The 56,553-nt window shown below is 40.5% G+C and carries 62 protein-coding genes (2 of these 62 running past the window's edge); 20 read left to right on the top strand and 42 right to left on the bottom strand.

Annotated elements, in window-relative coordinates:
* Both BP74_RS03480 and BP74_RS03475 read left to right on the top strand, forming a co-directional pair.
* Positions 1-557, top strand: partial view of an IMPACT family protein gene (locus BP74_RS03480; RefSeq protein WP_496371112.1) — the 3' portion only. Its footprint begins 55 nt before the window's first position; the window shows 557 of its 612 coding nt (coding positions 56-612); its start codon lies beyond the left edge, outside the window; the stop codon is at positions 555-557.
* A 270-nt stretch (positions 558-827) separates the two neighbouring features.
* Complete coding sequence (locus BP74_RS03475; protein WP_496371110.1) at positions 828-2,126, top strand: hypothetical protein; 1,299 nt, start codon at positions 828-830, stop codon at positions 2,124-2,126.
* A 21-nt stretch (positions 2,127-2,147) separates the two neighbouring features.
* Here the strand turns inward: BP74_RS03475 and BP74_RS03470 are convergent, their stop codons facing one another.
* The 3 genes from BP74_RS03470 to BP74_RS03460 form a co-directional block, all read right to left on the bottom strand.
* A complete protein-coding gene (locus tag BP74_RS03470; protein ID WP_496371108.1) occupies positions 2,148-2,636 on the bottom strand; it encodes a nuclear transport factor 2 family protein in 489 nt (162 codons plus the stop codon).
* Between the two features lie 142 nt (positions 2,637-2,778).
* Complete coding sequence (locus BP74_RS03465) at positions 2,779-3,885, bottom strand: DUF6544 family protein (RefSeq protein ID WP_496371106.1); 1,107 nt, start codon at positions 3,883-3,885, stop codon at positions 2,779-2,781.
* 143 nt (positions 3,886-4,028) lie between these two features.
* Positions 4,029-5,267 (bottom strand): isocitrate dehydrogenase (NADP(+)), encoded by a 1,239-nt coding sequence (locus BP74_RS03460; RefSeq protein ID WP_496371104.1) that lies wholly within the window; start codon positions 5,265-5,267, stop codon positions 4,029-4,031.
* Positions 5,268-5,530: 263 nt separating this feature from the next.
* On the opposite strand from BP74_RS03460, the gene BP74_RS03455 reads away from it, so the two are divergent.
* Together BP74_RS03455 and BP74_RS03450 are read left to right on the top strand one after the other, a co-directional pair.
* Positions 5,531-6,127: a Crp/Fnr family transcriptional regulator gene (locus BP74_RS03455; RefSeq protein ID WP_496371102.1), complete on the top strand. Its 597-nt coding sequence runs from the start codon at positions 5,531-5,533 to the stop codon at positions 6,125-6,127.
* A 115-nt stretch (positions 6,128-6,242) separates the two neighbouring features.
* A complete protein-coding gene (locus BP74_RS03450; protein WP_496371100.1) occupies positions 6,243-7,349 on the top strand; it encodes an MBL fold metallo-hydrolase in 1,107 nt (368 codons plus the stop codon).
* Positions 7,350-7,429: 80 nt separating this feature from the next.
* On the opposite strand, the gene BP74_RS03445 is transcribed toward BP74_RS03450, so the two are convergent.
* The 3 genes from BP74_RS03445 to BP74_RS03435 form a co-directional block, all read right to left on the bottom strand.
* Positions 7,430-8,155, bottom strand: coding sequence for a pyridoxine 5'-phosphate synthase (locus tag BP74_RS03445; RefSeq protein WP_496371098.1), 726 nt, complete (start codon positions 8,153-8,155; stop codon positions 7,430-7,432).
* A gap of 71 nt (positions 8,156-8,226) precedes the next feature.
* Complete coding sequence (locus BP74_RS03440) at positions 8,227-9,015, bottom strand: DUF2452 domain-containing protein (RefSeq protein ID WP_496371096.1); 789 nt, start codon at positions 9,013-9,015, stop codon at positions 8,227-8,229.
* A gap of 61 nt (positions 9,016-9,076) precedes the next feature.
* Positions 9,077-9,595, bottom strand: a complete 519-nt coding sequence (locus tag BP74_RS03435; protein WP_496371094.1) for a GNAT family N-acetyltransferase — start codon at positions 9,593-9,595, stop codon at positions 9,077-9,079.
* Between the two features lie 97 nt (positions 9,596-9,692).
* Between BP74_RS03435 and BP74_RS03430 the strand changes: the two genes are divergently transcribed.
* On the top strand, positions 9,693-9,911 hold the full coding sequence (locus tag BP74_RS03430) for a hypothetical protein (protein ID WP_496371093.1): 219 nt from the start codon (positions 9,693-9,695) through the stop codon (positions 9,909-9,911).
* A gap of 116 nt (positions 9,912-10,027) precedes the next feature.
* On the opposite strand, the gene BP74_RS03425 is transcribed toward BP74_RS03430, so the two are convergent.
* On the bottom strand, positions 10,028-10,171 hold the full coding sequence (locus BP74_RS03425) for a hypothetical protein (RefSeq protein ID WP_496371091.1): 144 nt from the start codon (positions 10,169-10,171) through the stop codon (positions 10,028-10,030).
* A gap of 124 nt (positions 10,172-10,295) precedes the next feature.
* Complete coding sequence (locus BP74_RS03420; protein WP_496371090.1) at positions 10,296-12,902, bottom strand: T9SS type B sorting domain-containing protein; 2,607 nt, start codon at positions 12,900-12,902, stop codon at positions 10,296-10,298.
* A gap of 167 nt (positions 12,903-13,069) precedes the next feature.
* Between BP74_RS03420 and BP74_RS03415 the strand changes: the two genes are divergently transcribed.
* Complete coding sequence (locus BP74_RS03415; protein WP_496371089.1) at positions 13,070-13,531, top strand: DUF4268 domain-containing protein; 462 nt, start codon at positions 13,070-13,072, stop codon at positions 13,529-13,531.
* Between the two features lie 58 nt (positions 13,532-13,589).
* On the opposite strand, the gene BP74_RS03410 is transcribed toward BP74_RS03415, so the two are convergent.
* Entirely contained in the window at positions 13,590-16,058 is a 2,469-nt protein-coding gene (locus BP74_RS03410) for a DUF5686 and carboxypeptidase regulatory-like domain-containing protein (RefSeq protein ID WP_496371088.1), read from the bottom strand.
* Positions 16,059-16,267: 209 nt separating this feature from the next.
* On the opposite strand from BP74_RS03410, the gene BP74_RS03405 reads away from it, so the two are divergent.
* Entirely contained in the window at positions 16,268-16,768 is a 501-nt protein-coding gene (locus BP74_RS03405) for a hypothetical protein (RefSeq protein ID WP_496371087.1), read from the top strand.
* Positions 16,769-16,847: 79 nt separating this feature from the next.
* On the opposite strand, the gene BP74_RS03400 is transcribed toward BP74_RS03405, so the two are convergent.
* The 9 genes from BP74_RS03400 to BP74_RS03360 form a co-directional block, all read right to left on the bottom strand.
* Positions 16,848-17,150, bottom strand: coding sequence for a hypothetical protein (locus tag BP74_RS03400; protein ID WP_496371086.1), 303 nt, complete (start codon positions 17,148-17,150; stop codon positions 16,848-16,850).
* Between the two features lie 138 nt (positions 17,151-17,288).
* Positions 17,289-17,795, bottom strand: coding sequence for a DUF4251 domain-containing protein (locus tag BP74_RS03395; protein WP_496371085.1), 507 nt, complete (start codon positions 17,793-17,795; stop codon positions 17,289-17,291).
* Between the two features lie 101 nt (positions 17,796-17,896).
* Positions 17,897-18,847: an NAD(P)/FAD-dependent oxidoreductase gene (locus tag BP74_RS03390; protein ID WP_496371084.1), complete on the bottom strand. Its 951-nt coding sequence runs from the start codon at positions 18,845-18,847 to the stop codon at positions 17,897-17,899.
* A gap of 65 nt (positions 18,848-18,912) precedes the next feature.
* Positions 18,913-19,353 (bottom strand): GNAT family N-acetyltransferase, encoded by a 441-nt coding sequence (locus BP74_RS03385; protein ID WP_496371082.1) that lies wholly within the window; start codon positions 19,351-19,353, stop codon positions 18,913-18,915.
* Positions 19,354-19,374: 21 nt separating this feature from the next.
* Positions 19,375-19,878, bottom strand: a complete 504-nt coding sequence (locus BP74_RS03380; RefSeq protein WP_496371080.1) for a GNAT family N-acetyltransferase — start codon at positions 19,876-19,878, stop codon at positions 19,375-19,377.
* Between the two features lie 100 nt (positions 19,879-19,978).
* Positions 19,979-20,716, bottom strand: coding sequence for a metallophosphoesterase family protein (locus BP74_RS03375; protein WP_496371078.1), 738 nt, complete (start codon positions 20,714-20,716; stop codon positions 19,979-19,981).
* A gap of 1 nt (position 20,717) precedes the next feature.
* A complete protein-coding gene (locus BP74_RS03370) occupies positions 20,718-21,461 on the bottom strand; it encodes a nucleotidyltransferase (protein ID WP_496371076.1) in 744 nt (247 codons plus the stop codon).
* 124 nt (positions 21,462-21,585) lie between these two features.
* Positions 21,586-22,656, bottom strand: coding sequence for a 3-oxoacyl-ACP synthase III family protein (locus BP74_RS03365; protein WP_496371074.1), 1,071 nt, complete (start codon positions 22,654-22,656; stop codon positions 21,586-21,588).
* Positions 22,657-22,792: 136 nt separating this feature from the next.
* The gene (locus BP74_RS03360; RefSeq protein WP_496371072.1) at positions 22,793-23,005 is read right to left on the bottom strand and encodes a hypothetical protein; all 213 of its coding nucleotides are present in this window, start codon (positions 23,003-23,005) and stop codon (positions 22,793-22,795) included.
* 159 nt (positions 23,006-23,164) lie between these two features.
* Between BP74_RS03360 and BP74_RS03355 the strand changes: the two genes are divergently transcribed.
* On the top strand, positions 23,165-25,915 hold the full coding sequence (locus BP74_RS03355; protein ID WP_496371070.1) for a M16 family metallopeptidase: 2,751 nt from the start codon (positions 23,165-23,167) through the stop codon (positions 25,913-25,915).
* Positions 25,916-26,274: 359 nt separating this feature from the next.
* Here the strand turns inward: BP74_RS03355 and BP74_RS03350 are convergent, their stop codons facing one another.
* The 10 genes from BP74_RS03350 to BP74_RS03305 all read right to left on the bottom strand — a co-directional run bounded on the left by BP74_RS03350 (position 26,275) and on the right by BP74_RS03305 (position 33,209).
* The gene (locus BP74_RS03350; protein ID WP_496371069.1) at positions 26,275-26,820 is read right to left on the bottom strand and encodes a hypothetical protein; all 546 of its coding nucleotides are present in this window, start codon (positions 26,818-26,820) and stop codon (positions 26,275-26,277) included.
* 38 nt (positions 26,821-26,858) lie between these two features.
* Complete coding sequence (locus tag BP74_RS03345; protein ID WP_496371067.1) at positions 26,859-27,065, bottom strand: dodecin family protein; 207 nt, start codon at positions 27,063-27,065, stop codon at positions 26,859-26,861.
* A 198-nt stretch (positions 27,066-27,263) separates the two neighbouring features.
* Entirely contained in the window at positions 27,264-27,767 is a 504-nt protein-coding gene (locus BP74_RS03340; RefSeq protein ID WP_496371065.1) for a DUF4382 domain-containing protein, read from the bottom strand.
* A 139-nt stretch (positions 27,768-27,906) separates the two neighbouring features.
* Positions 27,907-28,896 (bottom strand): aldo/keto reductase, encoded by a 990-nt coding sequence (locus BP74_RS03335; RefSeq protein WP_496371063.1) that lies wholly within the window; start codon positions 28,894-28,896, stop codon positions 27,907-27,909.
* Complete coding sequence (locus tag BP74_RS03330; protein WP_496371061.1) at positions 28,823-30,235, bottom strand: serine hydrolase; 1,413 nt, start codon at positions 30,233-30,235, stop codon at positions 28,823-28,825. Before BP74_RS03330 ends, BP74_RS03335 begins: the two co-directional genes overlap by 74 nt.
* 20 nt (positions 30,236-30,255) lie before the next feature.
* Positions 30,256-30,555, bottom strand: a complete 300-nt coding sequence (locus BP74_RS03325) for a chaperone modulator CbpM (RefSeq protein ID WP_496371059.1) — start codon at positions 30,553-30,555, stop codon at positions 30,256-30,258.
* Between the two features lie 5 nt (positions 30,556-30,560).
* Positions 30,561-31,454 carry a DnaJ C-terminal domain-containing protein gene (locus BP74_RS03320; protein WP_496371057.1) on the bottom strand — a complete coding sequence of 298 codons (894 nt, stop codon included), beginning with the start codon at positions 31,452-31,454 and terminating at the stop codon, positions 30,561-30,563.
* Positions 31,455-31,562: 108 nt separating this feature from the next.
* Complete coding sequence (locus BP74_RS03315) at positions 31,563-32,126, bottom strand: GNAT family N-acetyltransferase (RefSeq protein WP_496371056.1); 564 nt, start codon at positions 32,124-32,126, stop codon at positions 31,563-31,565.
* Between the two features lie 19 nt (positions 32,127-32,145).
* Positions 32,146-32,517 carry a nuclear transport factor 2 family protein gene (locus BP74_RS03310; protein ID WP_496371054.1) on the bottom strand — a complete coding sequence of 124 codons (372 nt, stop codon included), beginning with the start codon at positions 32,515-32,517 and terminating at the stop codon, positions 32,146-32,148.
* Positions 32,518-32,540: 23 nt separating this feature from the next.
* Positions 32,541-33,209, bottom strand: coding sequence for an HAD family hydrolase (locus BP74_RS03305; protein ID WP_496371052.1), 669 nt, complete (start codon positions 33,207-33,209; stop codon positions 32,541-32,543).
* Between the two features lie 195 nt (positions 33,210-33,404).
* On the opposite strand from BP74_RS03305, the gene BP74_RS03300 reads away from it, so the two are divergent.
* Complete coding sequence (locus tag BP74_RS03300) at positions 33,405-34,061, top strand: TMEM175 family protein (RefSeq protein WP_496371050.1); 657 nt, start codon at positions 33,405-33,407, stop codon at positions 34,059-34,061.
* A gap of 48 nt (positions 34,062-34,109) precedes the next feature.
* Here BP74_RS03300 and BP74_RS03295 read toward each other — a convergent pair whose 3' ends face one another.
* The 3 genes from BP74_RS03295 to BP74_RS03285 form a co-directional block, all read right to left on the bottom strand.
* Positions 34,110-34,700, bottom strand: coding sequence for a DsbA family protein (locus tag BP74_RS03295; RefSeq protein WP_496371048.1), 591 nt, complete (start codon positions 34,698-34,700; stop codon positions 34,110-34,112).
* Between the two features lie 29 nt (positions 34,701-34,729).
* Positions 34,730-35,119: a hypothetical protein gene (locus BP74_RS03290; RefSeq protein WP_496371046.1), complete on the bottom strand. Its 390-nt coding sequence runs from the start codon at positions 35,117-35,119 to the stop codon at positions 34,730-34,732.
* Between the two features lie 303 nt (positions 35,120-35,422).
* Positions 35,423-37,030, bottom strand: coding sequence for an OmpA family protein (locus BP74_RS03285; RefSeq protein ID WP_496371044.1), 1,608 nt, complete (start codon positions 37,028-37,030; stop codon positions 35,423-35,425).
* Between the two features lie 722 nt (positions 37,031-37,752).
* Here BP74_RS03285 and BP74_RS03280 point away from each other — a divergent pair.
* The gene (locus BP74_RS03280; RefSeq protein WP_496371042.1) at positions 37,753-39,444 is read left to right on the top strand and encodes an FAD-dependent oxidoreductase; all 1,692 of its coding nucleotides are present in this window, start codon (positions 37,753-37,755) and stop codon (positions 39,442-39,444) included.
* Positions 39,445-39,506: 62 nt separating this feature from the next.
* Here the strand turns inward: BP74_RS03280 and BP74_RS03275 are convergent, their stop codons facing one another.
* The 5 genes from BP74_RS03275 to BP74_RS03255 all read right to left on the bottom strand — a co-directional run bounded on the left by BP74_RS03275 (position 39,507) and on the right by BP74_RS03255 (position 44,808).
* Positions 39,507-40,976 (bottom strand): tetratricopeptide repeat protein, encoded by a 1,470-nt coding sequence (locus BP74_RS03275; RefSeq protein ID WP_496371040.1) that lies wholly within the window; start codon positions 40,974-40,976, stop codon positions 39,507-39,509.
* Positions 40,977-41,152: 176 nt separating this feature from the next.
* Positions 41,153-42,229, bottom strand: a complete 1,077-nt coding sequence (locus BP74_RS03270; RefSeq protein WP_496371038.1) for a methyltransferase — start codon at positions 42,227-42,229, stop codon at positions 41,153-41,155.
* A gap of 197 nt (positions 42,230-42,426) precedes the next feature.
* On the bottom strand, positions 42,427-43,476 hold the full coding sequence (locus BP74_RS03265) for a S41 family peptidase (protein ID WP_496371036.1): 1,050 nt from the start codon (positions 43,474-43,476) through the stop codon (positions 42,427-42,429).
* Between the two features lie 115 nt (positions 43,477-43,591).
* Positions 43,592-44,047, bottom strand: a complete 456-nt coding sequence (locus tag BP74_RS03260; protein WP_496371034.1) for a DUF5990 family protein — start codon at positions 44,045-44,047, stop codon at positions 43,592-43,594.
* On the bottom strand, positions 44,044-44,808 hold the full coding sequence (locus BP74_RS03255) for an SDR family NAD(P)-dependent oxidoreductase (protein WP_496371032.1): 765 nt from the start codon (positions 44,806-44,808) through the stop codon (positions 44,044-44,046). The genes BP74_RS03260 and BP74_RS03255 overlap by 4 nt, the downstream gene beginning before the upstream one ends.
* A gap of 342 nt (positions 44,809-45,150) precedes the next feature.
* Here BP74_RS03255 and rbp point away from each other — a divergent pair, with 342 nt between their 5' ends.
* Positions 45,151-45,471 (top strand): RNA-binding regulator, encoded by a 321-nt coding sequence (gene rbp, locus BP74_RS03250; RefSeq protein WP_496371030.1) that lies wholly within the window; start codon positions 45,151-45,153, stop codon positions 45,469-45,471.
* A gap of 130 nt (positions 45,472-45,601) precedes the next feature.
* A complete protein-coding gene (locus tag BP74_RS03245; protein ID WP_496371028.1) occupies positions 45,602-46,051 on the top strand; it encodes a cold-shock protein in 450 nt (149 codons plus the stop codon).
* 13 nt (positions 46,052-46,064) lie between these two features.
* Here BP74_RS03245 and BP74_RS03240 read toward each other — a convergent pair whose 3' ends face one another.
* The 3 genes from BP74_RS03240 to BP74_RS03230 all read right to left on the bottom strand — a co-directional run bounded on the left by BP74_RS03240 (position 46,065) and on the right by BP74_RS03230 (position 47,857).
* The gene (locus BP74_RS03240; protein ID WP_496371026.1) at positions 46,065-46,931 is read right to left on the bottom strand and encodes a sigma-70 family RNA polymerase sigma factor; all 867 of its coding nucleotides are present in this window, start codon (positions 46,929-46,931) and stop codon (positions 46,065-46,067) included.
* Between the two features lie 128 nt (positions 46,932-47,059).
* The gene (locus tag BP74_RS03235) at positions 47,060-47,368 is read right to left on the bottom strand and encodes an RNA recognition motif domain-containing protein (protein WP_496371024.1); all 309 of its coding nucleotides are present in this window, start codon (positions 47,366-47,368) and stop codon (positions 47,060-47,062) included.
* Between the two features lie 228 nt (positions 47,369-47,596).
* Positions 47,597-47,857, bottom strand: a complete 261-nt coding sequence (locus BP74_RS03230; protein ID WP_496371022.1) for an RNA recognition motif domain-containing protein — start codon at positions 47,855-47,857, stop codon at positions 47,597-47,599.
* 229 nt (positions 47,858-48,086) lie between these two features.
* Between BP74_RS03230 and BP74_RS03225 the strand changes: the two genes are divergently transcribed.
* From BP74_RS03225 to BP74_RS03195, 7 genes are all read left to right on the top strand, one after another.
* Positions 48,087-48,365: an RNA recognition motif domain-containing protein gene (locus BP74_RS03225; protein WP_496371020.1), complete on the top strand. Its 279-nt coding sequence runs from the start codon at positions 48,087-48,089 to the stop codon at positions 48,363-48,365.
* Positions 48,362-48,676 (top strand): hypothetical protein, encoded by a 315-nt coding sequence (locus tag BP74_RS03220; protein WP_496371018.1) that lies wholly within the window; start codon positions 48,362-48,364, stop codon positions 48,674-48,676. The genes BP74_RS03225 and BP74_RS03220 overlap by 4 nt, the downstream gene beginning before the upstream one ends.
* Before the next feature lie 136 nt (positions 48,677-48,812).
* Positions 48,813-49,889 carry a fatty acid desaturase family protein gene (locus tag BP74_RS03215; protein WP_496371016.1) on the top strand — a complete coding sequence of 359 codons (1,077 nt, stop codon included), beginning with the start codon at positions 48,813-48,815 and terminating at the stop codon, positions 49,887-49,889.
* 143 nt (positions 49,890-50,032) lie between these two features.
* Complete coding sequence (locus tag BP74_RS03210; protein WP_496371014.1) at positions 50,033-50,785, top strand: hypothetical protein; 753 nt, start codon at positions 50,033-50,035, stop codon at positions 50,783-50,785.
* A gap of 116 nt (positions 50,786-50,901) precedes the next feature.
* Positions 50,902-51,117 (top strand): hypothetical protein, encoded by a 216-nt coding sequence (locus tag BP74_RS03205; protein ID WP_496371012.1) that lies wholly within the window; start codon positions 50,902-50,904, stop codon positions 51,115-51,117.
* Positions 51,118-51,288: 171 nt separating this feature from the next.
* On the top strand, positions 51,289-52,080 hold the full coding sequence (locus BP74_RS03200; RefSeq protein WP_496371010.1) for a HipA family kinase: 792 nt from the start codon (positions 51,289-51,291) through the stop codon (positions 52,078-52,080).
* Positions 52,058-52,477 carry a DUF3037 domain-containing protein gene (locus tag BP74_RS03195; protein WP_496371008.1) on the top strand — a complete coding sequence of 140 codons (420 nt, stop codon included), beginning with the start codon at positions 52,058-52,060 and terminating at the stop codon, positions 52,475-52,477. Before BP74_RS03200 ends, BP74_RS03195 begins: the two co-directional genes overlap by 23 nt.
* Positions 52,478-52,480: 3 nt before the next feature.
* On the opposite strand, the gene BP74_RS03190 is transcribed toward BP74_RS03195, so the two are convergent.
* The 3 genes from BP74_RS03190 to BP74_RS03180 all read right to left on the bottom strand — a co-directional run bounded on the left by BP74_RS03190 (position 52,481) and on the right by BP74_RS03180 (position 55,996).
* Entirely contained in the window at positions 52,481-53,458 is a 978-nt protein-coding gene (locus BP74_RS03190) for a carboxylesterase family protein (protein WP_496371006.1), read from the bottom strand.
* Positions 53,459-53,550: 92 nt separating this feature from the next.
* The gene (locus BP74_RS03185) at positions 53,551-54,498 is read right to left on the bottom strand and encodes an ABC transporter permease (RefSeq protein WP_496371004.1); all 948 of its coding nucleotides are present in this window, start codon (positions 54,496-54,498) and stop codon (positions 53,551-53,553) included.
* Complete coding sequence (locus BP74_RS03180; RefSeq protein ID WP_496371002.1) at positions 54,419-55,996, bottom strand: ABC transporter permease; 1,578 nt, start codon at positions 55,994-55,996, stop codon at positions 54,419-54,421. The genes BP74_RS03185 and BP74_RS03180 overlap by 80 nt, the downstream gene beginning before the upstream one ends.
* Before the next feature lie 147 nt (positions 55,997-56,143).
* On the opposite strand from BP74_RS03180, the gene BP74_RS03175 reads away from it, so the two are divergent.
* Positions 56,144-56,553 carry the start of a PKD domain-containing protein gene (locus BP74_RS03175; RefSeq protein ID WP_496371000.1) on the top strand. It continues 571 nt past the right edge of the window, so the window shows 410 of its 981 coding nt (coding positions 1-410); its start codon is at positions 56,144-56,146; its stop codon lies off the right edge, out of view.

The raw sequence follows: 56,553 nt of genomic DNA, 5'->3' as shown, positions 1-56,553 counted from the left end.
GCAGTCGTTTTTTGGCCTACGCTTATCCTGTTACTTCCGCTGATGATTTTAAAAAGTATTTAAAAGGGCTTAAAGAAGAACATCCCAAAGCTGCTCATCATTGTTTTGCTTACCGGATAGGAACCGATGGAAATAATTTTCGTGCAGGAGATGATGGTGAGCCTTCCGGGTCAGCCGGCAAGCCGATTCTGGGCCAAATAGACAGTAAAGGCGTCACAAATGTAGCCGTTATAGTAGTGCGCTATTTTGGTGGTACTTTATTAGGGGTTCCCGGGTTGATCAATGCTTATAAGATGGTCACTTCCCTTGCATTGCAGCTTACGCCTATTATTCAAAAGCCGATCCTGGAAATGTATGAGCTGAATTTTGATTATACGCTGATGAACGAGATCATGATGGTAATAAAACGATTTGGCTGCATAATTATTCAAAACGAAGCACAGTTGTTTTGCCGGATGGTTATGGGTATACCAAAAGAAAATCTTGAAAATTGTATCAATAAGATAAAAGACCTGCACGGTGTTGAGTTACGGAAAATGGCGGAAGGGAAAAAGTAAATTAGGGGGTTGACAAGTTGACTTCTTGAAAGGATAGAAAAAAGCTGTGGGTAAACAGTGTGGATCAAAGGGTTTATAATCTGAATACTTCTTATAAGGTTAAAAGGATAGGAAAGTATCAATTCACAATCGCAAAAATCAGTATTCTATCAAAATATCTTGAAAGACCCTAATGCTGCCTATTCCATTACAAGTATTGATTGACCACAATCAGTAAAACGTTAAAATGCAGTCATTGCTTTGAATAGCGGTTTGCTTTTACATTAGGGTATGATCACCTCTATACGCCAGGTCCTGGTCTTTTGTTGTTGCCTGCTGGTCATACAATGCTCAAAGAATTCAGGATCATCCGGGGGAAATCCTCCTCCTAATCCAAATACATTCACTATTTCAGCTTTAGCATACGATCCCCACACAGTTGCCTTGCGGCCCTGGTTGACAACCTTTACCATTTCCGGAAGCATCCATTTTGCCAATGCAAGCAACGGTGTACACCAGGTTAGGTTGAAAACATCGGCAGGAGCGGATCTTACACAGGATGTCCCTGTTAATAATGAATCAAGCGGTGTATTGACTGGTGTATTCGAGGTCGCCATGCCTCCAGGTCCTGCTACCTATACTTTCGAAATATGGATCATTGATGGCAAGGGAAATGCCTCCAATAGATTACCAGGAACTGTGCAGATCATTATTGATGATAGCGGAAAGTCCTGGCAGGAAACTATTATTCCAGGTACTTATCAGCCAAATAAGATCATTTGGGTGAACTCTCAATTTATGGCTGTTGGACATGCTGGGATAGTGATCACTTCTAACGGAGTATCGGGGTGGACATTGCAACATACAGGCACTAATAATATGTTATGGGGCATGACCTGGTCTGGAACACAGTATGTGGCTGTTGGCGAAAATAAAACCATATTAACCTCGCCGGATGGAATAAACTGGACCATTCGATCTATAGGTGACGTAAGCGATTTCCGGCTTTATGGCATTGTTTGGTCAGGTTCAAAATTTATTGCTGTCGGAACTAATATGGTCAATAATCAAACTGAGATACAAGTGTCCACTGATGGTATAGTATGGACTGCATCTTCTTTTACTGTTCATAGTGGTGAACTTACCTCCATTGCATGGTCAGGAAACTTATTTGTGGCTGTGGGTAGTTATTTTGTAGAAGGTGCACGGAAGCCCCTATTATTAACTTCTTCAAACGGTATTGATTGGACCAACAGATCCAGCTCCAATACTGGTGGCTATTCCTTAAATGATGTTATATGGACCGGATCTAAGTTTGTTACTGCGGGAAGTGGTGTATCGGGATATTCCAATGATGGCATAAACTGGAACTATGTTGCCAATCCAGCAATAGGATTATTTGGGGTTTGTTATTCAGGGAAAACTTTTGTGGGAGCAGGTAATGGCTTATTCACTTCCAGTGACGGGGTGAACTGGACACAAGCTTATCCTGATGATCATTTATATAATATTAGAAGCGTAGCATGGTCAGGTTATCAATATGTAGCCGTTGGTAAAGTGATGTTAATGCTTATTTCACCAGGCTATTAATGGCCAGGAAATTATATTAGCTTAATGGAGGCTAATTACCCTGGTGATTTTCCAGGTATTGTTGGTTTGCTGCCAGATAATAACAAATTTACCCGGATGTGATGGCGTTCCGGGAGGCTCCTGGTTGTTATGAAATCGGTGAATACCCATTTCAACTGCGCCAAAGTCTTTTATAGGATAAACTTCAATACTGCCTGCTACTAATTCCCTTGTCACCTTTCCACAAATGTTTTTTTGAAGCGCATCCATTATATCGTTTTTAGAAGTGGAAAGCCCTCCTTTATCATGGTAAAATTCAAGGGTATCAGAGAAAATACTTCTCTGCTTTACAAGGTCACAGGTATTGTAAGCTGTAAAATAGAAGCTGTCCCATTTAACAATGGTATCATAAAGGCTTTGGGAATCTGGAATGTATTTGCTGGTGGCAACAGTATTTTTGGATGAAGAACAGGCGAATAGAATACAACAAAATAGGATTGGCCATGGAGCTGAGGATTGCAGCGGTTTCATATAATTACATTATTTGGATATTATAAAAATGGCAAGATGGGTCAACACTAAAATAGGAAGACAAAGTAAGTTATGAATTTTACTGAGTTGAAAAATCGTTATAGTAAAGAGTTATGTATTTATCTATGTTGATGACGAAGTTTTAATTTTCGCCCAGGCTTTGTGGATTGTATTCAACATTGGTGATGGTAAAAGAACCATAACACAGATCTTCGCCTGGGAAATTATAAATAGTCTCAGCTATTGCAGGAAGTTTGAATCCCTTGATTTTTTTATAGCCTCTGACCGGTGTTGACCACGGTGTTTTGACAAAACTATCCCCGGCTATGGCATACCGGTCGCCGGATACAAAATTGGTCAGTTCACCATTTTTGGAGAAATAAAGTGTAGCGGAGACCGTTATGCCATTGCTGGTAAACTTTGCCTTTACTTTATTGTCATCAGCTTCCAGCCATTGGATCCTTTTGTCGATCAGTGTGGCTGGCGCCATGCAACACATATCATTGAAAAAAGTTACCGTTTCAGCAGTATCCATTTCTTTGCCTGACTTATACTGCACTTTAAACAGGGATAAAAGGCGTATGTCCATTGTAGCTTTGCCGTCAGCGAAGCGATGATAACCTGCCACAGGAAGCATTTTCATTGTTGCATTCATGAAAAAGAAGCGGCAGGGGCTATCCAAAAAATTGTATTGTGTGCTGGTGACTGGCATCCAGGATGAATGGGCATCTTTCCTTATCTGACCGGAAAATTCAACTTTGAAATGATTGACCATTGGTTTGCCTACAACTCCGCAATAATGTAAATATTTTTGGATGGCACCAGGAAGTAATAATATATCCTGTTCAGTTAAAACAGGAACATTTTTGTTCCTATGCTGCTCTAATTGTTGGCGAACATCTTTGTGATATTGGTCTTTAAACAGCGTGGATGCAACTGAAACAAGTATGCCAGCTAAAAGGAATACATTGATAAGGGTGCCAAACTTTGCATCCTTCCAGTTTAAAAGAATGAGATATTGTGATATTGCAAGGGCAATTGTTCCTGGTATCCACCACCATCCTTTATTGGAAAAGTAAAACAGGCCTGTGCTGATCATCAATAAAGATGCTGCAAGCCAAAGAAAGCCATTGAACCTGCTGATGTTTATAGAAAGTTCTGTGAGCCTGGCAAGGTTGAATGCTTTGGTAAATCCCAGCAAATGCAAAAGTCCATGCAGGACCAAGAGTATGAGTAGTGCTGGTTTCATTGCCGGAATTTGTTGTATAAATAGACAACTTCCAGGGCAAGGGGGCAATGATGTCCATACATCGAAATAGTGATATTGATCAGGACAAAATAAAAATGGTGCTTCCGTTGGGAAGCACCATTACAACCAATTCATTAGAAATATCAGGAGATACCCATTTTCTTTTTCAGGTTCTGATCAATGGCATCCAGGAATTCTTCGGTGTATAAATAATCCCTGCCATGTTCAACCTTGCCAGGATTGATAGTAAGTGCAAGGTCCTTAGTCATTTTTCCACTTTCAACAGTTTCTATACATACTTCTTCCAGGGCATTGCTGAAATTGATCAGTTCCTGGTTATTATCCAATTTGCCACGGAATGCCAGGCCTCTTGTCCATGCAAAAATGGAAGCGATTGGGTTGGTGGAAGTTGGATTGCCTTTCTGGTGTTCGCGGTAGTGGCGGGTAACTGTACCATGCGCGGCTTCAGCTTCCATGGTCTGTCCATCAGGCGTTACCAATACGGAAGTCATCAGTCCAAGTGAACCAAATCCTTGTGCTACAGAATCACTTTGAACATCACCATCATAATTTTTGCAAGCCCATACAAATCCACCATTCCATTTCATTGCTGATGCCACCATATCATCGATCAGTCGGTGTTCATAGGTAATGCCTGCTTCAGCAAACTTTTGTTTGAACTCTGCATCAAATATTTCGGCAAAGATGTCACGGAAGCGGCCATCATATTTTTTGAGAATCGTATTTTTTGTGCTCAGGTATAAAGGCCAGGCTTTCTGCAATGCCATGTTCATACAGCTTCGGGCAAAGCCACGGATGCTTTCATCTGTATTATACATAGCCAGGGCTACTCCACCTTCTCCTGTATAATTATATACCTCATATTCCTGTTTTTCGCCATTATCTCCTTCAAAGGTGATGGTTAATTTTCCTTTGCCTTTTACTACAAAGTCAGTGGCGCGGTATTGGTCACCAAAAGCATGACGGCCTACAACAATTGGGCGGTCCCAGGTAGTTACCAGGCGCGGAACATTCTTAATAACAATAGGCTCACGGAAAACAGTTCCATCCAGGATGTTGCGGATAGTTCCATTGGGGCTTTTCCACATTTGCTTCAGGTTAAATTCTTTAACCCTGTCTTCATCAGGAGTGATAGTGGCACATTTGATACCAACACCGTATTGCTTTATAGCATTGGCGGCATCAATAGTAACCCTGTCGCCTGTCTGATCGCGGTATTCAATGCCAAGGTCATAATATTTGATATCAAGTTCCAGGTAGGGCAGGATCAACTTGTCTTTAATGAATTTCCAAATTATCCGGGTCATTTCATCACCGTCCAGTTCTACCACCGGGTTGGCAACTTTAATCTTTTGTGTCATTTATGCGCGGTTTGTTTAAATAATCGGCAAAACTAAGGTTTATTTTAAGTTCGAGGTATGAGTTGGGTAAGGTACCTGCAAGAGAACCAGGGATATTTGGTTCAGCCGATTGAGAAATAACATGGGTTCTATCATACAATAGGGACAGAAGAAGAAGGAACTTCCGAAAGAAAAAGTTTATTAGTTGCTGTTCGGCAACTGAATGCAATAATTGTAGTAACTTATGGTTGCAAACTTCATTATCACCCACACAAGATGACAGCATGGAAAATGTACGACCATTTTTCCTGTTTCTTCACAAGTTTATTGATCTTAAGGAACAAGAATTCAATGATGATATCAGGCCATACCTGCAGGTGCGCCATTTTAGAAAAAGGCAGCCTTTATGTAAAATAGGTGAGGTGGAGGACTACCTGAATTTTATTCTTAAAGGATTGGTTTTAAAGTATTATAAAAAGGGTGATGGCGATATGATCACCCAAATCTCCACCGAAGGCCATATTATCCATTCGCAGGAATCATTTCACAGCCGGACACCATCCGAATACTGTGTTGAACCTATTGAGCCTACCACGGTTGTATCTATTAATTATGATAATCTGGAAAAGATTTATTCTAAGAGTGCCAATATGGAAAGACTTGGCAGGTTGGTGGTGACCTTTTCCATGGTTGTAAGGGACAAATGGTGGACTAATATGATACGCCTTAGCCCCCGGGAACGGTTCCTTGACTTTATACATAAGAACCCCGAGTTGCTGCAAAGAGTTCCTCAAAAATACCTTGCTTCCTACCTCAACATTCAACCTGAAACCTTTAGCAGGTTTAAACACATGCTCAAAGAGAAGAGAGTTCATCATTAGAGAATTCTCAATACATACCCAACCCTTAAAGCCGTGCATGAAATAAGTAATTGATAGATAATGCTGCCATGGTATATTATTTGTGCCGCTATAGGTTCATCTTTAAAAGATTACTATGAACCAGACATTAGTGCAAAGGCGGGAAAAGTCGGCTACAGAAGAAATATCCGTAGGCAGCAATAGTTGGATCGTGGCTCCGGGTGTGTGGAGGTTGAAAGACATTTTTGTGAACGTGTATATTATCCAGAACAGGGAAGCTACTGAGTGGGTACTGGTAGATACAGGTTTAAAATCAACTGCTTCAAAGATCAGAAAACTCGTAACAGGTTTATTTGGAAATAAAGGCTCCCGTCCCAGGGCTATAATCATGACCCATGCTCATTTTGATCACAGGGGGTCATTGCTCGAATTAGCTGAAGAATGGGGAAGTCCTGTGTATTGTCATCATATGGAACGGCCGTTCTTAACAGGTCAGTCATCCTATCCCCCTGCAGACCCATCTGTTGGAGGTGGTATGATGTCTTTATTATCTTTTGCCTACCCTAAATGTCCTATCAATGCGGATCAATATTTAAAAGAATTACCCAAAGATGGCACTGTCCCGGAATTGGAAGATTGGAAATGGATACATACACCAGGGCATACGCCCGGGCATATCAGCCTTTTCCGGGAAAAAGATGGGGTACTGATAGCAGGTGATGCTTTCGTTACTACCATGCAGGAATCATTACTGGCAGTGGCAACCCAGAAAGAATACGTTTGCGGACCACCAAAATATTTTACTCCGGATTGGGGAGCGGCTGCACGCTCCGTAAAGGAATTGGCAGCCCTGGAGCCCAACGTAATGGCTACCGGTCATGGACATGCTATGTATGGGACTGTTGCAAGGAAAGAACTGCACAAATTGTCCCGTGAGTTCTGGAAAAGAGGCATGCCTGCTACAGGCCGGTATGTAAAGGAAGCTGCCGCATTTGATGAAAACGGAGTGCCTGTTCATATACCTTCAGCTAAGGGCATTTTGATCAAAAAAATTGCCATTGCAGCGGCTTTGTTTGCGCTGGGTTATATTATTTCAAAACAAAGAAAAAGCGCTACAGGTTTAAGTAAGCTCGCGGCAGGTCAGCTTGGATCGGCACTCAAATCTTCAGCAATGGGAGCACTGGGTGTAACAGCTGCGGCATCACCAGCTATTCCCAGTGTTCCTTTGATACCTGCCATTTAAATTACCTTACATGAAATGACTATATCTCCACCAGGTGGTCTTTAGTCATTTCATTATTTAAATCTGTTCTGGCAGAGAATTTATTCAGCAAGTTGCCGCTTATAGATCTGGATGGTATTTTCTAATCCCAGGTAAATGGCATCGCTAATGAGTGCATGTCCAATACTTACTTCATCCAGCCAGGGGATATTTTGCTTAAAGAATTTCAGGTTATTGAGGTCAAGGTCGTGTCCTGCATTTAAACCCAGGCCTAATTCTTTTGCTTTTTTTGCTGCAGCAACATAAGGCGTAATGGCAGAATTCCTGTTGCCTGATGCATATTGTTTTGCATATCCTTCTGTATATAATTCAATCCGGTCCGTTCCGGTCCTCGCTGCACCTTCCACCATTTCAATTACGGGATCAACAAAAATGGATACCCGGATACCTGAAGATTTAAATACGGCAATCATTTCCTTCAAATATTCCTTGTTTTTAAGGGTATCCCAACCATGATCCGAAGTTATCTGGCCCAATTCGTCCGGAACCAGGGTTACCTGGTCGGGTTTATTTTCCAGTACAAGGTCAACAAATTTTTGTTCCCTGCAATTACCTTCAATATTGAATTCTGTATTGATGATCTTCTTTAAGTCCCTTACATCGTGGTAACGTATATGGCGCTCGTCTGGCCGGGGGTGAACCGTGATACCATCAGCACCAAAACGCTGGGCATCTATGGCTACTTTTACCAGGTCCGGATTATTACCCCCGCGGCTGTTGCGCAACGTAGCTATTTTATTGATGTTTACAGAAAGATTTGTAGACATAGAACAAAATTAAGGAGAAGCCTGCAGGTGTATTATAAAACCCGTTTGACAAATGATTTTCTGACCCTTATTTACAATTCCTTCCAGGTATGATCGGCAAGCAGTTGAACTGTTGCAATAAATTTATTAAAAGGCATGGAGGCTCCCCATTCAGTGGGAGAAATTAAGGAGATCATATGACAACCATCCTGTTTTTCATACAAATAATAAACTTGCCCAATCTCAGGTTTAAAGGAGATCCCGGCATTATATATAAGCATTGACAGTTCCTTTCTTTTGTGGATCTCCTGTGCCTGGAGTGCCAGGAGTTCTATTTGTTTGCGTATTTGCTCTAACTGCATATTGGTTTGTTCTTCCATGGCAGTTAAAGCCTTATGCCTGATCACTCCTTCTTCTGTAGATTTTATTACGGCACCTGATACCGAAGCGGAGTAGGGGAGCACACTCATTTGTTTATGGTAAAACTCTGTATTGGTATATGTAGACCCATTTTCCCTGCTGCCTTGCTGGGTGATCTTTAAATATCCATTTGGCTGTATTTCATGTACTACATGCAGCAATACTTGTCCTGACCTGTAGAAATGTGTTTCAAAACTGATACTATCAATAAAGGACACCTGCACCTGGTCTGCAAAACTATGATCCTCATACGCTTGTAGTTCCGCATTTGCCATGACCCTGAAAACAGAAGAAAATCCTTTATTTTCCAGGCTTGTCCAACTATGACTGATGATCAATTCCTTCTTAGAGTCTGCAGTTTCAATTTTGTAAATTCCAGACCTTGGACGCTCTCCGGATTCATAAGTGCCTTTTTCAGGGAATAGTTGCCAACTTCCCAGGAAGTTATATGCTTTAATCATTTATCTCCATTCTTTGATTTAGGAAAACTTTTTTTGTTTCCTTCTAGATTTATTGATCCTTTTACAGTTTTTTTTCCATTACTAGGAACTCAAGTGGTTGTTTAGGTATTCCAAACCTGGGATCATTCGGGAATGGGCGACGTTCCGCAGTTTGATGATACCCTCTTCTTTCATACCATTCAATCAACTCCTTCCGAACGGTGATCACGGTCATCAAAATACTGTGACAACCCTCTGATCTGGCAAATTGTTCAGACGCCTTCAGTAAATTTTTTCCAATACCTGCAGCCTGCAGTTCAGGTGAAACAGTCAACATTCCAAGGTATAGATTATCGCCCTGGATTTGGAGATATACACAACCCGCAAGTGCATTTCCCATTGTGCATTTTAAAATGACGGAACCTTCCTGGTGTATCATTTTATAAATTCCATCTTCATCTGTCCTTATTCCATCCAGTAGGTCAGCCTCGGTGGTCCAGCCCTTCTTTGAACTATCGCCGCGGTAAGCACTGTTCACTAATTTTACCAGGGCTGGAATATCCGGGTCAGAGCAAATAGAAAATTGTAGATTTTCAGGCATTTCACAAAAATAGGAATGGGGAATTGTATTCTTTTTTTAGATTCAGGAATGTTATTTGTGAAAATAACTTTACAATCTCTGTTGATTGATATTAGCGATGATGAAAGAAATTGAGCAAAACGATTTGCGTACCCTCCTGGAAATTTATATGGATGAAGCAAAAGAATTTTCAAAAGCATTGGAATCCGGGGCAACATGGAAAATTTTACAGGAGAAGAGGGGAAAAGTAAGGGTAATTGGTGAGCTGATCAGTAAAAAGTATGGCGAAATGTATGGAGAAGAAAGAACACGAAACTTAACTCCATACAATGATTAAACTATTCTAATAAGTGCCTGCCTGTAAAACATACTACTTAAAAAGACAGGCACCTTCTTTTAGAAACTTTTGAATTGATTAATAAGCCCGTAAAGGATTTCAGCATATATATGAATTCAGGCAAGGCTATTAACAAGAACATAAAAGCTGATTCCCCAAAATGCAAGGAACATAAATATCATAAACAGGGCAGTATTAAAGTTTATTTTTTCTGCCTTCACTTCAGTTTGCTCCACTAATCTTTTCCACGACTGTTTCATAATATTTCGATTTGAAAAGAATAATTCGAACAATGTGCCATACCATGAAATCATTCTTAAAAAATCCAGGTTTGCTACAATAATTATCCATCCTGTGGAGCTATAGCCTCAATTTGAAGGCTAATTACCTGATCAGGGTTACTGTTCCTTTTTGTATATAAAGTTGTCCTTTATAATCTGTGGCTTTTACTTCCCAAACATATGTCTGGGTACCTTGTGGTGAACCATTTATCCTCCCATCCCAACCTCTTCCATTTTGTAAAGTTGCAAAAACCAATTGCCCCCACCTGTTATAAATGCGGAAATATTCAATTTTTGCCATTCCTGCTGCAATTGGTCTGAGTAGATCGTTCCTGCCATCATTGTCAGGTGTAAATGCATTGGGAACAAATATGATGGGATCTGTTTGAAATACCCTGACAGAGATGAATGCGGAGTCACTACATCCAGCTTCGTCGAAAACCTGAACCATGTATTTGATAACATTTACGGGTTCGAAAAAGGTGGCAACAGGGTTATGAATAGTTGTAGAAGAAAGATTCGAACCGGGTGACCATTCATAACCTATTCCCCCTGTGGCATTTAATTGTAATGGTTGTCCTGATACAATGGAAGTATCATTTCCGGCAAAAGCCTTTACTTCAGGAAGCACTGTGATGAAAACACTATCGCTCGCTGGTTTTGGGCAACCCTTATTATCAGTTGCGGATAATACAAAATAAATACTTTCCCTGGGATGCACGTTAGGAGCCAGGGTACCTTGATCATTTATCATTGCATCCGGCGACCAATAAAACTTATTCCCATTGGTAGAACCATGTAATTGAGCTGCCGATTGAAAACAGATGGTAGTATCCACCCCTGCGTTCACTACAGGATAAGGTACAACCTTCACAACTACTTGTTTTGTATTGGAGCAATGGCCTATCCTGGAGGTGACACTGTAATTTGTAGTTGAATCAGGCCTTGCAATGGTATTGAAAATAAAAGGGTCCTGAATGCCTGCAACAGGAGACCAGTTAATGTTTAGACCATCGGTAATGCAACTAAGTTGTGCCGGGTCATTGGCACAAATCACAGTATCATTACTTGCCTGTAATGTAACAAAATCAACTACCCGAACTTTCAGTGAATCTTTATTCGTGCATCCATTATCATCCAGGTTAACAAAGTAGTTGGTTGTAGATGTGGGATGAACAAGGGGCGTAGCTGAATTAATATTGACCATGCCCGTTGAAGGCGCCCAGGTAAATGTCCCTGAGCCAATAGCTTTTAAATTCAAACTATCTCCATTGCAGATCAATGTATCACGAAAGCCTAGTGTTATGGGAGGCTTATCTACAATATTTATTAATTTATTGATTGAGTCCCTGCATCCTTTGGTGGTAGTTACGATCAATTGAGTGAGTTTGGGTCCTGTTTGCGCATGTGTATAGGAGGGGTTTCGTTTATGAGCAGTATCATTCGTGGAGGAAAGATCTCCAAAATCCCAAAACCAGGAATTAATAACACCATACACTGTTGTTGAATGATCAGCATACAATGTTGGTTTATTCACGCATATGCCTGTGTTTGTGAAATCTGTGATTTGCCCTGGATAAACTCTTGCCAGGGAGGTAGCCGAGTCAGTGCATGCCTGGCCTGAATTGATAGATAATTTTATTGTATAAATACCTGTGTCGGCAAAATTGACTGTGGGAGATGCATTCGTAGAACTAAATACAGTAATACCCGAACTGTTTATAAATTGCCAGTTATAAGAATTGATCAGGGGGCTCGTTGATAAATTAGAAAAACTCATTGAAATGGAGTTTGTGCATAAAAGGTATTCAGGTAATAGGGATGCAGCAGCTATGGAACATTCAGCAATATTGATTTGCAGGTCCTTCCTCTGGGTTGCTATAACTGTTCCATGTCTTATTTCCTGTACACAAACTGTAACGACATAAACTCCGGCAGCGGGAGCAATGCCCGTAATTAAACCTGTTTGTTCATTTAGTTTTACTGTATTGCCTAGAGGTGATGAGCCACTAAAACCGTGTCCATAGGGCACCGGGTCGTACGGAGGAGAGGGAGGAACAGCATTGGCACCACTGGTTCCGCTTTGATAAGCATCACAAAAAGAATAATGCAGTTCATCTCCATCTGCATCCGTTGCAGCAAAGCTGTAAGAAAATGTATTATTGGCGCAAACTACAACCAGGTCATTCCCTGTAAAATGAGCACTGTTATTTTCTACCGCGTTACTTATAGGATCTGTTCCCGGAATTTCTGATGTATAGGTAGCACCGATCTGGCTATAGCCCAATATAAGATTGTTGATCCCTGCGATGCGAAAATTCACCTGGCCGACTATTAAATAACCTGCCGTATTGGATGGCAGCGTGATAGAGAATTCATAATAGCCTATGACATAACAAACTGTTGGGGGATCGGAAATGCAGGGATTTTGAGTATTCAGGCTGATCGTAGATTGATTAGCCAGGGGAACTGGTATTTCCTGTACCCGTTGATTGGTTTCCCTGTCAAAAATAGCAATCGTCGTAGGGTCATTGAATCGTCTTCCACTGTTACAACGCATGAAAAGCTTGAGGGTGACATCATATTTATTATCAGTTCCGCTCTTCCCGGCAAAACTGTAAAACATCTCACCTCCTGTAATATGATCGGCCCTTGCCTTGAAGGAAAAGGCAGTGAAAAGCAATAGTAGAAAAACAATAAACCTTTTCATAAAATGATAAAGGCTTATCCAGGTTATTGTATTTTATACAGGAAAAAGGTGCATTATGAATATACGTAAATTTTTGCAAAAGGTTGTCTGCTAATAATCAACTGTCGTCCTGAATTTTCCAAATGGCAATAACAATTTATAAGTTTGATGCCTGCTAATTTTGTTGCATGTATTCGAGACAAGAGGCTTCGATATTGAAACAGGAATTCTGGACCAGTTTCGGACAGTATATGAGTCCTGTTTTATCATCAGAAGGCGGGAAGATCAATTGGGTGAATTATAAAACAGGGGAAAAGGGAATTCGGTTTAAGATGCATGCAGATAATAAATCTGCCTTTATAGGGATAGTGTTAACTCATAAAGATGCCGGTGTAAGGGAATTATATTTTGAGCAATTGCTGGAAGTAAGGAAAATAATGGAAAGTATTATACCTGGCACCTGGCAATGGCTATTACATTCACAAGATGAAAATGGACAACCTATAAGCATCGTATATGAAGAAATTGGAGAGGTAAACATTTTCAAAAAAGAAGACTGGCCTAAGCTGATTTCTTTTTTCAAGCCCAGGATAGTAGCCCTTGACGAATTCTGGAATATGGTAAAGTATAGTTTTGAAGCATTGAAATAAACTACAGTTGCAGCTCATTCAGATCCTGTATATTATTGATGAGCCGTACAGGTAGGGATTAATTCCATTTATTTCTACGCTTATCCCAGGTAGTGAATCCAACTTTAAATTGAACCGGGTTCTTAAATTGATTGGCTGCAGAGGTTACCACATAAGCGCCAAGTTTAAACTTGGTAAGTGGGTTAAAAGGCCATTTGAAGACCCTTTCAATTCCGGCAAATAATTCACCATAACGCAGGTCTCTTTCTGGTGCTATGAGAAAGCCTCCACCCACAATCTCCCTTAGTTGTAGTTTCTTCAATAATGGTATCTTATTGATCAGGGCACCATTGAATTCGTGGACCATATGGGCATTATAGAAACGTTGAAACAGGGGAAAGGTGGAATCAAGTGCCTGGAAGGCTTCATCGGGATTCATAAACAGGAAGGGGTCACCTTGCCGTTGGTAGGAATAATCAAGCAGGCGCAGGTTTTTTTGATTGAGATAACTTCCCGTTCGGGCAGTATACCGTGTAATTCCAAGCAGGCCCAGGTTGATCTTTTGTTCCAGCCCAAATTCCAGGTAGTCAAAATCTGCAATACTATTAAAAGGTCCCGGGAAAGCTCTTTTGAATGTAACGAATAAGGTTGGCCATTTAGATCCCAGGATGATCTTCTCCCTTGGCTCCCGAACATAACGTTGCCTCGGCGTGTATTTTAAAGTTACAAGACCATACACGGCATTATAGGGGTCAAAATAAACAGGTTGATTATTATCCAGGATGTCTTTCAACAGGCTATCCAGCCGGGCGTTGGTTTTATATCCTTTTACTGACCTGCGTAGGGCAATATCCCCTTCTGTATATAAGAATAATCCATTGGCAATTTCCAAACCATGACCAACAGCAAAATAATTATTAAGAAAATAGCTGCTTCTTTTGATCTGGTTGATCCAGGCATCTCCCTGGAAAATGCGGTCAAAATTCCTGTTGACCTCAAACATATAATAACCCCTGTTGAAAGGGTTATACATGCGTGTCAGTTTTATGCTGCCATTAATATCCTTATTGCGAAAACCATAACTAAGGTCGGAGTAAAGCGTAAGGTCTTTCCTGGAGGTATACCTTTTAAAATAGTAAAACCCAAGATGCGCACGGGCACCACCAAACTGGAAAGGTTCATACAGGGAAATGATGGGAGGGATCATCCATGTTCTTTCCTTCTTCCTGTCGATCAGTGTTTGACCAAACAGTCCAATCTTCTTCCAGGTGATCTTATTATTGGCTTTTTCAATTGAATCAAGATAAGCCTCCGTATGTGTGACCCTGAATATGCTATCTCTATAACGGATAAAACGAATTTCCCTCTCGCTTAAAGGTACTGTTCTTACTGTTTGCCAGAATGAGCTGTCCTTTTCATAAGCTTCCTGCGCAGTGGCACTTACTTCCACACCAAAATGTTTCTTCCCAAATTGCTTGTTTAATTCGTAATCTGTGTAGGTAACCAGGGTTTGTCCGGAAAGCCCGCTCTTTTTTGATTTGGTAAAATAACTAAAACGCTGATCCTTCAGCATCCAAGCAGTATCATGAACAAAGGCATAGTTTTGTTCCACTTCAAAAAAATCATACTCAGGAAGGTGGTAGGAAGGAAAAACAAAACGCGTGTGTAAAATGGCCCAGGTACTATCCTGGATCGTCATTTCTCCTTCAACAGTGGCATTACTTATTTGCCGGGGTTTTACAGAAATGATATATACCCGCTTACCCTCCCTTTTTTCAATCTTCAGCATTTTAAATTTATAAGCTAATAAACCACTATAGCTGACAGGAGATAGAAAAGGTGTTTCTGAAATGGTAGGAACCTTAACCAGGTTATTGTAGAAATTAAAGTCACCGGCTGTGGCGGATAGGTAAAAAAGATTGGCAGCTGCATCCCCGGAGCTTTTTACACCAAGACGCTCTTCCTTAATATGTTGGTCAGATTCATGATCCAGTTGCAACAACACCTCAGTCATGGCCATTCCATTGAGGTCGGAATTAAAATTATGAAATAGGGAACTGTCTACCCGGGACCTTTCTTTTTTCCCAAGGGATGAATCCTGCTGGATGGCTTTAATGTACATGCGGACAGAATATGGGCCCGCAGCCCCTACAATCTGGTCTTTCTGCCTGATAGTATTCTTTATGATCTCCTCAGAACGGTCGCGGATCTTTACCCTGATGACAATGTCTTCCATATTTTTCGTGTCATCCTCTTCCATGATGATATTCTGTATATAATCCTTATTGAGGGTCAGTTTTAAACTTTGCTGCTTATAACCAACCATGCTTACCATAAGATCATAAGTACCTTCTTCAAGGGTTAATCCATAAGTGCCATCTTCCTTGGTGATAGTACCAGCCTGTGATTGTTTGACCTGTATGCTTACAAAGGCAAGGGGTTCGAGTTTATTATTGGTAACCTTTCCACTGATGCGGTAAGTAGTTTGGCTATATAATGAAGAAACAACAAAAAGTAAACATAAGGAGAGAAGGAGATTTTTCAACATGTATGGGATCTTGCCTCTCAAAATTCGATAATAAGATTTAGCCTTAAATGTATGGTTATAATTTTCAAATGGATTTAACAATGCAAATCTGCTGGTAAAATACTAAACCAACTGAAAGAAATAGAGCCCGGCCGGTATGTTTACCCTATTTTAACATTAACCTTTCCGATTACTGCCATATTGCTATTATTTTTATTACTTTATAATTTATGAAGGCGTTATTATTCTGCGTTTTTTTAGTACCCTTGTTTGCATCTGCCCAGAATTGTGAGCTTAAAAAAGAAAAAGATCCTTTTACACAGCAACCCCAACTCTCAACGGGCTTTTTGCGACTTTCTTCCTGGGGAGGGCGTTTTTCATTGAACATGGTTGCTGATGCCAGGGAAATAAAATTGTTGTTTTCCCTCGGGGAAGGAAATTGTTTTGATGATGAATGTTCTGCTGCTTTGACCTTCGATGGTACACGTACCAAAAGCACTCAAAAGAACGCTACTGCCATGAATTGTGATGGAATTTTTACTATTGTTTTCAGAAACGCCACAACCACCCCTTCGGTTCTGCAAAAAATGACGCAACAGAAACTAAGTTCAATTGTACTGACTGATAACAATAAAAAGAAAATAGAGATTAATCTTAAGGATGATGAAAAGCAACAGGTTCTGGAAAGGGCAGGATGCATAGTAAAAGAGGCAAAGACCCTGATCCAATAAATCTATGCTTCAGATCTAAACTGTTTTTCCCTGGTGATTATTCAGTGCCCTGCCAGGTTATCTGGTTTTTACCTGGGTATTATTCTTCGGGTTCTACTACATCCCATGGCGTTAGCTTCTGCCCATCAGGGGCACTTTCTTCATCAATTGATTTTCTATCTGCCACTTTTTCTTCCCTTTCTTCAAGCGCTTCCTCAGTGGCATCATCAAGAGGTGGGGTCATGCCTACCCTAACATTCCTGATATCTTCTTCCGTAATCACATCATCCTTGTTTTCAAGGTGACGTTTTACAATTCTTTGTGTATCGCTTTGGAATTGTTCCCCAGGTTGGACGGTATTATTATCATCCCCAGGTTGAGGGTTCAAACGATCTTGTGACATAACATTGATTTATTATAACACTTATAGTAAAAAAGCTGTGCCATTAATCGTTAAACCCAGTAAAAAATGAAAAATAACCTGACCTTTATTAACCTTGGGTTTACATACTAATGAATAAAGCTGGCGACACCAATAATATTAATTTAATGTATTCTTTATAGCTTCTACATATCCATTGAAAGAAATAGGGTCCCTGTTATTACTGATCACCTGTAACCTGGCATTTCCATTTGGAGCTATGGTAAGAAATAGTTGACGGACTTCCTGAATATTTTTAGGCAAGATCGTGATCTCCCAACTATTCTTTTTGATCCTGGAATTATAATTATTTTCCCCGGAAGTGAATTGTATACCTCCTTTGCCTGGATCAATTGGGGCAATATAAGCCCGGCCGAAATACGGCAGGTAAGCTGTTAAGGTATCACCCTCTACTTTCAGGTCATACTCTGAGGTCAATTGTCGCATTCCACCGCGCATGGGAAGGGCAGATTGAGCCTTGAAAATATAATGCTTTGACTGTATGGCTTTTTGTAAGGTTATTTCTTTGCTTTCCTGGGCAAATGAACTTATTGAAATAATAAAAGTACTTATAAAAAACACGAGCTTAATGCCTGACCAGGAGGTTTTTAAAACACTGTGCTTCATGTAAGTACAATATCCAAAAGGTATACCACTGGCTTAATAAAGATTCAATTTTTGCTTACCTGAAAGTTAAATCTGTATCCATTAAAACTACGCTACAAACTTTAGGATTTAATCGTGATTGAATGGTTCTTTGAATGAACTTTGTGGAGTTTTTGAACTGTTTCTTTTTGCAATTCTTTATTGATGATCACCCCTGCTTTGGCGCCTTCAGCAGCGGCAACTACTACAAAATGCATGTCTTTGGAGGCATCCCCGGCTACGTACAATCCTTCAATATTAGTTTGTTGAAAACGATTGGTAACGACTACGCCTTTTTTACTCATTTCGCATCCAAAGGCCTCCGCCAGGTCACATTGTTGTTTATAGCCATTGACAAAGAATAGGGCGTCACATTCCATTTCTTCACCATTTTTGAAAATGACCTTTTGCAATATTCCATTTTTTCCTTCCAATTTTTCAATAGGAAGTTGTATGACCCGGATGTCATAGGAATCCAGTTGTTCTTTTTCTATCGGTTTAATTTTGTTTTTACCATCAGTGAATAATACAACAGAATCACTCCAGCCTTTTAATGTTAATGCCAGTTCAGCTCCGTCTTTATTTCGGGCATACACAGCTAATTTTTTATCCCTGATTTCCCATCCATCACAATAGGGACAATGAAAAACGGATTTACCATAAAGCTCTTTGAATCCTGGTATGTCGGGAACATTGTCTGTAAGGCCGGTTGCAACTAATAATTTTCTTGAGGTATAAGTTCTGCCTTCTTCATCCCTTGCCACAAACAATCCTTCATCATTTTTTTCGGCCTTCACAATTTTCTTGCGCAACAATTGCACGCAGTATTTCTCCAATTCCTGGTGGCATATTTTAATAAAATCAGTGGGTAGGATATCATCGCGGGTAAGGTAATTATGCATTCCATGCGATGACTTGTTGCGATAGTTACCTACATCAAACAGCAAAACCTTTCTTCTGCATCTGCCTAAGACTATTGCTGCATTCAAACCTGCCGGCCCTCCACCAATAATTATACAATCCTGTATATCCATACACCATGATTTACCCGTTTGTTACAAATAGGATGCTAAGGTTTTTGTAGGGAACGTTTGACCAGCTAAAGGTCCAATGTATAAAATATATCTTCAGCTCTTACCCAGCCATTCTTTTCATAAAGTGATTGAGCTGGAAAATTGTCACGTGCTGTCTCCAGCAATAGCCATTTAGCCCCGGTATCTATGCCGTGTTCCCTGGCCATATTCAACAATGTCTCTGCCACGCCGGAGCGCCTGGCAGATGGCTGCACATAAAGATCATTCAATAACCATGCGTTCTTTAAAGATACAGAGCTGAATATAGGGTAGAGTTGAGTGAAGCCGACAGCATTTTCTCCATTAAAGGCTACATAAATTACTGATTCATTGCTAAGCAATCTTTCGCTTAAAAATTCCCGGGCTGCTGCAATATCACCTTGCTGCTTATAAAATATCCTGTAGGCGTTAAATAAAATGGAGAGTTCGTCAAGATCTTGTAACGTGGCTTTTCTTACAGTTATCATTTGTTTCTATTCAATTCGTTCTTATTCTTTGCGCCTGATGGCATAAATAAGTTCATCCAGGTATTCATTGTTCTTATACAGGCTTTTTTCAAATTTACCCTCGAGTGTAAAACCTGCTTTTTCCAAAACACGCTGTGATGCCTTATTGGTTCCAAAAGGGCGCGCAAAAATGCGGTTTATATCCCAATTGGCAAATCCATACCGGGTCATTTCTATTATGGCGTTGGTAATGATTCCTTTTCCCCAATAGGGTTCTCCCAGCCAATAGCCCATTTCTGCATTCTTACGATATATATCCGGCTGCATATGCAAGCCAATTCCACCCACTGCCTTTCCTTCCACTTCAATGGCAAGGATATTTGGCGGTCTTCCTGTCGAAGCCATTTCAATAAAACTGGAGGCATCCTGTAGTGTATAGGGGAAGGGAAACCTGTCAGTCATATACCTGGCAATATTATAATTGTTAGCATGGTAAACCAGACTTTCACGGTCATCAAAGTCCCAGGATCTGAGTGTAAATTCCATAATCAATATATAATTCCAACTTTTAGTTGATATATCTATTGAAAGGTATTTATTATTTAAATGATCTGGCCTTCCCGGGTTATTATCAGATGGGATTGTATCAGGCTTCCAGGATGTAAAAAGGAACGGTATATCCTGCTTTTTGCAGAATAGGAATAGCAACATTATAAACAGCTATTCCATCACTGGTCCTTCCCTCAAGGGATCCTATATGCGCATGCCCATGAAATGCAGCAAGAACTTTATGCCTGTTTAAAGGCTCTGCCAGGCGGGAACATCCTAAGAAAGGGTAGATAGGTTCGGGCTCACCAACCACAGTATCTTTTATAGGAGAATAATGTAAAACTGCAATTTTCTTAATGTCTCTTTGCTCTGCATCAAGACGCGACAATGCCCTATCAAGGTGTAATGCTTCATCAACAGCTTCCTGCACAAAAGCCTTCATGGCACCTTCGCCAAAAAATGAGAGCATATGTTTATCAAAACCACCACCAAATCCTTTAACACCTGCAAATCCAACATCTCCAATAATAATTGCCTCGCCATCCAGTATATGAACGCCGGTTTTCAGAAGTATCTGGCGGATAAGCTTATGCCTGCCCTTTTCAAAATCATGGTTGCCCAATACAGCAACAACGGGTATGGTGCATGCTTTTAGTTCTTCCGCCAACACCTGTGCTTCCATTTCATCTCCAGTGTCAGTTAAATCCCCGGCAATGACAAGGATCGCTGCTTGTGATGATATTTCTTTGAAGAATTCCACCCACCTGCCTTTATCACCTTCTTTTACATGTATATCCGCTACTGCTGCAATCCTTGTTTTTTTATTTTCCTCCATCCTAAACAGTTTTGATCGTATAGGTTTTATAATCCCATTCCTTGATATCTACTTCATATTGTGTTTGGTCAATCATTGGCCCGCGGCAAACTTTTTCATAAGCAGGAGGCAAATCGTATTGCTCATGTGCCCTTCGCATCAATTCGTCAAAAAGCCATTTGGGAATGATCTCATGGTATTCAGAAGGATAAACAAACTGGAATTGCAGCAGCTGGGCCAGTAATATATGCCAGTGCGGATCCATGTGAAATAACAAGCGTTTCCAGTCAAAGTTTCTTCCTGTTTTTAATAGCACATGGTTCACATCTGCTCCATCATATCGTTCCCTGTTAAGAACATATAGTTTGCAAAAAACCAGTTCCTCAGGTGCTAACAGGGATACATCCACGCCAACAAACCTGGCCTTTGTTGCATGTTGCAGCCAGGAGTCATCTACCCGGCAAATATTGTTCACGGTGTCAAATATGATATCTATGAAATAATCTCCATGATACACTTTTGCCAGCCATCGAACATCATAAAGATCAGTCCGGTAACCTTTCTCAGCAAAGTACTTGAGAATGCGGGGATAATCACTTGGTTTGCAAAATATATCCAGGTCTTTTGTGTCCCTGTAAATGCCTGTATAGTGAAACATGGCAAAGGCTCCTCCCAGCATAAATGGGACGCCGCTTTCATTTAATATGTCCAATGCTTCTTTGTAAAATGCATGTGCTTCTTTTCTTTGCTCTTCTGTAACTATCATAAATTCTTATTGGCTTTTACGCTATTACTTTCCCGGCTTCAACCCTTGCATAGGTAAAAAGAACGTGCCAAAAGAAAAGGTGAAGGAAACCTTCACCCTGTTAGAAAATACTTTATATAATTGCTTATACCCTGTAACAGATAGCATTGATGTTCATTCCCGCCCCCACAGAAGCAAAAAGAATAATATCACCTTTTTCCAATTGGTGCCCGTTTACTTTACCTTTTAAGGTTAGATCATACAACGTAGGTACAGTTGCAACCGAACTATTGCCAAGCCATTGTATGCTCATAGGCATAATGTCTTTTGGTACAGTTGTAATATTATACAGCTTATACAGCACTTTAATAATGCCTTCATCCATTTTCTCATTGGCCTGGTGAATGAAGACCTTTTTCAGATCATGTATATCCACGCCAGCTTTATCCAGGCATTCTTTCATGGCTTCTGCCACATATTTGATGGCGTATTCATAGACCTTCCGGCCCTTCATTTTAATGTAGCGGATCCGGGGATCACTTCCGGGGAAATATGATTGTCCCAGTTGTATGTAATAAGCTTCGTCGGTGCAATGACTGACTGCGGAAGAGGATAATATGCCGCTGATTTCACTTTCTTTATATTCTATCAATGTAGCACCTGCGCCATCGCTGAAGATCATGCTGTCGCGGTCATATTTGTCAATAACCCTGGATAGGGTTTCAGTTCCTATTACTAATGCTTTTTTAGCAACTCCCGCCTTAAAGAAGGCGTCAGCTTGTATCATACCCTGTACCCAACCCGGGCATCCAAATAAAACATCATAACCTACACAATAAGGATTGCGAATCTTTAGGTTGTGTTTTACCCTGCTGGCAAGAGAAGGTACAGCATCAGTTTGAATAGTATGCTTGATAACATTGCCGAAATTATGTGCTACAATAATCTGGTCAAGGGTCTCAGGATCTATTCCGCTATCCTCAATTGCTGCCTGGGCAGCAATGGTGGCAATATCTGAGGAATTCAGGTTGGAAGGAGCATATCGCCTTTCAGCGATACCAGTTATCTGTTGAAATTTATCCACTACTTCCTGGGGCGCCGTTTCAATTCTTTTGTGATCCTCAGCGTAGAAGTTGTGCACAGTAAAGTCCCTGTTGCTAACGATCTCGGATGGAATATAACTACCTGTGCCTGTAATAATAGTTTTTTTCTGCATAGATGTATTGGTCTGCTATTTAAAAAATAGCAGCAATCGTTGCAGTCAAATATAAACTATTTCAAAAAACAAGAGCTGATAAAGCTCATGCGTAAATTGGGGAATAAAAAACCCGGTTTTAACCGGGTTTTCTTTATTATTCATCATTCAATGTTTCTGACGAACTGCTGTTCTCATTGGAACTTAACTCACGTGTTCTGTAGTTGCTCCACTCAGTACCCTGTTGCGGATTAGATACATTTACATCTTCACCTGTATTCTCCTGTTGACGCGATTGTTGATCCCGACCTTCCAAATCCTTTTGTTGCTGTCCTGGCTGGTTTTCCCTTCTGATGTTCTTGTCTTCCATGATCATATTGTTTTAAAGTGAGAAAATAAATAATAGCAATGGGAAGCAAAAAGCATGCATAATTCTTATCCTTTATACCAGGACTTAAAAATCCGGATTGAAAAGCCGCATAATTAATTAAATTTAATAATAGAACGCATAACCATAAAACTACAGATTATGAGATCATCCTTCCTGGTGGCAGCATTGCTGCTTTCCTCTGTTTATTCAATGGCTCAAACCATAAAAAAACAATATCCTGATATAGATATTCCCTACAAGAAGTTCGTCCTTGACAATGGTCTTACTTTAATAGTTCATGAGGATCATAAAGCACCCGTAGCAGCCTTTAATATATGGTATCACGTAGGTTCTAAAAATGAAAAGGCCGGAAAAACAGGTTTCGCTCATTTGTTTGAACATTTGATGTTCAATGGAAGTGAACATTATAATAAGGATTATTTCCAGTTGATGGAATCCATTGGAGCTACAGATCTAAATGGAACTACCAATGAGGACAGAACCAATTACTTTGAAACGTTCCCTGTAAGTGCCCTGGATAAAGTTTTATGGGCAGAGAGTGACCGTATGGGTTATTTGCTTGGTGTTATTGATTCAGCACGCTTAAATGAGCAGCGGGGAGTGGTGCAGAATGAAAAAAGGCAATGGGAGAACCAGCCTTATGCAATAGCTGATGAATTAACAGTGAAAAGTACTTATCCCGCTGGTCATCCCTATTCATGGACAGTTATTGGCTCAATGGAAGACCTGAATGCAGCATCACTGGATGATGTAAAAGAATGGTTTAAAAAATACTATGGTCCAAATAACGCTATCGTTGTCATTGCAGGTGATGTGAACACCAATGAGGTCGTTGAAAAAGTAAAACATTATTTTGGAGATATCCCTGCCAGTCCTCCCATTGCAAAGCATACCGCATGGGTCACCAAAATGACCGGGCGGCACTACCAGGTAGCACAGGACAGGGTGCCCCAGGCGAGGATCCAAAAGACATGGAATATTCCCGGTTACGGAACAAAGGAAGGCACCTACCTGGAATTATTAAGAAGTATACTGGCAGATGGAAAAACCTCAAGGTTATATAAGCGCCTGGTCTACGATGACCAGGTTACCAGTAATGTCTATGCCTATACGGCTCAAAGAGAAATAGGAGGTCAGCTGTTTATCGTGGCTGATGCAAAGCCTGGCATTGAGCTCTCCCGGGTTGAAAATATAATTGATGAGGAATTGCACAGGGTTTTACAACAAGGTATTACTCCGGCTGAACTGGAACGGGCTAAAACACGCCAATTTGCCAATTTTGTTAAAGGACTGGAACGTATTGGTGGTTTTGGAGGAAAATCGGATGTACTGGCACAGAATGAAACCTTTTCAGGAAGTGCGGATCATTATAAGCAGGTTTTACAATGGATGAAGGAAGCCACTACAGCAGATATAAAAAAACAAGCGGCTGACTGGATAGCTGATGGTGATTATGTGCTGCATATTTTACCATTTGGTGAGTTTAAAAACACGGCAAGTTCATTAAACAGGAATGAACAACCTGCGCTTGGAAAAGAAGTGGTGGTTCAGTTTCCTGAAACAAAGCAATTCAAATTGAGTAATGGACTTAATGTGTACCTGGTTGAACGTAATTCAGTACCTGTTGTAAATATATCATTAATGGTGAACGCAGGTTATGCTGCAGATCAAAAAGATCTGGCAGGACTGGCCTCCATGGTTGGTAAAATGATGAAAGAAGGAACGGCAACGCGAAGTTCCCTCCAGATTAGTGACCAGGCGGATGATATGGGAGCATCTATATATAGCTATTCAGATCTTGATAATTCATACCTGGACCTATCTGCCTTGAAGACAAATCTTGATGGTTCATTGAGTTTATATGCTGATGTTTTACAGAATCCCTCTTTTCCCCTGAAGGATTTCGAACGTGTTCAAAAAGAACAAATATTAAATATCAAACAGGAAGAGGCCCAGCCTTTTGCCATGGGGCTTCGGGTGTTGCCTGAATTATTATATGGAAAGGACCATGCTTATAGCAATCCACTTACAGGTTCAGGCACTGAAGCTTCGGTTGCTAAAATGACAAGGAATGATTTACTAAACTTTCATAAAACCTGGTATGCGCCTAACAATGCAACCCTGGTAGTGGTAGGAGATATCAAGGAAAATGAATTAAAAAGTAAACTGGAGACAAAACTAAGTTCCTGGAAGCCATCCAATGTTCCGCAAAAAAATATCAAAGACATTGCTATTGCTGACAAACCTACCGTTTATATCATGGATAAGCCTGAAGCGCTTCAATCTATCATACTTGCCGCAGAGATCAGCACTACCGGGAGTGATAAGGATTACGAAGCCATAAAGATGATGAACAAAATACTGGGGGGTGAATTTACCTCGAGGGTAAATATGAACCTTAGGGAAGATAAACATTGGTCTTATGGTTCAGGCTCTGTGAATATTGATGCAAAAGGACCTGGATTCTTTGCGGTGTACGCTCCCGTGCAAACAGATAAGACAAAGGAATCTATTATGGAACTGCAAAAGGAATTGACTGACTATATTGCTTCAAAACCAGCTACAGCGGCGGAGTTTTCAAAAGTTAAGGTAAATAGCGTTATGCAACTTCCTGGTATCTGGGAAACAAATGGGTCTGTAATGTCTTCACTCAAAGAAGCAATCAATTATGGAAGGGGGGCAGAATATCTTAAAACCTATCCGGCTTTATTACAAAATATGACACTGGACCAGGTTCAGAAGGCGGCAGGGAAAGTGGTAAAACCTAATAACCTTATATGGGTGATAGTAGGAGATAAGGTCAAAATTGAAAAAGGCATTCACGAATTAAATATTGGTACCGTACATTATCTTACTCCACAGGGTAAACCTATAGCCAGGCCAATGTAAGCAACATGGCTTAATACCAATGAATCAACAAGAGGGCAGTTTTATCAATAGCCCTCTTGTTTATGCAGGACTATTGATCAATATGTATAGTGTTAACAGAACAAAGGAAAGGAATAGTAAAGAGAGGAAAAATGTACGTACAATGGAAGCAGATGGCAAGCTGCTTAGCCTCTTTAGTTGGGTTTTCATGAGATCAAATTGTTTTTATTAGGATGAATGGATAATCAAGATAATACAATCATTTGTATTTCCAAATAAGGTAACCGGCCATAAGCTATTTTTTTTGACCTTTACTGAATACTACTTAGTATAAATTAAAAAACCAGCCTAATGGCTGGTTTTCCTATGATTATTCCCTTTCATTTAAATAATCCTTTCACGGTATCCATAACCCCACCGCCTGAAAACATGGACTTCAGATCCTGAAGATCTACATCTCCATCACCATCTTTATCCAGTTTTCCACCTCCAAAACGGTTTAACATACCCTTGATATCAATACCGCCTGTTTTACCACCACTGAGCTGGTTAAAAATACTTTGTAAATCAAAACTGTTATCGGCAGGATCGGCTGCTTTAGACGCCAGTTGATTCATCGTGCCAGGCACTACTTGCTCTGCTACTGTTTGAGCCTGCGTAGGATCAAGGCCTAATTTATTTTGAAGGTCCTGGGCATAATTTCCTGTTGCTTGTTGAACCAGGCCCGGAGCGGCAGAACCACCTCCTTTAAAAAAGCCCATTACCTCATTCAGTTGCCCCCCTGAAAGTGCTCCCTGTAAAGTAGCTAATATTGAGTTTCCGGCTGTTTGTGCTGCTTCCTGGCTCTTGTCAGCTGGTATTGCAGGATTATTTTGAATAACGTTTCCTGATTGCTCGCGTACGAGATTGATAAGATTTTCTAGCATAATGTATATAATTAATAAAAAAAGAATACAGGTTACAATCAACTTTTATCTACACGGAATGATACTTTGCATATAACTCCATAGGATGCAAGTTTTCCATCTTTTACATGGACTTTGAAATCCTTTACGTAAATAGAGTCGATATTGTGAACTGTTTTGGATACTTCATCCAGGCAATTTTTAATGGCATCGTCGAAGCTGGTCTCAGAGGAGGCAATTACTTCGATCACTTTTACAATAGGCATGGTTAAGGTTTAAGAGTGATATAATTATTAACCTTCAAAAGTTACGTACTATTAAGGGGTTTGTGAAAAATATTAAAGGCCTCCTTACAGGAGCATTTTTGCATATACTATACCTGCAGTGCAAATAACTAAAGGACAGGCCTATCCTAAAAAGAAAACCCGCCAACTGGCGGGTTTTCTTTTTGCTGACAATGCAATTTATTTCAATTTAATCACGGGCATTAATTTATAGGCACCATTTTGTTCTTTCACGGAAAGCGATGCATCAAAATCAAGCACAAAAGTATTTAAAGATTCACCTAATTCTTTGTCAATCTTGATCTTAAGACCGGAGTCTTCAGCACTAGGCGTTTGCAGGTCATGGCGGATGCCACCAACCACTACATAATTATCAGAGCCAAGAATAAAACGTATTTCTTTTAATATGCCTGCAGGTACATTGTCCTGGGCAATAATGGTGGTTACACCGTTTTGAAGGTCAAGCAGGTTCACAGTAGTGTCTTTTGCCTGTACATTGATCCAGCTGTCTTCATCCGTATTCATTTTTACTCTCATTCCCTGGATATGAATGTTGACAGAGTCATAGGCTGCAGGGTTATCAGTTAGAAGCAACTTGATAGGAACGGTTTTTTCACTCTTACTGCAAGACATTACAAGGAAGCCCATTAACAGTGTAAAGGAGATTAAGGTCAGTGTTTTCATGGGATTGGTTGTTTTATGTAAAACTAAACCAGCTTTTATGCAAAGGCAAATGGAATGATGTTTAAATTTGAAATATCCATCCCCAATAGTATTTAACACAAGTAAAACTACCTAACGGGTATGTACAATCCTTTATAAATTAACGGTCAACCGATGTCATTGCGGATTCAGGATACCTTAGCCCTGCGGCCGCACCCCTGGGAGCAATGGCGTCTATTTCTTTCAATTCTTCCGGGCTTATGGAAACTTCCAGCGCTCCCACATTTTCCTGCAGGTATTTAATATGTTTGGTTCCTGGTATAGGGAAAATATGGTCGCCCTGGGCCAATACCCAGGCCAATGCCAGCTGGGATGCGGTGCATCCTTTTTTACTTGCTAAAGCTTCAATCTTTTGAACCAGTTGCAAATTCTTATCAAAGTTTTCACCCTGGAACCTTGGTGAAAAGCGCCTGTAATCTCCTGGTTCAAAATCTTCAAACTTTTTGATTTGCCCGGTCAGGAATCCTCTTCCCAACGGGCTATATGCTACAAATGCGATTCCCAATTCACGACAGGTTTGCAAAATTTCATCCTCCGGCTCCCGGGTCCATAAGGAATATTCAGATTGCAGCGCTGTAATTGGGTGTACGGAATGCGCCTTACGTAGTGTATCAGCGTTTACCTCACTCAAACCAATCCCCCTGATTTTTCCTTCCTGCACCAGTTGAGACATGGCTCCAACGGTAACTTCAATAGGGGTATCCGGATCTTTCCTGTGCAGGTAATAAAGATCAATAACCTCAACTTCCAGTCTTTTAAGACTGTTTTCGCAGGAGCTACGTACATACTCCGGTGTCCCATTGATTCCTCTGCGGGAAGGATCATTTGGATCTCTTACAATTCCGAATTTTGTGGCCAGTGTGCAATGCTTCCTGAATGGTTTGATGGCCTTCCCAACCAGGATTTCATTGGTATAAGGTCCATACATATCAGCAGTGTCAAAAAAAGTGATCCCTAATTCGTAGGCTTGCTGAATGACCCTCGTAGATTCCTCGTCATTCCTGCTCCCATAAAAATCACTCATGCCCATGCAGCCCAACCCTAAGGCTGATGCTTCTATTCCCTGGCTTCCTAATGGTTTTATTTGCATTGCATTCTTTTTCTGAAGGTACAACCGTTAAAAAAAATAATACCTGATGAGCCCGAAAATGAAAATGGTATCCATTGCCAGGATCAGGTTCATCAAAGGGAGTGGTTAGCTTTTCAGCAGGGAAAACAGGAATATATTTTCTTTTTCTTTCTTTTTCCAAATTGTAGATCACCTGGTAAAGATCTTTGAAGAAAGGATAGCCCACTTCGTTGTATTCATATGTATCATCGTTCAAAATGCCATCCCTGTTAACATATATCACAGCGCTTAACATAAATTCAATACCATTTTGGCTATCTGTCACATAGGCTGCATCTGTTAAAAATCCATAAGACCAACCGGGTTTATTATAGATGTGGATAAAGGCAGGTGGCTTTTCTTTTCCGGCTTTAAAGAAAAATTTGGCATAGCTGTCAAAATACTCTGTAGTGTCATAAGAAGGAAATTGACTTTCCCCGGGATAGGCTGACATATAATGATAAAGAAAAGAAAGATCTTCTTCCGAAAGATTAAATCTTTTCTTTTTGGGCAGGGAATGTGGGAACATTACAGATTGCAGCATCTGTTGAAGGTCTTCTAAGGGAAGGTTATTATGCGTAGTAAAATCCATAGGTGTATGTATCAGGCTATCCTGCCAGTTGTAATGGGCATTTCCTATGAATATTTTTTTAGTAAAATCAAAGGAGTAAAGACTATAGGCAGGTGGTTGCAGGTACACTGGTTTTCCATCTTTGATAAATCTTATTGCATTTGTATGCTTGTTCTCCTCTTCGTTCATAGGCACAAATCGTCTTGTAATACGCACCTTCTTATAGCCTTTCTTTTGTAATGTCTCATTCAGTTCCTGTTGGCCAACAAATTCATATAACCGGTTATAGGCATCATTATCACTGACAAGGAATATCTTTTTGATGTACTGTGCCACGGATGGCAATCCATTGACAGATGTGGTATCTTTTAAAACACTGGTTTGACCCGGGTACGAACTATCAGTAAGCATGATCGTATTTCTGTCAATGCCCTGGTTGCTAAGCTTATTTAGTTTTTCCAGGGCTGCCAGTGCAGTGGGCAGTTTTACTGTGGAAGCCGGGTTAAAATAGCGGTGGCGGTCAACATTGACATAGTAATTTTTAAAATGTGGTTTGTTATGCCGATCCCTGTTTATCTGTGTATAGATAACCTGGTATTGAAAACTATCAGGGTTTGAGAGGACATGGCGTAACAGGGGTGCACCCTTACTTTCCAGGAGATTGTGTAGCCAATGGTCATTTTTTACCTGGCCGAAAGAAGGAAAGTTACAAAACAAAATCAGTAAGAGTAGTAAACGGGAATAGATCATCAGGCTAATATCCTAAAAAATCACTCTCCTGCTTCATACAAGCGTAACCGGTTGCGAACTATTGCCAGGTCTTGTTGTAGCGAATGCATCTGTTGTAATAAATGATGAATGGCATCAATGCCTTCCAGGTTAATATTCAGATCATAATGTAAGCGAACCATTTTTTCCACTTCTTCCAATTGATCTTCGTCTATATAGCCTGTACCTTCCATGGTATGTAGTTCCAGCAATCCATATTCCTGGAGGGAATCAATAAATGATATCTCTATATTATGATGAATGCAAAACTCTTGTGCCGGTATCAGGTTTTCATTTGCCATGACCTTCATTTAAGTTGAGATAATTGTGTAAACAACTCTTTTTCTTTTTCAGAAAGCTGAGTGGGAAGTTTTACCTGGTAGGTTACATACAAATCACCATGCTGGCCTTCCTGCCTGTACACTGGAAACCCTTTGTCTTTTAGCCTGACCTTTGTTCCATTTTGAGTGCCAGGCGCCACTTTCAGTTTCACCTTACCATTCAATGTATCGATCATTACTTCTCCACCCAATACCATGGTATATAGGTCCACATGCTCTGTGGTGTACAAATCACTTCCCAGCCTTTTAAACCTGGTGTCTTCCTTTATTTTAAAAGTAATATATAGGTCACCTGCAGGTCCTCCATTTCGACCAGGGGCACCATGACCTTTGAGTTTGATCTTCTGGTCATTTTCCACTCCCGCATGAATGGTGATACGGATATTTTTACCGTTGACTGTAAGGGTTTGCTGATGGGTGGTAGCCGCCTCTTTCAGACTTAAATGCAGTTCTGCTTCATAGTCCTGGCCCTTAAATCCTTTTTGACCTCTTTGTGATCTGCTGCCTCCACCAAACATAGATGTAAAGAAATCAGAAAAATCTGTGTCACCAAAATCCCCCGAAAATTCATGACCTGCACCAGCATATTGTTGTTGTTGCCGTTGGTGCTGCCTTGCCTGTTCAAATTGTTCAGCATGTTGCCAGTCTTTACCATACTGGTCATACTTTTTTCTTTTCTCAGGATCACTCAGCACTTCATTGGCTTCATTGATTTGTTGAAATTTTTTGTGGGCTTCCTTATCGTTTGGATTAAGGTCGGGATGGTGTTTTCTTGCCAGCTTACGATATGCTTTTTTGATATCCTCAGTACCGGCATTTTTGTCCAGGCCCAATATCTTATAATAATCTACAAATTCCATGTTGCCATTATCGACATCAAATAATATACCCTTATAAAATTAGGCAAGGTTCTGCAAGTAGAGGTATAGATAAAAAATAAATTTTGATGCGGCACGAAATCGTAAGGTTCAGAACCTTTCTAAATTGGGTGCTTTTAATGAAAAAACTACGTTGTCTTTTTCCTTTTCCTCTTTTGTCATTTTACCGTATGCTTTCATATCTACCACAAAACCATTTCTTTCCAGTATTTTGATGGAAGCAAGGTTTTCTTTAAGGGTGAAGGCTTCAATGGTTTGTAAATGCATCATAGTAAAACCATATTCAATCACGCTGGCCATTGCTTGCTGCATTAATCCCCTGCCCTGGAAATCAGGGAGTAATTCATAACCTATTTCAGCACTGCATTCCAGTACAGATAGATTCCATAAACAAATAGTTCCAATCAACCTGAGGTTATTTTTAAGCTGCAAACCCCAATAGATCGCTGCATTGTTGCTAATGTTATTATTGATAAGATCAATAAAGGAAAGCGCATCTTCCAACGAGGTAGCTTTATTACGGTCTACATACCTGTTTACCTGTTCATTGCTTCGCAATTCCAGTATCTCAGGAGCATCACTTATAGCTAACTGTCTTAACAGCAGGTTTTCAGTAACCAGTACAGGAAATGGAGAAAATTGAAATGAGTTCATGTAATTGATACCTATTTTTTTATTGAACTGTCAATGGCCCGGTGCCATGACGTGAAACCTCCTGCCACTTTCCATTTTGATGCACCCAAACATCTGTGAGCATAAATAAGCCACTCCAATCTTTTTCACCTACCGAGGCTACCTGCTCCACAGTAGCATTTACTACTGCCGTATTTCCATATATCCGCACTTTGATTTCCTTCCATGTAAAAGATTTGCATGTAAAAGGGCCGGAAGCATTGTTGATCCATTCAGTTTTTTCCATTAAGTACCCCCTGGCACTGCTTAACAAAAAATCATCGGATAATATCTCTCTGAAGACTGAAACATCCCTGGCTATCCAGGCATCCATCCATTCTTTTTCCCTGGAAATGATCTCTGATCCCTGCATAAATTATGAGTGCTTTTAAATTTTTACAAACCGGAAGTTACCTGTTCAAAGCTGTTTTCCTCCACAACCAATTCAGAAAAATCTTTTATCAATATATCTGCACCAGATAGTTCTTCGGCCTGGTGGGTTGTCAGTACACCAACTACTTTCATACCTGCAGCTTTAGCAGAATTGATACCAACCACAGCATCTTCGAATACCAGGCATTCGGCAGGTGAGACCTTCAACAGTTCCGCGGTTTTTATATAGATCTCGGGGTCAGGCTTTCCTTTGTATATATGGGCTGAATTTACGATCACGTCAAAATAGGAACGTATAGGAATGTGTTCGAATAAAAAATCAATATTTACCTGGATACCCGAGGTAGCAATGGCCATAGGAATAGATAATGATCTCAGCTTTTCCAATAGTTGCAGCAGCCCGGGTACCGGCTTGATGTAAGGTGCATAAAGCTCCCTGTAAATGGCTTCTTTTTCATGTGCATATTTCATGGCTTCCTTATCATCCATTTTACGCTGGTAGATATATTCAATGACATCCTTATTGGTTCGGCCATTCACATTGGCCTTATATTCTTCTTCTGTCATTTCCCGGTTCTTATCTTTCAGGTATTGTAGCCACGATTGCAGGTGATAGGTATTATTATCGATCAGGGTGCCATCCAGGTCAAATATCGCTGCGTTCACTTTCATGCTTTTTCCTCTTTTAATGGCAAAGATGGTAAATAATGGTTGTTACATTAAACTGTCACCGGGAGCAGAAGTTTGATTTAATTGGAAGGGTATACAGGAAGGTATAAATTCTGTAAATTACCTGGTTATTTGAAGGTAACTGAAACCTCTTTAGTGCCAGGTGCCTCAAACAATAAAATATAACTGCAAAATACTATGGCAAGGGTTGCAATGAGAAAAGGAAGACTCGAAGCTTTTAGTGATGGGGTTTTAGCTATTATCATTACCATTATGGTATTGGAAATGAAAGTGCCACATGCTGATACTTTACAGTCATTGCAGCCATTGATCCCCGTTTTTATCAGTTATGTTTTAAGCTTCGTTTATATTGGAATTTACTGGAACAACCATCATCATATGATGCATGCGGCCCAGCACGTCAATGGAGCTGTATTGTGGGCTAATTCTTTATTGCTTTTCTGGTTGTCACTTGTACCATTTGTAACTGCCTGGATGGGAGAAAATCATTTCAGTACCTGGCCTGTCATACTATATGGGATCGTCCTGCTCATGGCCGCTATTTCCTATACTATACTGGCGCATAATTTAACCCTATTGCACGGTAAGAATTCCTTGTTTTCAAGATCCCTTGGATCAGATAAAAAGGGTAAGATGTCTATGTTGATTTACCTTACTGGGATCTGCCTCAGTTTTATACAACCTTTGGTGGGGTTTGGATTATATGTAGTAGTTGCCATTATCTGGTTCAGGCCCGATACACGGTTTGAAAAAGCCAGTGAAATGATTGATGACAAGGAAGGGGAGATGCCCATTGAAACAGATAGCCACAAAAAAAGCCTTCCACTGATTTAATGGAAGGCATCGATGCTTTATGAATTAAAACTGACTTTATTGAAATGATTAACCAGCTACAAGGCTTTTTTTCTTTTCCTTGGGTTTAGCAGCTTTACTACCTAGTTCCTTTACCAAATCATTGATGTATGACTTGAAATTTTTGAGGTTAGGCTCTTTGTCAAAGCGTTTGCCGTTAATAAAGAAAGCAGGTATATCCGTTACACCAAGATTCAAACCATCTTTCAGGTCATCCTGCACAAACCAGCCGTAATAACTGTTCATCAGGTGGTCAAGGAATTTTTTATCGGTAACGCCTACTTCGCGTGCATATGATTTCAGGCTGATCATACCCAGGCTCTTGCGATGACCGTACAGGTATTGGTGCATTTCCCAGAACTTTCCTTCCTGGCCTGCGCCGATGGAAGCTTCTGCCGCCTTATGTGCTTTTTGATGAAGACGTGTTAATGGGAAGTGACGGAAAACGAAATTGATCTTTCCATCATATTCTTCAAGCAGCTCGGCTATCACATCATTTGCTTTGGCACAGGCATCACTTTCATAATCTCCAAACATTACTATCTGAATGCCTGCCGATGGATTACCCGTAACGATATCTTTTGACGGAATTACAGGTACTACTTCTTTTTGAAACTTCATATTGTGCTTTAGTGTTTTATATTATAGTATTAGTTGGCAGAAAAGGGTGGAAGGTCTTTAAAATCTTCCTTGTTAGATGAATCCAAAACGATAAATCGTTTGATCCTTTGTGATTTCTGGTAATCAAATACCTCGAGCATTTTTGCTTTCAACTCCTGCAGGGATTCTCCTTCATAATGTACCAGTTCTATATCTGATAATAAAATAGGAAGAACCACTGAAAGCTTTTTGACATCGATATCATTATTGGTATTATCTATCACTGCCATATCAAAATGCTGGTTGTTCGCCATTTCGATGGCTTTTTCTTCATTGTCAGCAAAAAAAGCCTCCATATTGGCAGGCATTGCTGTCAAGCCAGATAAGAGGGCGTTGGTGCCAGGGTCTGATATGATCAATATATGTTTGCTATGCTTCATGGTTTTTATTGCTTAGGTCATTAAAAAAAGGTCTTTTTCGCTTGGGGCCACAGGATGATCCTGTTTTGCAAGGCCATAAGGCCAGTTTTGGGAAGTTTGAGAGGGTCTGGACTCCCTTTCCTATGCAAAGAGCGTGCAATGTAAGTTTTACTATCGTTCCGTCATGCTTTTATGTGATTCAATGCCCCTATGGCGGCCAATAATATGTTAAAAGGTGACCATAAGTCATTTAAACTGAGGGTAATTCGCTTATTGTTAAAAATATAAAAGGCCCTTTAGGCCTTTTGTAGTATACGGGATTATTTAATTCTTAAGGATTTTAAATTCTACCCTTCGGTTGAGCTGCCGGTTCTCGTCAGTGTCATTAGGAACCACTGGTTTGGTTTCTCCATAACCCTGTGAAGTGATCCTGCTGGTAGCAATTCCTTTAGATAGGATATATTCCATCACCGATCTTGCCCTGTTGTCACTCAACTTGAAATTATAGTCATCCGAACCATAGCTGTCCGTATGGGCGCTCATCTCGATCTCGATCGCGGGATTCTCCTGGAGCAATTTCACTACCCTGTCCAGTTCTACATAGGATTCTGGTCTCAGGTTCCATTTGTCAAAATCAAAGAAAACATTGTTCAATCTTACTACCTGCCCTATTTCAATTGGTACGAGGTAAAGGTCTTTATGGATCTCTTTATAACCCGCCTTAACTAATGAATCAAGGTTCAGGTTTTCAGAAATGGCAAAGAATTTATCAGCCGTGGCCCTGATGCTATAATTTTTATCATAAGGCAATACCATTTTAAAAGCTCCATCTCCGGGGTTGGACATGCCATTGCCCGCAACAATTCCGTCCGGAAGGGTTTCGTAAACCAGCGAGGCACTAAGCGGCTGCAATGTTTTTTTATTGTAAACATTTCCACTGACCAGCACCACCGGGTCTGGCTTTTCCCTTTCCAGGAGTTTCACCCGAACAATATCGCTTTCTCCATAACCACCGTCACTGCTGGTCATGTACGCATATTCACCACCAGCATCAAGTGTAAAGAAAGCATCCCAACCAGGGGTATTGATCGGAGATCCCAGGTTCACCGGTTCGCTCCATTTTTGCCAGGTCTTATCCAGCCTTTTGGTCATCCAGATATCATTATCTCCCAGGCCACCCGGGCGGTTACTGCTAAAATATAGCGTAGCTCCATCCGATGCCAGGTAAGGCGTCATTTCATCAAATTCCGGGAGGTTGATCTTTTTGCCCAGGGTTTTGGGTTCAGTCCATGTCCCGTCTGGCATAAGAAAACATACATACAGATCGTTGTTCACCCCACCTTTTTCTTCCGTCATATATAATAATAGGGTCTGGCCGTCATGTGCCATTGTGGCACCATTTTGCCTTCCACGGTCATATTTTGCATAATTCCGGATCTTAAGCATTTCTGGAGGACTCCACCTGCCATTGGATTGACGATGGCTCATACTTACCCCATTGCCATAATAGTCCCCGTTGATAAAAGCGTTTCTTATGAGAATTCGGTTATTATCTGGTGAAACCCAATAAACAGCATTGTAGTGATAGGTATTTAATGGATACCCCATATGTCTCGCCTCGCCCCATCGACCAAAACTATCCCTCTCTGAATACCAGATATCCTGTGAATTGCGAACCGAATTGAACTTCGTATTTAGGGGATGGTTCTCACAAATAAAAAATAAAAGATTGCCATCAGCCGAAATTGTTGGCCTGAGTTCGGCCAGCTCTGAATTGATCTTCCAGCCAAGGTTTTCAATTTTAATTACAGTGGCCGCAGTGATGATATTCTCTTTTTGCGCCACCAGGGTTCCCATCGTATCAACAGATGGTTGGGCGTAAAGATTGTGGATGCTTGCAGTTAGTACAAAAAAGGACAAGACCTTTTTCATGGGGTTTGGATTTTCGGTTGGGGTGTAAAATAATAAATGATTGTAACTATTCAAACCTTTATAGATATTGCAATAGTATTTCTAATTACTATACTAATATTCAAAGACATATACATGTTAAGTGTAATTAAGCTTTAATTAAAACATTCTAGTTAATAAAGTGGGTAACATTCTGATATTGGAGTATCACTTTTATATCAACGGCCATCCAGACTAATAGGACATGGCACCCTATACCAACCATATGCTATCGATAAGCCATAGATGTCCCGGGGTTTCCCTACTTTAAACTATCGGCTTATTGTCGGGATATCTTCGGGATATCCTTTACATAAACTGGCATATACTTTAGCTTGAACCTGATGGTTAATAATCGCAACAAGAGGGATACATAAAATGTAATCGAATAAATGTTTTTTATCACCACCTCATCCAGGTTTGTCTTTTCGTATGGAGGTTATTACATCCATTCGAATGGCATACAAAAGAGAATATCCGCAGATTTATAATCAGGTAACTTATTGATTATATAATGAATAATAAAGTTGTCTAAAATAATACATCATGTATTGCCTGATTTAAAGGATCTTATAGTTTATTCATTGCATCCAGGGTCTTATTATAAAGTATAGAGTAATGGAAAGGGAATTTTCATACTTGTGACCTAAGTCATGGCACGGGTATTTTAAAGGATCCACCTTTGTATCAAATAGAATTGGACCATGAAATATGTAATAATTGGTGCAGTGGCAGGGGGTGCCAGTACGGCAGCCAGGCTTAGGCGAATGGATGAACAAGCTGATATCATACTCTTTGAAAAAGGGGGATATGTGTCATATGCAAATTGCGGCTTGCCGTATTATATCGGTGAAGTGATCAACGACCGCGATCTGCTCTTTGTTCAGACTGTTGCCAGCTTTAACCAGCGTTTCAATATTGAAGTAAGGATCTTTTCAGAAGTTAAAAGCATAGATACTACCCAAAAATTGATTACCGTAACCAACCTTAAAACGGGTGAAACTTATTCAGAGAGTTATGACAAACTGGTACTATCGCCCGGTGCGGAACCTATACGACCGCCACTTCCAGGCATAGACATGGATGGCATCTTCACCTTACGATCTGTTCCTGATATGGACCGTATCAAGGAATTTGCTAAAAGGAAAAGGTTGGGGCATGCCGTTATTATTGGTGGAGGTTTTATTGGCCTGGAAATGGCCGAGAACCTGCACCACCTGGGAATGAAAGTCAGCATTGTTGAAATGGGCAACCAGGTGCTGGCGCCATTGGATTTTGCTTTGGCAGCAATTGTGCAACAGCATATACGGTCCAAAGGCCTTGATTTAAAATTGTCCTCTACCGTCACCGGGTTTGACAAATTAGTGAAAGGCATCCGTGTGAACCTGAAAGATGCGGAGCCCGTTATTGCCGACGTGGTTATTCTTTCCATTGGTGTGCGTCCTGATACAAGGCTGGCCCAGGCGGCCGGGCTTGAACTGGGAGCTTCAAAAGGTATCAAGGTCAATGAATACCTTCAAACCTCTGACCCAAATATTTACGCTGTTGGCGATGCCATCGAATTTCCAAACCCGCTAACAGGCAGGTCTATGAGCACCTACCTGGCAGGACCTGCTAATAAACAGGGCCGCATCTGTGCCAACAACCTGGTGCTGGGCAATGTTCAGAAATACCCTGGTTCCATCAATACGGCCATTGTAAAAGTCTTCGATATGACCGTGGGCACCGCTGGAATGGCATCCAAACACCTGCAAGCGGCTGGCATAGCTCATTTGGTTTCAACCACTTATAGTGGTTCACATGCCGGGTATTATCCAGGTTCAAAGCAAATGAGTATTCAGCTTTGTTTTGCTCCGGGCAGCGGTCAATTATTGGGTGCTCAGGTAGCCGGTTTCAAAGGTGTTGATAAAAGACTGGACCTTTTGGCTTCTGCTATTAAGCGGGAAAGCAGTATTCATGAATTGACAGAATTTGAACATGCCTATGCTCCACCATTTTCATCAGCCAAGGACCCGGTAAACATTGCCGGCTTTGTAGCAGAGAATATCCTGTTAGGTCAATTGTCCTTATTTTACTGGAATGAGGTTGAAGTTATAAAAGACAAAGGAATTTTAATTGATGTGCGTAGCCGGGAAGAATATAATAAAGCACATATTCCAGGAGCTGTTTCATTTCCTATCGATGAATTGAGAAGCCATTTGGAAGAATTACGTCAATACCCCGAAATCAATTTGTATTGCCAGGTAGGACTAAGAGGATACCTGGCCTATCGTATATTGAAACAAAGCGGGTTCGAAAAAGTAAAAAATCTATCGGGTGGATTCACTACCTGGCAGGCCTGTCATAATGAGCTCATGATCGGTGAGAAAGAAAAACTTGCCCTGGCAATGGCCTGAACCGCGTAATAGAAAATTAAAAAAGGCCTTCCTGTACGGAAGGCCTTTTTTAATAAGTATGCTTATAACCTATTTTTTACATCATTGCGCACCAGGGCGAAACCGATTTCATTGAAATTGTAATTGGCAATCTCCCGGTATATGGCTTTTGCCTTATCTTTTTTCCCCGCAGCTTCATAGGAGCGTGCCAGCCAGTAACGATCATAAACGTCCAGCGGGTTGGTCTTTGTAAAATGTTCTGCAGCCTTTTTGTAGTCTTTTTGATAATAGCTGATATGGCCTAATAATTCTTCGTAGCCTTCCAGTTTGCGTGAATTTTGAATGGGCTCCAAAAGGTTTTTCATTTCTGCAGCCTTGGCCATTGCGTTCATCAAATCCTTATCCAGGGTTTTTATCATTCCTTTCCAGTAGATGATATTGGACTTCTGGTTAATTTTTCCTTCATTGGTGCCAATACTGTTACCCATCGCCTCGGAAACCGGTTCCAGCATATTGACAATGGATTGCAGTTTATCGGCCTGGCCGGTGTGAAATGCTATTTGTGCGGCTGTGCTTAACAGTTGAAATTTATTAACCATGTCCCTGTTGGCATCTACCATTTCACCGGTTCTTTGGGCTTCATCCATCAAAACCTGTAATGCCTTTTCGGGTTGATCCTGGTATAAATAAGTGAAAGAAATATCCTGTATGGCAAGAACAGGTGATACGTCCAAAGAGCCAGCCTGCTGGTAGTCTGCTCTTGCTTTTTCAAATTCCCCTAAAAAAGTTTGGGCATGACCTCTTTTATAAAGAGCTGTTGGAGATTCAGGATCATTCATCACAGCTTTTGAATAAGCTTCATAGGACTTTTTTAAATCATTCTGTGCCCTGTAAGTATCTCCCAATAAAATAAAAGATCCTGAACTTTCCGGCGCCAGTTCTGTAAGCTTTGCAGCATTGGCTTCGGCCTGTTTAAAGTTTTTGGGATCCTGGAATAAAAAGGAATTACTCAATGCACTATATGCGGCTGTCCATTTGGGATCTATAGTTATTGCTTTTTGAAAATTGAGACGGGCATGGGCAAAATCATTGTTTTCAACATAGGCATTTCCCAACATAAGATAGGAACGGGGAACATCAGGAAATTTAGAGACCATTTTCTGAGCAGCTTCCAGGCGTTTATTCAGGTTATCATTTAAAAAAGTTTCATTATAATCATAATACATCTTTTCCCAATCGCTGGCATTAGCCAGGTTTTCTTTTGCCAGGTCTAAATACTTTACAAACTCACCGGGAGAGGTGGCCTGGTCAGCTAGTAACAGGTAGCCCATCGTCAATTTGGGATCCTGCTTGATGGCTTTTTCAAAATGCTCACGCGCCTTTTTGTTCTCATTGAGGTCATAGTATTTCATTCCCTGCTGCAAAGATGAAAGAGCTTCGTTGGAAGAACTGGTGAAAGTAATACCCGAGATCTTGTTTTGCTGGCTATAGCTTGTGCTCACAAAAGACACTATTGCCAGGGCAGTTACGATAAAACTGAAGATTGATTTCATACATTTTGGTTTTGAGTGACAAAAATTGAATCCAGGGTGGATACACGAAATGTACTTCAGTAGGGAAGGTTTTGAAACCAGTGAATGTGCACGGGTTTATGTACGGTGTTCAATTTCGGCAACCTGATAGTGCCAAACGGGGATACGGTTATAACTACTTCAATTTGTTATTGATTTTATTTAAAAGCTATTGCCGCACTGGTAGGGCCAGCCAATGGTAATAATTCCGTTCGTGTGAAGCCGGCTTTCGTTGTCCATTTTGTAAAATCATCCATGGTATAATCAAAAGCATCACCGTTTTCTATCAGCATGTTCAGGCTCATTAACAGGCCGAAAGTATTCTGCTTTCTTTCGCTATCGATGATATTTTCCACTGTCATGAACACACCACCTTCAGGTAATGTCCTGTACACTTTATCAACCAATTCCTGTTTCTTGTCTTCATTCAGGCCATGAAGGATATTGCCCATGACGATAATATCAGCCTGTGGCAGTTCGTCCTTAAAGAAATCACCACCCATGAATTGAATACGGTCTTTCAGTCCATATGCTTCAATCTTCTTTTTAGCCAGGGGTGCTATTTCAGGAAGGTCAAACGTAGTGCATTGAATATCGGTATGGTGTAGACAAACCTGTATGCTTAGCCATCCGTCAGCACCACCGACATCAAGCAACCTTGCATATTTGTCAAAATTGAATTTGTTGGAGAGAGCGATGAAGTTGCCTGTTTGTATGCCGCTCATGGCATTCATAAACTCCTGCAGCTTTTGAGGATCCTGGTATAGTTTGGCAAAGAAATCCATGTTGCCATGCGGGTCATCCTTACTCTCGTTTTGTTGCTGGCCGGTCAGCAGGGCTTCTTCCAGGTTCGTCCAGTGTTTGTACAACCTGTTATTGGCCATTTCAAGAATGCCACCCATATACCCGGGTTTTTTCTTGTCAAGGAAAAAATCACTGTCTTCGGCATTTGAATAAACAGCAGTATCCAGCAAGCCTTTTCGTTCAAGAAAGCCAAGAGATACAAGTGTGTCCAGCCAGTCGTATATATGCCGGGTGGAAGCCTGTAAAGAAAGCTTTTCTTTGATCGCGGTTGCGGGTAGGGGCTCACTTCCTAAAATGGTGAATAATTCAAAACGCATGGCTGTCAACAGGGCCTTGGAAGCCCAAAAGCCCATGCCAACCTGCATGATTTTTGAAGGATTTAATTGTGCTGTTGCACGCGACGTTTTTTCGGCAGTAAGTTCAGTATTCATAAATGAAGGTTTAAGGGTTAGAGATACTGAAAAAGGTCCTTATAAAGTTAGAGCATATTTATACCACCTGTATCTAATATTCCAGACTATAGTATTGATGAGGTGTTTATAATTGACAGAATATAATAGCTCTTGTATAGAATTGGAAATACTCTTTCAAATCCGATGAATATAATAGCATTTACCCCCCTCAGGTTCTATTGTTGTTTCTTCCCTGCAACAGTTTTACTGCCTTGCAGTTTTAACCATTGTAAAGCAGCCTGTATCTTTTTGTCTTTTACAAGATCAATGAAATTATCACCACCTGGCACAGGGATGGAAGGTGTAACTTCCCCCATGTATATTTTGCCTGCCTTATCCCGGGTAAATGATTCACCTATTACGATGCCATTGTCAGTTCCGGGTAAAAGAAATCCATTATTTCCTGTTGTATATCCTGCGGTATTTTCACCCATTAAAATAGTATTCTTTCTCATGGACAGGATGATGGCTAACTGCTCGCCCGAACTTCCGGTTGCCGGGCCGGTCAATACCACAAGAGGTAACCTGGTAAGATCACCACAGTTTTTTTGCAATTTCACCACGATAGTATCAAGTAAAGTGATTTGTTGCCCTTTTATCACCAGTTCACCTTCTTTTTCTCCCAGGCTGTTAACCGATTCAGTGTACGTTCCATCTCCCAGCACATTTACAATCCCAATGATCATGGGAAATACATTGCCGCCTCCATTCAGCCGAAGGTCTATAACCAATCCCCTGGTGGAAGACGAAACCACTTTGCACAGTGAGTCCTGTACCTGTTGTGCAAACCTGTTCATCTTTTCTTTGGTTTGCCCGTTTGTAAAAGGTATGGCGAGATAGGCGAAATACTTTTCTAAAACAGCGCTTTTTATAGGGGCCCTCACGATGGCCTTCATAGTTTGTTCATTGATCCTGCTGTTATCTCTTTTTAAAAATGGATTGAAATATTGTACGCCATTTAATTCCAGCCAACCATGTTTATCCTGCAAGAGATTAAAGGCAAATTGAATGGAAGGTGCTGCCTCGGCATAGCTTGTGGCCCTGGCAGATAATTTATGGACACTGTCACGTATAGTTTCCCAATTGAGAGGCGGAGAAAATACAGACCTGTGTTGCATAATATTTAAAGCGCTGTCCACAAATATGCGGACACTATCATTGGTTTGGGCTCCGGATGCAATGGCAAGCTGTAATAACAGGAATGATAGAAGAAACTTTTGTCTCATAGCAGTTTTTACTAAAATAGAAATATAAGAATTTTCCCTGTAAGCGTCTGTCATTAACTGTTATGATCAATGCATGTATTGTTTAACATCGGGATTGAAAAGGTTCTGTTTACAACTAAGCTTTAAGGTTGGATCTTTTCCAGCCATCAAAATTTTTTACAGAACCACAGGCAGGTCCTCCATCTTTGCCAATGGCATTGATGGTACACTGAAAAATACTACCAGGCGGCAGGTTGGAAGGCTCACCCCCTGTATGCAAATAACCTGATAAAGGTATTTTCAACCGCCTGCTCCATTCGCTGTCATGCTGGCCTGCAGCAATTCCAATGTCTATATAAATAAAACGCACACCCGGGGGACCCTGGACAAAAGGGCCTGAAAAATCAATATGACCATTTTGATCTTTTTTGATCCTGATGTCACATTCCATTTGAATGGAATTCCCATTTCCTCTTTGTCGTTGAACCGTTTCATATAAAGAACCACTGCCTTTTTGAAGACCAAAATCTACACCCACGGGCGTGGCATTTAATATTACCTGCAGGGTGATCTCTGACAGTGAGTTGATCATGAGTTGATGCCTCCACTTACCTCTATTCTTTGTCCATTGATCCACCGGCCATCTTCCGAACATAAAAATGCTACAACACCACCAATGTCTTCTGAAGTACCTACACGACCCAGTGGAGTCAAAGAGCTTAACATGCCTTTCATATTGGGATTGTTGCGTATAGCTGCATTGTTAAAATCAGTCTCTATGGGACCTGGGGCCACCACGTTGGCTGCAATGCCTTTTGATCCCAATTCTTTAGCCAGGTATCTTGTAAATACTTCAATGGCTCCCTTCATAGATGCATAGACAGAATAACCGGGATTGCTGAACCGGGTGGTACCAGATGATATGTTAATGATTCTTCCGCCTGGATTGATCAGGGGTACACATTTCTGCGTTAAGAAATAAACACCTTTGAAATGTACATTCATGAACTCGTCAAACAAGTCTTCTGTTACCTGTTCAAAAGGCACTGTAGCTCCCATCCCTGCATTGTTGACCAGGAAGTCAAATGTGTTGTTTTGCCATACTGATTGAAGTGTTCCTTTCACCGAATCCACAAATTGTCCCAATTGGGCAAAATTGCTCATATCAAGATGCAATGACGCAGCTTTTCTTCCCATTTCCTGTACGCTTGCCGCTACGTTGCTGGCTTCTTCTTCGTTTGTGCGCCAGGTGATGATCACATCTATTCCTTTCCTGGCAAGGCTTAAAGCCATTTCTTTTCCCAATCCGCGGCTTCCTCCGGTCACCAGGGCTATTTTTGGAGTTCCTGTCATATTTCTGAATTAATAAGTAAAGGTGCGATTATAAAGAGAAAACCGGAGTAAACCCATCAGCAGGAATGTTTCAATCGTTTCCAGGCGGTCAGGCATCGGCGGTGTAAATGTTTGAATGTATCTCTACGACGCTGCCTGGTGTCCTTTGTGCATCAACGTTTTGATCCATGAATGTTTACTTTATGAATCACTTAGCTTTAATACTGGGAATTAAAAGCTATCTTTACCATGTTAATTTGAGCCTCGCATTAGTAATCGTTAATTATACTGCTCCATCTGCATCTTAGTTAGTCCCTTACTTGTTGCCTTCCTCAGATCATTTTTAATAATTAAACATCAAGTATGAACATTTATGTTTCAAACTTAGGCTTCAACATACAGGATGAAGACCTAAAAGGATTTTTCACACCTTATGGAGAAGTAACTTCTGCCAAAGTCATCAATGACAAGTTCACAGGCAAATCAAGAGGATTTGGTTTCGTGGAAATGTCTGACGACGCTGCTGCCAAAACAGCTATTGCTGAATTGGATAATGGCGAAGTAGAAGGCAGAACCATAAAAGTTATGGAAGCAAAGCCAAGGGAAGACAGGCCAGCGCGCAGCGGTGGTGGTGGAAGCCCTTTCAGAAATGACAATGGCGGCGGTTATAAAAAAAAGTGGTAAGATTTTTTATATAAAAGCCTCCTGATGGGGGCTTTTTATTTATGAAAACCAACAAATACACAATTCATTCACTAATTAAATAATGGGAGTCGAAAAGAGCGGTTCTCAATTTTTAACTTAAACAAGATATATGGCGAAATCAAAAGAAACATTTGGTAAAAAAGAAAAAGAAAAAAAACGTTTAAAGCTGCGGCAGGAGAAGAAAGAGAAGATGGAGGAAAGGAAAGCCAATGCTGGTAAAAAATCTTTGGATGATATGATGGCCTATATTGATGAAGACGGCAACATATCCAATACACCCCCCGATCCAAAGAAAAAGAAAGTGTTCAACCTGGAAGACATGCAAATAGGTGTTCCCAAATACCAGGCTGAAGAAGAAGATCCCATCAGGACAGGTGTGGTTAGTTTTTTCAACGAATCAAAAGGATTTGGATTTATCAACGATTCCAAAACAGGGGAGCGGGTATTTATCCACGTAAACCAATTGACAGAAGCGATCTATGAACAGGACAAGGTAACATTTGAAGTAGAAAATGGACCTAAAGGACTGAATGCCATTAACGTGAAAAAAAGCGTTTAAATGGCTATTGGTATTAATTACCAAGAAAACTTCTTAATAGATCGGCTTTTTTCGGAGCTCTCAATTTGTTGAGGGCTTTATTTTTTATCTGGCGCACTCTTTCAGCTGTTAAGGAATATTTTCCTCCTATTTCATTGAGGCTGTAAGGGTGCGAGGTGCCAATGCCAAAGAAAAAGCATATTACTTCTTTTTCAATTTTACTTAAGCTTTGTAAGGAACGTTCAATTTCTATGCTTAGCGAATCATGGTGTGCTACCAGGTTGTCTGTAGCTATGCCAGTGTTTTCAATTTTGTCCATCATGGTACCATCTTCACCATCAACAAGAGGACTGTCAAGACTGGCATGGTAAGAAGTTGACTCAATGGTCAATTTTACTTCGTTGATATTTACATCCAGCAGGCCTGCTATTTCTTCCACAGATGGTGATCTTTCCAGGTCTTGCTCCAATATGGAAATAGCTTTTTGCATTCGGATGGAAAGAGTCATTTTGTTCATGGGTAAATGAACGATCCGTCCCTGTTCCAGGATAGCCTGGATTATTGATTGACGTATCCACCACACTGCATAGGAAATGAATTTGAATCCGCGTGATTCATCAAAGCGGCGGGCAGCTTTGATAAGACCAATATTTCCTTCATTGATCACATCGGAAAGCGAAAGACCCCGAAACTGGTATTGTTTGGCAACTGAAACCACAAAGCGAAGGTTGGCCTTTGTAAGAATTTCGAGGGCAGCCTCATCGCCATTCTGAATCCTCCTGGCCAGGCTCACTTCCTCTTCAGCAGAGATCATGTCCAATTTGCTTATCTCCTGTAAATACTTTTCTAAACTTGCCGTATCCCGGTTCGTTATGGATTGTGTGATCTTTAACTGGCGCATGGTTCTTAAGAGTTTTGGTTCCCTAACACTGAAAATGAAGGGTTATAAACAGCGAACCCAGGACTATGTATTTTGTGGAGCTTGTATGCCAGTTTTTTTACAGGCTAAGCAGTGCTGATGAAGAACCCCTAATTCTTTTTGAACCGGTACATATTAACAGCCCCGTTGCCTACTTTGTAAGAACCTTTGCGAACATCTTTTGGTTCAGCCTGTTGCACTGTGATCTTCTGTCCGCTCACTTCTGTTTCATTAAGGGCTTTTATTGCTTGCTGGGCTTCATCATCATTAGGCATTTCAACATAACCAAAACCACGTGATTTTTCTGTAAAAGCATCTATGGAAATTTCTGCTGAAGCAACTTCACCATGCGGAACAAAAAGATTTTTGAGGTCTGCATCCTTCCACTGGGTATCTAAATTGGAAATATAAATGTTCATAATGTGGTCTTATTAAGAGTGAAATAAAATTTGAGAATGCGGCAAGGAGTAGAGAAAAGAAAATGAAGGGGATCCAATACTGATGCTTTGCGCTCAAACAATTAGTGCGTAAAGATACGTTATTAAATATGGATAAATGCTACTAATTGAATAGATTAACGGTTTCGCAGTGTTTGAAAGACAGCGAAACAAATGTGAGAAGAAATTTGCTGATTAAAATAGGAAATGCTAATTATTGAATTCGCCGGCCCTGTATTCAATTTCTTTTACACAAATGGACATGCCATCTATCTTCATATTGTGCAGTGCTAGGACCGCCTGCTGGGCCTGTGAAGCATGGGGCATTTCGATGAAAGCAATTCCTAAAGACCTTCCTTTTTTTGTATCTCTTGCAATTACAACAAAGCCCACTAAACCATAGGCAGAGAATAACTTTTTCAGATCCTCAGCTATGACACTTTGGCTAAGATTCGTTACATGAATATCCATTGTTGTATACAATTGAAAACTAATCTTCGATAGAAAGGATCAGGATAGTATGTAATGAAGGTATTCTATATATATCGGCAGTTCTGTTAAAACAATAGCAACTGTATTGTGAAATTTATAGGCTATCTTTAAAGAGTACCGTTTTTGAGCATTGCAATCTAGTTCATGATCATTTTTCTTCCAGATCTGCTTTTACCTTGCTACACTCAATTGCATCTCAATCCATATTATGAATATCCAGGTAAGTAATCTGAATCTGAATCTTATCGAATCTGACCTGCAGCGACTGTTTACTCCTTATGGAGAGATAGGATCTATCAATATCATCAGGGATAAATTGAATAACCGCTCAAGGGGAAAAGCATTAATAGATATGCCTGTAAATATGGAAGCCAGGCAGGCCATCATTAGTTTGCATGGAAAACTGTTTGCAGGTAAAACAATAAACGTGGTTGAAATTCCAAACGATAAAGATGAGGGGATCACCTCAGCGACATTATTATTATGACATTAACTGATCCGCATAGAAAGAGATTAGAAGAAATCAGGAAAGAAGTAAGCCTCATTGGCAGTAAGGAAAGCTCTTTTCTCAAGGTCGAATTGTTATTTTATGAAGCATTGTCCATAGCAAGGGAATATGGCAACGAAGCCAGGGAAAATCCTTTGCTGGAAGATCTTAAAAAAGTGCAGGACTCAGTATATGAAAAGGCCAATGAATTGTATAAAAAAAGTAGCCAGCGCGAATTAAGTATTCGTCGTTTCATTGTACAGTTCAAAAAAGTTTTGTCCTTTAAAAAGATACTTGAGTTGCACAGTTAGGTTATACTTTAATGTTAGAAAACCCTACACGCTCTCCTAATATTTGTATAAAGCAGTTATACTTAACATTCCGTATGCCCTTTTATACCTATCTTACAGGTACAATAAAAATATTAAGTATTAACGCCTAGTTCCTATGAATAAAGTCTCTTTCAATAATTCCAACAATGTTTTCTTTCAGTCTCTTAAGCTCTCAGTAGAAGATTACTTCAAAACTCACGATCTCAAAAAAACAGGTAATTGGCGTCTTTATTCAAAATCATTGATTTTAATTCCTGCCGCAATAGGGTTATATATTAGTCTCATGGCATTTCATGTGCCCACTGTTGTTGCATTGGTTCTATGTGCGCTTTTAGGACTGACGCTTTCTAGCATTGGCTTCAATGTGATGCATGATGCCTGCCATGGTAGTTATTCCAGTAAAAAATGGCTGAACAGTATACTGGGACTTTCTTTAAATGCTATTGGCGGAAATGCTTTTTTCTGGAAACAGAAGCATAATGTCCTTCACCATACCTATACCAATATTGCAGGCGCCGATGATGATATAGCACAAAGCAAATTATTACGTCAAAGTCCTGCACAGGAATGGAAACCTATTCACCGTTACCAGCATATTTACGTTACTGTTGCTTATGCACTGACATTATTCATGTGGGTAGGTGTAAGGGATTTTGAAAAATATTTCACTAAGAAAATACACAATACGCCATTGCAACCCATGAGTGTTAAAGAGCATATTACATTTTGGGTAAGTAAGGCTTTATACCTGGTTTTTTATGTATTGATCCCGATTCTTTGCGTAGGACCATTTGCCTGGTTGATAGGATACCTGACCATGGGCATTGTTACCGGGGTTGTCATCTCTTATGTTTTCCAGTTGGCGCATGCAGTGGAAGGTCCTGAATTTGATTCTGTAGGAATTGATGACAAGATGATAGAAACTGAATGGGCTGTGCACCAGATAAAGACCACGGCGAATTTCGCTCCCCATAATAAATTCATTTCATGGGCCGTTGGTGGATTAAACTTCCAGATTGAACATCATTTATTTCCCCGTGTCAGCCATATACATTATCCCGCACTAAGCAAGATCGTAAAGGCTCATTGCCAGAAATTCCAGCTTCCTTATCATTCTTTTCCTACTGTTAGCCTGGCCATTGGCTCCCATTTGAGGACAATGAAGCACCTTGGTCAAAAACATGTGCAGTAATCAGCACATGTAAACAATACCAATTTTTTAATTCTATTCTTCTTCATGGCAGGGTTCAATCCATGACAGGAAATATGCAGTTGATGGCAATCCCAGGCCTTTTTTTGTTGTAGGTCGTTAGCTTAGTTATCAAATAGGTAATTATGTCTTTCAGGATGAGCTGGCAATATGTACTGGCATTTTTTAGCCTGAATATGTTATGTGGTGAACTCCACGAGCAGGCACATATTACTACAGGCTATTTCATTTGTGGCTGTTATGGTGCCCGGGACTTTAGTGTATGGTCAACCTGTGATAACTGTTCCCATTCAGATTGGAGTTACCTGGCCACCCTTGCAGGACCTGTCTTTTCTTTTATCCTGATGTGGCTGGGCGCCATATGGGTTAGCAGAAGCTCAAATATTTCAAAGAGAGCATTGGGTTTTTCCATGGTATTTGCCAACCTCCCGTTTGCGCGCCTGTTTACAGCATTAATGGGTGGTGGAGATGAAAAGGTGGTACTACAACATTTGCCCGCCATGCATCTTACCTCTATATATCCAAAAATTGCTGCTGTTTTGATTGTAGGATTATTGGCCATACCACCGGTAGTTTGGGTATACAAAAATCTTGTCCAAAAATTGCGGGGATGGATTATAGCGGCTTTTTTAGTAGTACCTCTTATTTATGGAATGCTTTACCACCATATGTTCCTCAACTACCTTTTACATGAAGGGATAAGAGCAGGTATAACCATAATGGGTACTCCTGATATTATAATTATACATACACTGGTAATGTTTTTAATGGTATTGTTATTCAGGAAAGCTTTAACCAATGCCTTTGCTTCAACTACTTTAGGCTCTGAGTCTGCCCGGGCAGGAGGTGAAATTGCAACAGGCATGGCCTTACAATGAAATGAGCCATTGAGAATACATGATTCTGAATACCCGGCTCATCATTGATTCCAGGGTATTAATTCTTTTTTCGGCTAAGCAGAACAGGTACCTTTGAGATGGCTAAAATAATGAACATGGATAATTATCAATTAAAACTGGAAGCCCCCTGGCCTGAGGTCAAAGAAATGCTCAAGGAAGTGAATATGGAATTGACTGATGAAGACCTGGAATTGCAACCCGGTGGTGAAAAAGAATTATTGGAACGGTTATCCGGGAAAATGAACAAAAGCGTTCGGGAGGTTAAAGCATGGATTGAAAGTGTTTCTTTTAACAAGGGCATTGCTGGGTAGTCCATCGGTTTATTTGAAACTGAATGCTTTTATTTATTGGATCATCACGTATGCATCTTCTATATGCGTACTATTCAACTTCAATATCAAATCTGCTTTATTGTTTATAAGCACATTTGATTTTTTTACTAATTTCCCTCTTCCTGTCTTTGCAGAAAGCTAATAATATTCATGGTAAATAATTCGGTCATAAGAGCAGTAGATGTAACCCGTTATGTTACACCTTTGCGGGAAGGTGGATCTCTGCCTGCAATAGTGGAAGCAGATGATGGTTTTTTGTACGTGTTGAAGTTTAGAGGTGCGGGGCAGGGAATTAAGGCATTGATAGCGGAACTGCTTGGTGGTGAAATAGCCAGAACCCTGGGCTTCAGCGTGCCTGAGATCGTATATGCTAACGTAGATCCTGCATTTGGAAGGACAGAGCCCGATGAAGAGATCCAGGACCTGCTAAAGTTCAGTGAAGGATTGAACCTTGGATTGCACTACCTGTCGGGAGCAATAACTTTTGACCCAGGTGTGAACAAACCAGATTCCCTCCTGGCTTCAAAGATCGTTTGGCTGGATTGCCTGATCACGAACGTAGACCGTACTGTAAGGAATACCAATATGCTGATGTGGAAAAAGGAATTATGGCTGATAGATCATGGGGCTTCTTTTTATTTTCACCATTCATGGGACAACTGGAAGCAACAGGCACAAAAGCCATTCGTGCAGGTGAAAGATCATGTGATGTTACCATGGGCCTCAAGACTTGAAGAAGTGAATGCACTGTTCCTGCAGCTGTTAACACCAGAAAAAATTAAGACTATTGTTAGCTTTATCCCTGCAGAATGGTTGGTATTTGATTCTCTGCCGGATGCTGAAGCAAACAGGAAAGTGTACGAAGAATTTTTACTGACCCGGTTAATGCATTCTGCAATATTTTTAAATGAAGCACAACATGCAAGAAAAGCAATTGTTTGAATATGCCGTGATCCGGGTTGTGCCGAGAGTGGAGCGCGAGGAATTTTTAAACGTAGGCATCATTCTCTATTCAAGGGATGCCAAATTCCTGCAGACTATTTTTGCACTGGATGCGCATAGGCTGAAAGCTTTAAATCCCTCTCTTGATATTGATGATATTGAACACCACCTGCGGGCATTTGAATTGATATCCCAAGGTGACAGTGGTGGCGGGCCAATAGCAAAAATGGATCTGGCTTCACGTTTCAGGTGGCTGACAGCTACCCGTAGCACCATTGTACAAACTTCCAAAGTGCACCCGGGGTTTTGTGGAAATCCGGGTGAAGCAATCAAAAAACTATTTGAACAATTGGTGTTGGTTCCAACAGATAGTGCCAATGTAGCAGGCTTTTCCTGATCATTATTTGATCTTTTGGTATAATAGTTTTCTATCTCCCAGGAATAAGAATGATACCGTACCCGATTTGTTTCGCTGGAATCGTATGTCCATGGGTTTTAAAGCATCAATAAAGAATAAATTATCACCTGCCGGTTTCAAAGGTACCGTGTCTTTGCCCGGCCTTGCTATGAGCGTTCCTTTTTCAAAAACCATGGTTACAGTGTCTTTATCGGGACCTACATATTTCCCTGTATATGATCTCAAAATCGTTGGCTTCACAGGCACCTCCTTATAAGCATATTTTGTCTTAGACAGTAGCCAGGTATATAAAGAGTCATTACTATAGCTTGCATCCCAACTGTTATGATTCGCATTAGGGTATACAGTGAATTTTACATTCGGATTCAGTTCCTTTGCGGCCTTCACCATATTTTCACTGGCTGCAAGGGGTACTACATTGTCCTTTGCACCATGGAAACACCATATGGGAATATTGCGCAATTTCCAGGCAGTAGAGGCATCACCGCCGCCGCATATGGGGGCAATGGCTGCAAATTCTTCCGGATGCTTCATCGCAAGCTCCCAGGTACCATATCCACCCATACTTAAACCCGTCAGGTAGACTTTATCACTATTGACCCTGTATTCTTTTTTAAGGTATTGCTCCAACCGGTATAGCGTTTCAGCATCCCAGCCTGCTTCAGGACCTGCCTGAGGCGATACCAGGATGAAAGGAAATTTTTTGCCCTCGTCTACCAATTTTGGCGGGCCATTCTTTTTTACTTTTCCAAGGTCATTACCTCTTTCACCACTTCCGTGCAGGAAGATGACCAGGGGCCAACTGGCGGTGGTATCTTTTTCATAACCTTCAGGTAGTGCTAATAAATAATTGATCTGCTGGGTAAATTGTTGTGCTGTTTGTTGAGCGTTTATTCTTCGACTAATAATAATCGATAGTGTCAACAGCAGGATGATCTTGTGAAATGAAGCGCTAGTCACGTTTTTTATTTATCATAGAAAGATAATTTAATTCCAACTATTTTATTTGAATGCTCAATTTAAATAAATCTATAAGTTTCAAAACTATCCTATTATTCTGTTCTTAAATTCTGAACAGGATTTGTCAGGGCAACTTTTACAGCCTGTATACTTATAGTCAAAAGGGCTATCAAAAAAGCAAGGACCCATCCCATTATAATGATCCAAATAGTAAATGGTGCTTTATACGCAAAATCCTGTAACCATTTATGAGTAAAAAACCAGGCAAGAGGTGAAGCCACCAAAAAAGAAATGGAAACCAGTTTTAAAAAGTCTTTTGATAATAGGGTTACAATGCCAATGGTACTTGCTCCTAACACTTTTCGAATCCCTATCTCTTTTATTCTTTGTTCAACGCTGAATGTTGTCAATCCAAATAATCCCAGGCAAGAAATAAATATGGCAATGATGGTAAAATATCGAATGATAGCTGCCATGCGCTCTTCAGATATGTAATTCTTCTGGAAATCCTCATCAAGGAAGCTATACTCAAATGGTTCGTTAGGATTCAAGCCTGACCATACTGCTGATATTCTTTGTAATGCATTTTGTATAGTTCCTGTTTCGGCATGCGCTATCAGGTAATTGAAATCATGACCTGGGTTTAATAAAAATCCATAGGGCTTTATCACGGAATGTAATCCCTCGAAATTGAAATTTTTGACTATGCCTACAATTGTATACCTGTCTTCCCTGTTACCACGCATGGCCGCTATTTCTTTACCTGGCGCTTCTTCCGGCAATGTAAAACCAAAATCCCTGGCCGCCTGCTCATTCAATATGATCCTGTTAGCTGTGTCACCCGGAAACTCCCTGGAAAATAACCTTCCGGCTACCAGGTGCACTCCAAGCGTTTGTAAATAACTTGTATCAACCCAATTAATAAAAACATCCCTGGTCTGGTTGGGAGAATTACCTTTTTTATACAGCAGCCAGTCCGTAACATTTTTTACACCTGGGTAGTACAACGATCCTCCCGCGCTGGAAATAAATGAATTCATTGCCAATGCATTTTTTAAAGAAGGATAGATATTTTTTGATGCAGATGTGCGGAGGAATGACAATTTGCAAGTCCTTGTCAAATCCCAGGTCTTTTGTCCGTAAATATTTCATTTGATTGCCTATAGTTATAGATGCAACTATCAGGGTAACAGCTATTACAAATTGGAACACAACTAGTACTTTACGGAATGAAACCGCGCCCAGCGAATTACTGAATTTTCCTTTCAATACTTTTACCGGTTTAAATGCTGCTAAATAAAATGCCGGGTATATACCTGCCAGTAACCCAACCAGTATTGTTATGAATATTAGTCCAGGGAATAAGTAAATAGATTGCAATGTTGTAATCTGAAATTCATTTCCGGTGGCATTTTCAAAAAAGGGTAACAATAATCCTGCGAAACAAAGGGAGACAAGGAATGAGAATATAGAAAGTAAAATGGCTTCCCAAAGAAATTGAAATATCAAGGATTTTTTCTCAGCCCCCAGCACTTTTCGAACTCCTATTTCAATGGCCCTTTTTGAAGAACGCGCTGTTGAAAGATTCATGAAGTTTACACATGCTATTAATAGTATGACGATAGCAATAGAAATCAGTATAAACAAGTAGGCAATATTGCCTCCCGCAGATACATTGCCTTCTGTTGCATGTAAATGAATATCTTTTACCGGCACCAGGAAATGTTTTACTGAACGTCCGGAACTTTTAAGTTCAGCTCCTGCATATTTGTCCATGAAGTTTTTTAACTTTTTTTCCAGCTGGTTGGGGTTTGTGCCAGGCTTTAACAGCAAATAAGTAAAGAACATATTATTGTCCACCAGGTTACTGCCCATAGAATTGATCCACTCACCCATGCTGCCTCCCTTTAAGCTCATTATAAAACGGGCGTCGATATGAGAAGGAGTTGCTATGGATTGGAATACACCAGTTATTTTTAAATTATACTCGCCATTCGTATTGCTGTTGATATGAATCACTTTTTTCAGTGCAGGTTCATTACCAAAAAGCTTTTTGGCAATTTCATCCGATAACACCACCGTATTGGGTTCGTTCAGTGCGGTTGAAGAATTGCCTTCCTTGAACTTGTAAGTGAATAATCTAAAAAAAGTTGAGTCTGCAAAAAACCCTTTAGTCTCATACAATGACTTGGTTTCTTTTCCTGATTGATATTGTACTAAGGTCTTGTCATCCTGGAATGCATCAATCAGTCTGGTGGTTGATTCTATTTCAGGAAATTCCAATTGAAGGGCTGGTGCCATTGGTGCCGGTGTATGGCCTGTGGTATATTCTTTTCCATCACTTGCTGAGATGGCGTCAAGTTGAAACAGCCGTGAACCCAGGTTTTGGTAAGAATCATAGCTAAACTCCCTGATTACATAAATAGATATGAGAAGACAACTGGTAAGGCCAATGGAAAGACCAAAAATATTTATAAAGGAAAACACCTTGTTTTTTAACAGGGTTCTAAAAGCAAGTTTGAAATATGTTTTGAGCATTTTATCCGTTTTGATTAAAATGGAATAAAAGGTAAAAAGAAATACGACGACTTTCGTGCCGCTCATCACAATAGGATGTGCCCTCCCAAAAGGGTTGGCTTATTCACTATGTCAATTTATCCTAACTTGCTATAGCTGTCAGCTAAAATGAAAGCGATTCACTTTTTAACCTTCTGCATTGCTGGTTTTTGGATGATTTCCTGCCAGAAAGAATACTCATGTGAAAATTGCATAGAAAACAATAACCGGTTACCAATACCAAGAGCAGGTGTTGACCAGTTCATCCAGTATCCAGTCGATAGTTTGGTATTAGATGGCTCTGCCTCTATAGATCCTGATGGACAAATCACTGCCTACGCCTGGAGTGTAATCTCAGGTCCTTCTCTATACCAGTTTTCAGATTCTCTTTCTGTTAGAAGTGTATTGAGAAATCTCGTTCCCGGTTCTTACCAGGTACAGTTAACGGTTACCGATAATAATGGTGCACAGGCAAAGGATACACTTGAGGTAAGGGTATTGGTGGTGCAATCACCTGGAAGTATTCCGCCTGTAGCTAT

This window comes from Flavisolibacter ginsengiterrae DSM 18136 (assembly GCF_059568575.1).
This window is presented reverse-complemented; position numbering and strand designations above follow the sequence as displayed.

Coding starts and splice junctions, on each gene's coding strand:
- BP74_RS03475 (WP_496371110.1), top strand. CDS start 828: ATGATCACCTCTATACGCCAGGTCCTGGTCTTTTGTTGTTGCCTGCTG.
- BP74_RS03470 (WP_496371108.1), bottom strand. CDS start 2,636: ATGAAACCGCTGCAATCCTCAGCTCCATGGCCAATCCTATTTTGTTGT.
- BP74_RS03465 (WP_496371106.1), bottom strand. CDS start 3,885: ATGAAACCAGCACTACTCATACTCTTGGTCCTGCATGGACTTTTGCAT.
- BP74_RS03460 (WP_496371104.1), bottom strand. CDS start 5,267: ATGACACAAAAGATTAAAGTTGCCAACCCGGTGGTAGAACTGGACGGT.
- BP74_RS03455 (WP_496371102.1), top strand. CDS start 5,531: ATGGAAAATGTACGACCATTTTTCCTGTTTCTTCACAAGTTTATTGAT.
- BP74_RS03450 (WP_496371100.1), top strand. CDS start 6,243: ATGAACCAGACATTAGTGCAAAGGCGGGAAAAGTCGGCTACAGAAGAA.
- BP74_RS03445 (WP_496371098.1), bottom strand. CDS start 8,155: ATGTCTACAAATCTTTCTGTAAACATCAATAAAATAGCTACGTTGCGC.
- BP74_RS03440 (WP_496371096.1), bottom strand. CDS start 9,015: ATGATTAAAGCATATAACTTCCTGGGAAGTTGGCAACTATTCCCTGAA.
- BP74_RS03435 (WP_496371094.1), bottom strand. CDS start 9,595: ATGCCTGAAAATCTACAATTTTCTATTTGCTCTGACCCGGATATTCCA.
- BP74_RS03430 (WP_496371093.1), top strand. CDS start 9,693: ATGATGAAAGAAATTGAGCAAAACGATTTGCGTACCCTCCTGGAAATT.
- BP74_RS03425 (WP_496371091.1), bottom strand. CDS start 10,171: ATGAAACAGTCGTGGAAAAGATTAGTGGAGCAAACTGAAGTGAAGGCA.
- BP74_RS03420 (WP_496371090.1), bottom strand. CDS start 12,902: ATGAAAAGGTTTATTGTTTTTCTACTATTGCTTTTCACTGCCTTTTCC.
- BP74_RS03415 (WP_496371089.1), top strand. CDS start 13,070: ATGTATTCGAGACAAGAGGCTTCGATATTGAAACAGGAATTCTGGACC.
- BP74_RS03410 (WP_496371088.1), bottom strand. CDS start 16,058: ATGTTGAAAAATCTCCTTCTCTCCTTATGTTTACTTTTTGTTGTTTCT.
- BP74_RS03405 (WP_496371087.1), top strand. CDS start 16,268: ATGAAGGCGTTATTATTCTGCGTTTTTTTAGTACCCTTGTTTGCATCT.
- BP74_RS03400 (WP_496371086.1), bottom strand. CDS start 17,150: ATGTCACAAGATCGTTTGAACCCTCAACCTGGGGATGATAATAATACC.
- BP74_RS03395 (WP_496371085.1), bottom strand. CDS start 17,795: ATGAAGCACAGTGTTTTAAAAACCTCCTGGTCAGGCATTAAGCTCGTG.
- BP74_RS03390 (WP_496371084.1), bottom strand. CDS start 18,847: ATGGATATACAGGATTGTATAATTATTGGTGGAGGGCCGGCAGGTTTG.
- BP74_RS03385 (WP_496371082.1), bottom strand. CDS start 19,353: ATGATAACTGTAAGAAAAGCCACGTTACAAGATCTTGACGAACTCTCC.
- BP74_RS03380 (WP_496371080.1), bottom strand. CDS start 19,878: ATGGAATTTACACTCAGATCCTGGGACTTTGATGACCGTGAAAGTCTG.
- BP74_RS03375 (WP_496371078.1), bottom strand. CDS start 20,716: ATGGAGGAAAATAAAAAAACAAGGATTGCAGCAGTAGCGGATATACAT.
- BP74_RS03370 (WP_496371076.1), bottom strand. CDS start 21,461: ATGATAGTTACAGAAGAGCAAAGAAAAGAAGCACATGCATTTTACAAA.
- BP74_RS03365 (WP_496371074.1), bottom strand. CDS start 22,656: ATGCAGAAAAAAACTATTATTACAGGCACAGGTAGTTATATTCCATCC.
- BP74_RS03360 (WP_496371072.1), bottom strand. CDS start 23,005: ATGGAAGACAAGAACATCAGAAGGGAAAACCAGCCAGGACAGCAACAA.
- BP74_RS03355 (WP_496371070.1), top strand. CDS start 23,165: ATGAGATCATCCTTCCTGGTGGCAGCATTGCTGCTTTCCTCTGTTTAT.
- BP74_RS03350 (WP_496371069.1), bottom strand. CDS start 26,820: ATGCTAGAAAATCTTATCAATCTCGTACGCGAGCAATCAGGAAACGTT.
- BP74_RS03345 (WP_496371067.1), bottom strand. CDS start 27,065: ATGCCTATTGTAAAAGTGATCGAAGTAATTGCCTCCTCTGAGACCAGC.
- BP74_RS03340 (WP_496371065.1), bottom strand. CDS start 27,767: ATGAAAACACTGACCTTAATCTCCTTTACACTGTTAATGGGCTTCCTT.
- BP74_RS03335 (WP_496371063.1), bottom strand. CDS start 28,896: ATGCAAATAAAACCATTAGGAAGCCAGGGAATAGAAGCATCAGCCTTA.
- BP74_RS03330 (WP_496371061.1), bottom strand. CDS start 30,235: ATGATCTATTCCCGTTTACTACTCTTACTGATTTTGTTTTGTAACTTT.
- BP74_RS03325 (WP_496371059.1), bottom strand. CDS start 30,555: ATGGCAAATGAAAACCTGATACCGGCACAAGAGTTTTGCATTCATCAT.
- BP74_RS03320 (WP_496371057.1), bottom strand. CDS start 31,454: ATGGAATTTGTAGATTATTATAAGATATTGGGCCTGGACAAAAATGCC.
- BP74_RS03315 (WP_496371056.1), bottom strand. CDS start 32,126: ATGAACTCATTTCAATTTTCTCCATTTCCTGTACTGGTTACTGAAAAC.
- BP74_RS03310 (WP_496371054.1), bottom strand. CDS start 32,517: ATGCAGGGATCAGAGATCATTTCCAGGGAAAAAGAATGGATGGATGCC.
- BP74_RS03305 (WP_496371052.1), bottom strand. CDS start 33,209: ATGAAAGTGAACGCAGCGATATTTGACCTGGATGGCACCCTGATCGAT.
- BP74_RS03300 (WP_496371050.1), top strand. CDS start 33,405: ATGGCAAGGGTTGCAATGAGAAAAGGAAGACTCGAAGCTTTTAGTGAT.
- BP74_RS03295 (WP_496371048.1), bottom strand. CDS start 34,700: ATGAAGTTTCAAAAAGAAGTAGTACCTGTAATTCCGTCAAAAGATATC.
- BP74_RS03290 (WP_496371046.1), bottom strand. CDS start 35,119: ATGAAGCATAGCAAACATATATTGATCATATCAGACCCTGGCACCAAC.
- BP74_RS03285 (WP_496371044.1), bottom strand. CDS start 37,030: ATGAAAAAGGTCTTGTCCTTTTTTGTACTAACTGCAAGCATCCACAAT.
- BP74_RS03280 (WP_496371042.1), top strand. CDS start 37,753: ATGAAATATGTAATAATTGGTGCAGTGGCAGGGGGTGCCAGTACGGCA.
- BP74_RS03275 (WP_496371040.1), bottom strand. CDS start 40,976: ATGAAATCAATCTTCAGTTTTATCGTAACTGCCCTGGCAATAGTGTCT.
- BP74_RS03270 (WP_496371038.1), bottom strand. CDS start 42,229: ATGAATACTGAACTTACTGCCGAAAAAACGTCGCGTGCAACAGCACAA.
- BP74_RS03265 (WP_496371036.1), bottom strand. CDS start 43,476: ATGAGACAAAAGTTTCTTCTATCATTCCTGTTATTACAGCTTGCCATT.
- BP74_RS03260 (WP_496371034.1), bottom strand. CDS start 44,047: ATGATCAACTCACTGTCAGAGATCACCCTGCAGGTAATATTAAATGCC.
- BP74_RS03255 (WP_496371032.1), bottom strand. CDS start 44,808: ATGACAGGAACTCCAAAAATAGCCCTGGTGACCGGAGGAAGCCGCGGA.
- rbp (WP_496371030.1), top strand. CDS start 45,151: ATGAACATTTATGTTTCAAACTTAGGCTTCAACATACAGGATGAAGAC.
- BP74_RS03245 (WP_496371028.1), top strand. CDS start 45,602: ATGGCGAAATCAAAAGAAACATTTGGTAAAAAAGAAAAAGAAAAAAAA.
- BP74_RS03240 (WP_496371026.1), bottom strand. CDS start 46,931: ATGCGCCAGTTAAAGATCACACAATCCATAACGAACCGGGATACGGCA.
- BP74_RS03235 (WP_496371024.1), bottom strand. CDS start 47,368: ATGAACATTTATATTTCCAATTTAGATACCCAGTGGAAGGATGCAGAC.
- BP74_RS03230 (WP_496371022.1), bottom strand. CDS start 47,857: ATGGATATTCATGTAACGAATCTTAGCCAAAGTGTCATAGCTGAGGAT.
- BP74_RS03225 (WP_496371020.1), top strand. CDS start 48,087: ATGAATATCCAGGTAAGTAATCTGAATCTGAATCTTATCGAATCTGAC.
- BP74_RS03220 (WP_496371018.1), top strand. CDS start 48,362: ATGACATTAACTGATCCGCATAGAAAGAGATTAGAAGAAATCAGGAAA.
- BP74_RS03215 (WP_496371016.1), top strand. CDS start 48,813: ATGAATAAAGTCTCTTTCAATAATTCCAACAATGTTTTCTTTCAGTCT.
- BP74_RS03210 (WP_496371014.1), top strand. CDS start 50,033: ATGTCTTTCAGGATGAGCTGGCAATATGTACTGGCATTTTTTAGCCTG.
- BP74_RS03205 (WP_496371012.1), top strand. CDS start 50,902: ATGGATAATTATCAATTAAAACTGGAAGCCCCCTGGCCTGAGGTCAAA.
- BP74_RS03200 (WP_496371010.1), top strand. CDS start 51,289: ATGGTAAATAATTCGGTCATAAGAGCAGTAGATGTAACCCGTTATGTT.
- BP74_RS03195 (WP_496371008.1), top strand. CDS start 52,058: ATGCAAGAAAAGCAATTGTTTGAATATGCCGTGATCCGGGTTGTGCCG.
- BP74_RS03185 (WP_496371004.1), bottom strand. CDS start 54,498: ATGAATTCATTTATTTCCAGCGCGGGAGGATCGTTGTACTACCCAGGT.
- BP74_RS03180 (WP_496371002.1), bottom strand. CDS start 55,996: ATGCTCAAAACATATTTCAAACTTGCTTTTAGAACCCTGTTAAAAAAC.